General features: G+C 57.6%; 50 protein-coding genes (1 of these 50 cut by a window edge). 17 read left to right on the top strand and 33 right to left on the bottom strand.

Translation table 11 applies throughout. The features are described 5' to 3' along the window. The 9 genes from ABLU50_RS20765 to fkpA all read right to left on the bottom strand — a co-directional run. Positions 1–313 (bottom strand): GTP-binding protein (locus tag ABLU50_RS20765; RefSeq protein WP_020686859.1); only part of this gene is annotated, 313 nt, incomplete at its 3' end. A 69-nt stretch (positions 314–382) separates the two neighbouring features. Continuing rightward, on the bottom strand, positions 383–2,497 hold the full coding sequence (gene fusA / locus ABLU50_RS20760) for an elongation factor G (protein WP_004202222.1): 2,115 nt from the start codon (positions 2,495–2,497) through the stop codon (positions 383–385). Between the two features lie 96 nt (positions 2,498–2,593). Further along, positions 2,594–3,064 (bottom strand): 30S ribosomal protein S7, encoded by a 471-nt coding sequence (gene rpsG, locus ABLU50_RS20755; RefSeq protein ID WP_002920113.1) that lies wholly within the window; start codon positions 3,062–3,064, stop codon positions 2,594–2,596. Between the two features lie 96 nt (positions 3,065–3,160). After that, positions 3,161–3,535, bottom strand: a complete 375-nt coding sequence (gene rpsL, locus ABLU50_RS20750) for a 30S ribosomal protein S12 (protein WP_002920115.1) — start codon at positions 3,533–3,535, stop codon at positions 3,161–3,163. Between the two features lie 124 nt (positions 3,536–3,659). After that, a complete protein-coding gene (gene tusB / locus ABLU50_RS20745) occupies positions 3,660–3,947 on the bottom strand; it encodes a sulfurtransferase complex subunit TusB (protein WP_004202221.1) in 288 nt (95 codons plus the stop codon). A 7-nt stretch (positions 3,948–3,954) separates the two neighbouring features. Next, on the bottom strand, positions 3,955–4,314 hold the full coding sequence (tusC, locus tag ABLU50_RS20740; protein WP_004202220.1) for a sulfurtransferase complex subunit TusC: 360 nt from the start codon (positions 4,312–4,314) through the stop codon (positions 3,955–3,957). Then, positions 4,314–4,700, bottom strand: coding sequence for a sulfurtransferase complex subunit TusD (tusD, locus tag ABLU50_RS20735; protein ID WP_004202218.1), 387 nt, complete (start codon positions 4,698–4,700; stop codon positions 4,314–4,316). Before tusD ends, tusC begins: the two co-directional genes overlap by 1 nt. Then, positions 4,700–5,422: a transcriptional regulator gene (locus tag ABLU50_RS20730; protein WP_002920130.1), complete on the bottom strand. Its 723-nt coding sequence runs from the start codon at positions 5,420–5,422 to the stop codon at positions 4,700–4,702. The genes tusD and ABLU50_RS20730 overlap by 1 nt, the downstream gene beginning before the upstream one ends. 168 nt (positions 5,423–5,590) lie before the next feature. Further along, positions 5,591–6,421: an FKBP-type peptidyl-prolyl cis-trans isomerase gene (fkpA, locus tag ABLU50_RS20725; RefSeq protein ID WP_004202215.1), complete on the bottom strand. Its 831-nt coding sequence runs from the start codon at positions 6,419–6,421 to the stop codon at positions 5,591–5,593. 222 nt (positions 6,422–6,643) lie between these two features. On the opposite strand from fkpA, the gene ABLU50_RS20720 reads away from it, so the two are divergent. After that, complete coding sequence (locus tag ABLU50_RS20720; protein WP_002920136.1) at positions 6,644–6,862, top strand: protein SlyX; 219 nt, start codon at positions 6,644–6,646, stop codon at positions 6,860–6,862. Positions 6,863–6,919: 57 nt separating this feature from the next. Here ABLU50_RS20720 and slyD read toward each other — a convergent pair whose 3' ends face one another. The 4 genes from slyD to kefG all read right to left on the bottom strand — a co-directional run bounded on the left by slyD (position 6,920) and on the right by kefG (position 10,174). Next, complete coding sequence (gene slyD, locus ABLU50_RS20715) at positions 6,920–7,513, bottom strand: peptidylprolyl isomerase (RefSeq protein WP_004202213.1); 594 nt, start codon at positions 7,511–7,513, stop codon at positions 6,920–6,922. A 93-nt stretch (positions 7,514–7,606) separates the two neighbouring features. After that, positions 7,607–7,807, bottom strand: a complete 201-nt coding sequence (locus ABLU50_RS20710; protein ID WP_002920143.1) for a YheV family putative zinc ribbon protein — start codon at positions 7,805–7,807, stop codon at positions 7,607–7,609. A gap of 11 nt (positions 7,808–7,818) precedes the next feature. Further along, positions 7,819–9,624 carry a glutathione-regulated potassium-efflux system protein KefB gene (kefB, locus tag ABLU50_RS20705; RefSeq protein ID WP_004202210.1) on the bottom strand — a complete coding sequence of 602 codons (1,806 nt, stop codon included), beginning with the start codon at positions 9,622–9,624 and terminating at the stop codon, positions 7,819–7,821. Then, entirely contained in the window at positions 9,611–10,174 is a 564-nt protein-coding gene (kefG, locus tag ABLU50_RS20700) for a glutathione-regulated potassium-efflux system ancillary protein KefG (RefSeq protein WP_004202208.1), read from the bottom strand. The genes kefB and kefG overlap by 14 nt, the downstream gene beginning before the upstream one ends. A 173-nt stretch (positions 10,175–10,347) precedes the next feature. Between kefG and ABLU50_RS20695 the strand changes: the two genes are divergently transcribed. The 4 genes from ABLU50_RS20695 to ABLU50_RS20680 all read left to right on the top strand — a co-directional run bounded on the left by ABLU50_RS20695 (position 10,348) and on the right by ABLU50_RS20680 (position 14,598). Then, on the top strand, positions 10,348–12,252 hold the full coding sequence (locus tag ABLU50_RS20695) for an ABC transporter ATP-binding protein (protein ID WP_087832508.1): 1,905 nt from the start codon (positions 10,348–10,350) through the stop codon (positions 12,250–12,252). A 226-nt stretch (positions 12,253–12,478) separates the two neighbouring features. After that, the gene (locus ABLU50_RS20690; RefSeq protein WP_072206932.1) at positions 12,479–13,477 is read left to right on the top strand and encodes a hydrolase; all 999 of its coding nucleotides are present in this window, start codon (positions 12,479–12,481) and stop codon (positions 13,475–13,477) included. Then, positions 13,474–13,692, top strand: a complete 219-nt coding sequence (locus tag ABLU50_RS20685; RefSeq protein WP_002920151.1) for a YheU family protein — start codon at positions 13,474–13,476, stop codon at positions 13,690–13,692. Before ABLU50_RS20690 ends, ABLU50_RS20685 begins: the two co-directional genes overlap by 4 nt. 36 nt (positions 13,693–13,728) lie before the next feature. Beyond that, complete coding sequence (locus ABLU50_RS20680) at positions 13,729–14,598, top strand: phosphoribulokinase (RefSeq protein ID WP_004202201.1); 870 nt, start codon at positions 13,729–13,731, stop codon at positions 14,596–14,598. A 55-nt stretch (positions 14,599–14,653) separates the two neighbouring features. On the opposite strand, the gene ABLU50_RS20675 is transcribed toward ABLU50_RS20680, so the two are convergent. Then, complete coding sequence (locus tag ABLU50_RS20675) at positions 14,654–15,058, bottom strand: OsmC family protein (RefSeq protein ID WP_004202200.1); 405 nt, start codon at positions 15,056–15,058, stop codon at positions 14,654–14,656. Between the two features lie 306 nt (positions 15,059–15,364). On the opposite strand from ABLU50_RS20675, the gene crp reads away from it, so the two are divergent. After that, positions 15,365–15,997, top strand: a complete 633-nt coding sequence (crp, locus tag ABLU50_RS20670; RefSeq protein ID WP_000242758.1) for a cAMP-activated global transcriptional regulator CRP — start codon at positions 15,365–15,367, stop codon at positions 15,995–15,997. A 51-nt stretch (positions 15,998–16,048) separates the two neighbouring features. Then, complete coding sequence (locus ABLU50_RS20665) at positions 16,049–18,127, top strand: YccS/YhfK family putative transporter (RefSeq protein ID WP_032456678.1); 2,079 nt, start codon at positions 16,049–16,051, stop codon at positions 18,125–18,127. Here ABLU50_RS20665 and ABLU50_RS20660 read toward each other — a convergent pair. From ABLU50_RS20660 to ppiA, 5 genes are all read right to left on the bottom strand, one after another. Next, a complete protein-coding gene (locus ABLU50_RS20660) occupies positions 18,117–19,337 on the bottom strand; it encodes an aspartate aminotransferase family protein (RefSeq protein ID WP_087832507.1) in 1,221 nt (406 codons plus the stop codon). The genes ABLU50_RS20665 and ABLU50_RS20660 overlap by 11 nt on opposite strands. A gap of 89 nt (positions 19,338–19,426) precedes the next feature. After that, positions 19,427–19,990, bottom strand: a complete 564-nt coding sequence (pabA, locus tag ABLU50_RS20655; protein WP_004202196.1) for an aminodeoxychorismate synthase component 2 — start codon at positions 19,988–19,990, stop codon at positions 19,427–19,429. Between the two features lie 31 nt (positions 19,991–20,021). Next, positions 20,022–20,624 (bottom strand): putative adenosine monophosphate-protein transferase Fic, encoded by a 603-nt coding sequence (locus ABLU50_RS20650; protein ID WP_049116368.1) that lies wholly within the window; start codon positions 20,622–20,624, stop codon positions 20,022–20,024. Further along, complete coding sequence (locus tag ABLU50_RS20645; protein ID WP_004202194.1) at positions 20,614–20,781, bottom strand: YhfG family protein; 168 nt, start codon at positions 20,779–20,781, stop codon at positions 20,614–20,616. The genes ABLU50_RS20650 and ABLU50_RS20645 overlap by 11 nt, the downstream gene beginning before the upstream one ends. 104 nt (positions 20,782–20,885) lie before the next feature. Then, positions 20,886–21,455 carry a peptidylprolyl isomerase A gene (gene ppiA / locus ABLU50_RS20640; RefSeq protein ID WP_002920238.1) on the bottom strand — a complete coding sequence of 190 codons (570 nt, stop codon included), beginning with the start codon at positions 21,453–21,455 and terminating at the stop codon, positions 20,886–20,888. Between the two features lie 276 nt (positions 21,456–21,731). Between ppiA and tsgA the strand changes: the two genes are divergently transcribed. Continuing rightward, the gene (gene tsgA / locus ABLU50_RS20635; RefSeq protein ID WP_004202192.1) at positions 21,732–22,919 is read left to right on the top strand and encodes an MFS transporter TsgA; all 1,188 of its coding nucleotides are present in this window, start codon (positions 21,732–21,734) and stop codon (positions 22,917–22,919) included. Here tsgA and ABLU50_RS20630 read toward each other — a convergent pair. Beyond that, positions 22,916–24,238: a cytosine deaminase gene (locus ABLU50_RS20630; protein WP_087832506.1), complete on the bottom strand. Its 1,323-nt coding sequence runs from the start codon at positions 24,236–24,238 to the stop codon at positions 22,916–22,918. The genes tsgA and ABLU50_RS20630 overlap by 4 nt on opposite strands. 238 nt (positions 24,239–24,476) lie before the next feature. Here ABLU50_RS20630 and nirB point away from each other — a divergent pair, with 238 nt between their 5' ends. The 3 genes from nirB (at position 24,477) to cysG (ending at position 28,870) form a co-directional block, all read left to right on the top strand. After that, positions 24,477–27,020 carry a nitrite reductase large subunit NirB gene (nirB, locus tag ABLU50_RS20625; protein ID WP_017899950.1) on the top strand — a complete coding sequence of 848 codons (2,544 nt, stop codon included), beginning with the start codon at positions 24,477–24,479 and terminating at the stop codon, positions 27,018–27,020. Further along, entirely contained in the window at positions 27,017–27,343 is a 327-nt protein-coding gene (gene nirD, locus ABLU50_RS20620; RefSeq protein WP_048295657.1) for a nitrite reductase small subunit NirD, read from the top strand. The genes nirB and nirD overlap by 4 nt, the downstream gene beginning before the upstream one ends. 153 nt (positions 27,344–27,496) lie before the next feature. Then, a complete protein-coding gene (cysG, locus tag ABLU50_RS20615) occupies positions 27,497–28,870 on the top strand; it encodes a siroheme synthase CysG (protein ID WP_087832505.1) in 1,374 nt (457 codons plus the stop codon). A 74-nt stretch (positions 28,871–28,944) separates the two neighbouring features. Here cysG and trpS read toward each other — a convergent pair whose 3' ends face one another. The 12 genes from trpS to ABLU50_RS20555 form a co-directional block, all read right to left on the bottom strand. After that, the gene (trpS, locus tag ABLU50_RS20610) at positions 28,945–29,949 is read right to left on the bottom strand and encodes a tryptophan--tRNA ligase (protein ID WP_002920253.1); all 1,005 of its coding nucleotides are present in this window, start codon (positions 29,947–29,949) and stop codon (positions 28,945–28,947) included. Further along, positions 29,942–30,703, bottom strand: coding sequence for a phosphoglycolate phosphatase (gene gph, locus ABLU50_RS20605; protein ID WP_004202180.1), 762 nt, complete (start codon positions 30,701–30,703; stop codon positions 29,942–29,944). Before gph ends, trpS begins: the two co-directional genes overlap by 8 nt. Further along, positions 30,696–31,373 carry a ribulose-phosphate 3-epimerase gene (gene rpe / locus ABLU50_RS20600; protein ID WP_004202179.1) on the bottom strand — a complete coding sequence of 226 codons (678 nt, stop codon included), beginning with the start codon at positions 31,371–31,373 and terminating at the stop codon, positions 30,696–30,698. The genes gph and rpe overlap by 8 nt, the downstream gene beginning before the upstream one ends. Before the next feature lie 17 nt (positions 31,374–31,390). Next, complete coding sequence (dam, locus tag ABLU50_RS20595) at positions 31,391–32,218, bottom strand: adenine-specific DNA-methyltransferase (protein ID WP_004202178.1); 828 nt, start codon at positions 32,216–32,218, stop codon at positions 31,391–31,393. Between the two features lie 78 nt (positions 32,219–32,296). Continuing rightward, positions 32,297–33,592 (bottom strand): cell division protein DamX, encoded by a 1,296-nt coding sequence (gene damX, locus ABLU50_RS20590; RefSeq protein ID WP_087832504.1) that lies wholly within the window; start codon positions 33,590–33,592, stop codon positions 32,297–32,299. Between the two features lie 84 nt (positions 33,593–33,676). Next, positions 33,677–34,771, bottom strand: a complete 1,095-nt coding sequence (gene aroB / locus ABLU50_RS20585) for a 3-dehydroquinate synthase (RefSeq protein ID WP_004202175.1) — start codon at positions 34,769–34,771, stop codon at positions 33,677–33,679. A gap of 55 nt (positions 34,772–34,826) precedes the next feature. Beyond that, complete coding sequence (aroK, locus tag ABLU50_RS20580; protein WP_002920267.1) at positions 34,827–35,348, bottom strand: shikimate kinase AroK; 522 nt, start codon at positions 35,346–35,348, stop codon at positions 34,827–34,829. 270 nt (positions 35,349–35,618) lie between these two features. After that, positions 35,619–36,857, bottom strand: a complete 1,239-nt coding sequence (gene hofQ, locus ABLU50_RS20575) for a DNA uptake porin HofQ (RefSeq protein ID WP_087832503.1) — start codon at positions 36,855–36,857, stop codon at positions 35,619–35,621. After that, on the bottom strand, positions 36,796–37,173 hold the full coding sequence (locus ABLU50_RS20570; protein ID WP_004202171.1) for a HofP DNA utilization family protein: 378 nt from the start codon (positions 37,171–37,173) through the stop codon (positions 36,796–36,798). Before ABLU50_RS20570 ends, hofQ begins: the two co-directional genes overlap by 62 nt. Continuing rightward, a complete protein-coding gene (locus tag ABLU50_RS20565; RefSeq protein ID WP_064178584.1) occupies positions 37,163–37,591 on the bottom strand; it encodes a hypothetical protein in 429 nt (142 codons plus the stop codon). The genes ABLU50_RS20570 and ABLU50_RS20565 overlap by 11 nt, the downstream gene beginning before the upstream one ends. Continuing rightward, positions 37,581–38,114 carry a PilN domain-containing protein gene (locus ABLU50_RS20560; RefSeq protein WP_087832502.1) on the bottom strand — a complete coding sequence of 178 codons (534 nt, stop codon included), beginning with the start codon at positions 38,112–38,114 and terminating at the stop codon, positions 37,581–37,583. The genes ABLU50_RS20565 and ABLU50_RS20560 overlap by 11 nt, the downstream gene beginning before the upstream one ends. Beyond that, a complete protein-coding gene (locus ABLU50_RS20555) occupies positions 38,098–38,898 on the bottom strand; it encodes a pilus assembly protein (protein WP_087832501.1) in 801 nt (266 codons plus the stop codon). The genes ABLU50_RS20560 and ABLU50_RS20555 overlap by 17 nt, the downstream gene beginning before the upstream one ends. Before the next feature lie 118 nt (positions 38,899–39,016). Between ABLU50_RS20555 and mrcA the strand changes: the two genes are divergently transcribed. Then, a complete protein-coding gene (gene mrcA / locus ABLU50_RS20550) occupies positions 39,017–41,575 on the top strand; it encodes a peptidoglycan glycosyltransferase/peptidoglycan DD-transpeptidase MrcA (RefSeq protein WP_023319249.1) in 2,559 nt (852 codons plus the stop codon). Between the two features lie 53 nt (positions 41,576–41,628). On the opposite strand, the gene nudE is transcribed toward mrcA, so the two are convergent. Beyond that, positions 41,629–42,189, bottom strand: coding sequence for an ADP compounds hydrolase NudE (gene nudE, locus ABLU50_RS20545; RefSeq protein WP_087832510.1), 561 nt, complete (start codon positions 42,187–42,189; stop codon positions 41,629–41,631). Between the two features lie 320 nt (positions 42,190–42,509). Between nudE and ABLU50_RS20540 the strand changes: the two genes are divergently transcribed. From ABLU50_RS20540 to pckA, 5 genes are all read left to right on the top strand, one after another. Further along, positions 42,510–44,639, top strand: a complete 2,130-nt coding sequence (locus ABLU50_RS20540; RefSeq protein ID WP_004202163.1) for an intracellular growth attenuator family protein — start codon at positions 42,510–42,512, stop codon at positions 44,637–44,639. Between the two features lie 60 nt (positions 44,640–44,699). Then, positions 44,700–45,383: a GMP/IMP nucleotidase gene (yrfG, locus tag ABLU50_RS20535; protein WP_004202162.1), complete on the top strand. Its 684-nt coding sequence runs from the start codon at positions 44,700–44,702 to the stop codon at positions 45,381–45,383. Continuing rightward, positions 45,380–45,781, top strand: a complete 402-nt coding sequence (gene hslR / locus ABLU50_RS20530) for a ribosome-associated heat shock protein Hsp15 (protein ID WP_017899959.1) — start codon at positions 45,380–45,382, stop codon at positions 45,779–45,781. The genes yrfG and hslR overlap by 4 nt, the downstream gene beginning before the upstream one ends. 18 nt (positions 45,782–45,799) lie before the next feature. Next, positions 45,800–46,684: an Hsp33 family molecular chaperone HslO gene (gene hslO / locus ABLU50_RS20525; protein WP_017899960.1), complete on the top strand. Its 885-nt coding sequence runs from the start codon at positions 45,800–45,802 to the stop codon at positions 46,682–46,684. 359 nt (positions 46,685–47,043) lie between these two features. Continuing rightward, on the top strand, positions 47,044–47,103 hold the start of the coding sequence (gene pckA / locus ABLU50_RS20520; protein WP_004202159.1) for a phosphoenolpyruvate carboxykinase (ATP). It continues 1,563 nt past the right edge of the window; only the first 60 of its 1,623 coding nucleotides appear in the window; its start codon is at positions 47,044–47,046; its stop codon lies off the right edge, out of view.

Raw genomic sequence — 47,103 nt, 5'->3', positions numbered from 1 at the left:
CCAGGATCGCGCCGTCCATCTGCGCAGCACCGGTGATCATGTTTTTAACATAGTCGGCGTGGCCCGGGCAGTCTACGTGCGCGTAGTGGCGAGTCGGGGTGTCATATTCAACGTGAGAGGTGTTGATGGTGATACCACGAGCTTTTTCTTCCGGCGCGTTATCGATCTGGTCGAATGCGCGAGCGGAACCACCGTAGGTTTTAGCCAGAACGGTAGTGATGGCAGCAGTCAGGGTAGTTTTACCATGGTCAACGTGGCCGATAGTACCAACGTTGACGTGCGGTTTTGTACGTTCAAATTTTTCTTTAGACACGGCTATATTCCTTACTATAGTGCTCTCCCCTTCGGAGAGAGCACGGGACTTAGGTTTTAATCCTGTGGATTATTTACCACGGGCTTCAATAACGGCCTGAGCAACGTTGTTCGGCGCATCATCATACTTCAGGAATTCCATGGTGTATGATGCACGACCTTTGGTCAGAGAACGCAGCTGAGTTGCATAACCGAACATTTCGGACAGCGGTACTTCAGCGTGGATCTTAACGCCGGTTACTTCGGATTCCTGACCGCGCAGCATACCGCGACGGCGGCTCAAGTCACCGATAACGTCACCAGTGTTCTCTTCCGGAGTTTCTACTTCAACCTTCATGATCGGCTCAAGCAGAACTGGTTTTGCTTTCTTAAAGCCTTCTTTAAAGGCAATAGACGCAGCCAGTTTAAACGCCAGCTCAGAGGAGTCAACGTCGTGGTAAGAACCGAAGTGCAGACGGATACCCATATCAACTACCGGGTAACCTGCCAGCGGACCAGCTTTCAGCTGTTCCTGGATGCCTTTATCAACGGCCGGGATGTATTCGCCAGGAATTACACCACCTTTGATGTCGTTGATGAACTCGTAACCTTTCGGGTTAGAGCCCGGCTCCAGCGGGTACATGTCGATCACAACGTGACCGTACTGACCACGACCACCAGACTGCTTGGCGTGTTTACCTTCGATATCGGTAACTTTCGCGCGAATCGCTTCACGGTAAGCAACCTGAGGTTTACCGACGTTCGCTTCAACGTTGAATTCACGCTTCATACGGTCAACGATGATGTCGAGGTGCAGCTCACCCATACCGGCGATAATGGTCTGGTTAGACTCTTCGTCAGTCCATACGCGGAAAGACGGGTCTTCTTTAGCCAGACGACCCAGAGCCAGACCCATTTTTTCCTGGTCAGCTTTGGTTTTCGGCTCAACGGCGATGGAGATTACCGGCTCAGGGAATTCCATACGCTCCAGAATGATCGGCGCATCCGGGTCACACAGGGTGTCACCAGTAGTTACGTCTTTCAGACCGATTGCAGCAGCGATGTCGCCCGCGCGAACTTCTTTGATCTCTTCACGTTTGTTAGCGTGCATCTGTACGATACGACCGAAACGCTCACGTGCAGCTTTCACGGAGTTCAGTACGGTATCACCAGAGTTAACCACACCGGAGTACACGCGGAAGAAGGTCAGGTTGCCCACGAACGGGTCGGTAGCGATTTTGAACGCCAGTGCAGAGAACGGCTCGTCGTCGCTTGCGTGACGCTCAGCCGGAGTATCTTTACCGTCGTCCAGGATGCCGTTGATCGCCGGAACGTCAACCGGGGATGGCAGGTAGTCAACTACCGCATCCAGCATCGCCTGAACACCTTTGTTCTTGAACGCAGAACCACAGGTTACCAGGATGATTTCGTTGTTCAGAACGCGCTGACGCAGAGCTTTTTTGATCTCTTCTTCAGTCAGTTCTTCACCACCCAGGTATTTTTCCATCAGCTCTTCAGAAGCTTCAGCTGCGGACTCGATCAGGTTCTGGTGCCATTCGTCAGCCAGGTCCTGCATGTCAGCCGGGATATCTTCGTATTCGAAGGTTACGCCCTGGTCTGCATCGTTCCAGTTGATGGCTTTCATTTTCACCAGGTCAACAACGCCGGTGAAACCTTCTTCAGCACCAATTGCCAGCTGCAGCGGAACCGGGTTCGCGCCCAGACGGGTTTTGATCTGACCAACAACTTTCAGGAAGTTAGCGCCCATACGGTCCATTTTGTTAACGAACGCGATGCGCGGAACTTTATATTTGTTTGCCTGACGCCATACGGTTTCAGACTGCGGCTGAACACCACCAACTGCGCAGTAAACCATTACCGCACCATCAAGAACACGCATGGAACGTTCAACTTCGATAGTGAAGTCAACGTGCCCCGGGGTGTCGATGATGTTTACACGGTGCGGTTCATACTGCTTAGCCATACCAGACCAGAATGCAGTAGTCGCAGCGGAAGTGATGGTGATACCACGTTCCTGCTCCTGCTCCATCCAGTCCATGGTAGCGGCGCCGTCATGAACTTCACCGATTTTGTGGTTTACACCGGTGTAGAACAGAATACGTTCGGTAGTAGTGGTTTTACCGGCGTCGATGTGCGCACTGATACCGATGTTACGGTAGCGTGCGATGGGTGTTGTACGAGCCATTTGATTCCTCGTTTATTTCTTTAGGCGTTCAGTTAAGTTATCCAGAGCGGGCGACTCATCTGAAGCGCCCGCCTGGTGACTATGACTCCGAAGGGATTACCAACGGTAGTGAGCGAACGCCTTGTTGGCTTCGGCCATACGGTGAACGTCTTCACGTTTCTTAACTGCAGTACCTTTGTTGTCTGCAGCATCAGTGAGTTCGTTCGCCAGGCGCAGAGCCATGGATTTATCACCGCGTTTACGAGCAGCTTCAACGATCCAACGCATTGCCAGGGCATTACGACGGACCGGACGAACTTCAACTGGAACCTGATAAGTAGAACCACCTACGCGGCGGGACTTAACTTCGACAGTCGGGCGCACGTTTTCGAGCGCAACTTCGAAGGCTTCCAGTTCAGATTTACCAGAACGCTGAGCCAGGGTCTCCAGCGCGCTGTATACGATAGTTTCTGCAGTAGATTTTTTACCATCTACCATCAGGATATTGACAAATTTAGCCAGCAGTTCTGATCCGAACTTCGGATCCGGCAGAATTTTACGCTGACCAATGACGCGACGACGTGGCATGGAAATACTCCGTTGTTAATTCAGGATTGTCCAAAACTCTAAGAGTTTAGTATGACATTAAGATAAATCAGTTTGGCCTTACTTAACGGAGAACCATTAAGCCTTAGGACGCTTCACGCCGTACTTGGAGCGAGCCTGCTTACGGTCTTTAACGCCGGAGCAGTCAAGCGCACCACGAACGGTGTGGTAACGAACACCCGGAAGGTCTTTAACACGACCGCCACGGATCAGGATCACGGAGTGCTCCTGCAGGTTGTGACCTTCACCACCGATGTAGGAGGTGACTTCGAAACCGTTAGTCAGACGCACACGGCAAACTTTACGCAGTGCGGAGTTCGGTTTCTTAGGAGTGGTGGTATATACGCGAGTACATACGCCACGTTTCTGCGGGCAGGCTTCCAGCGCTGGCACGTTGCTCTTTGCAACTTTGCGCGCGCGTGGTTTGCGTACCAGCTGGTTAATTGTTGCCATTAAATAGCTCCTGGTTTTAGCTTTTGCTTCGTAAACACGTAATAAATCGCCTCATATATTATGAGGACGCAGAATTTTAGGGCGGTGCCGAAAAGGTGTCAAGAAATATACAACGATCCCGCCATCACCAGGCCAACTGACCGGCATGTTTGACTGTGAGTCTGACGAAATCAGTATAGCTAACCCTGCCGACACTGTCCGCAATTTGACCAGTTAGCCCGCGGGCGTCAACGTCGTCTTGCAGCACGTAAAGGGTTATGGGGGCGGATTGCAGGATCTCAAGGAAGCGGCCGCCGGCGATAGCCGCCGCGACGCCATCAGACAGCAGTAACAGATCGTCACCCTGCTCCATCAAGCGAAGCATTGCTGCGATATCGGCATGCCAGGGAGAAACACTGAGCGTATGGAGCATGGGGGCCTCAGAAACGCAAAATCACATCAAATTCATGCAGACGGGCGCGCAGGGCATCCGGCGCCAGGCATTCGGCATCCACCACCCACGGGGTCGCGGGATCCAGGCCGCGCTCTCGCGCCGACTCGGCGCACAGCCAGCACTGGTCTATATCGTATAGCGACAGCAGTTTAAAGGTGGCGATGTAGTCGCGGGCCAGCACAGCACCAGGCCGCTGGGCGGGCAACAGCTGAAACACGCCGTCGCCCACGAAAAACACGCCAATCTCGTCGGTGAGGGCGGAGGTGGCTAATAAGGCATCGAGGCCTTCCCTGCCGGCGGCGCTGCCGTGCGGTGCGGAAGAAAAAACGAAAGCCACACGTTTCATCAGAACTGTACCATCCGATCGCAAGTGAGCGCCGCTTCCGCCAGCGCGCCAAGTCCGCTTAACGTAAAACCCGGCTGCAGATTATGGCCAGGCAGAGCGAGCTGTTGCGCTTCGCGTTCGTCCGTTACGCCACGACGCAGGGCGGCCGCCACGCAGATATGCAGCGCGACGCCGTGCTCATTGTGGAGGGATTGCCACCCGCGCACCAGATCGAACTCATCGCTGGCGGGCGCCGTCAACTGGTTAGCGTTAAGCACACCTTCGCGATAGAAAAAAACGCACGCCAGCTCATGGCCTTCCTGCAGCACGGCCTGAGCAAATTGCCAGGCGCTGCTCGCCTGCTGCGTGCCATAGGCAGGTCCGGTCACCGTGAGGGCAAAACGCATTACTTATCCAGCCCCTGGAAATCACCGCTTTTGAACTGGCGAATATAGAGGTAGACGGTGTGCTTGGAGATATTCAGACGATCGGCCACCTGGTTAATGGCGTCTTTAATATCGAAGATCCCTTTCTCGTAGAGATTCAGCACGATTTGACGGTTTTTAGCATTGTTCGACACGCTGCGATCGGCATTCACCTCTTCGATGGTGAATTCCAGAGTCTGGGCGACCAGATCGTCAACCGAGGAAGCAAAGTTCACCGGCGAGTTAACCTCAGGCGTTTCTGGTGGAATAAAGGTGCTCATGATCTGCGAAAACGGCACATCCAGATTCATGTTGATGCACAACAGACCAATCACCCGGTGATCGCGGTTGCGGATGGCAATCGTCACTGACTTCATCAGGACGCCGCTTTTGGCGCGGGTAAAGTAGCATTTGGAAACGCTGCTATCGGCGCCCGTCATATCGTGCAGCATGCGCAGCGCAAGATCGGTAATCGGTGAACCGATTTGGCGGCCGGTATGTTCACCATTGGCGATACGGATGGCAGAGCATTTCAGATCCTGCAAAGAATGCAGCACGATTTCACAGTGCGAACCGATGAGCATCGCCAACCCGTCCACCACCGCTTCATAAGATTTAAGAATATCGAAATCGGTCTGGTCAAAGGGACGTTGATCCAGCAGGTCAAGCTCGCTGGTTTCGTTGGTTAAAAGCGACCTGGACATGAAAAAAAGCACTCCTTTTCAGGAGCCTGTCGTTATTGTCAGGGCAGGCTCATCATCATTATTAAGCTATCTAAAGTAATACAGCGCCTGAGGATCTTTCCAGTTTTAATTATATCTGCGCGCAATAAAAAAGCCGCCGCCTCTGACGAGACGGCGGCCTGAACCCGATTACTTCTTAGCGTCAGCTTTCGCGTCTGCGGCTTTCGCATCGCCAGCGGCTTCCGGCTGAGCATCTGCTTTCGGCGCCGGTTTGATATCCAGCAGCTCTACATCAAAGACCAGCGTGGAGTTGGCCGGGATCCCCGGGACGCCGGTTTTGCCGTAGGCCAGATCTGGCGGAATGACCAGCTTGATTTTGCCGCCTTTCTTGATGTTCTTCAGGCCTTCAGTCCAGCCCGGGATCACCCCGTCGAGACGGAAAGAGAGCGGCTCGCCGCGGGTATAAGAGTTATCAAACTCTTTGCCGTCGATCAGCGTACCTTTGTAGTTAACCACCACGGTGTCGCTGTCTTTCGGCGCATCGCCAGTGCCTTCTTTCTCGACTTTATACAGCAGGCCAGTCTTAGACGTTTTCACGCCCTTCTCTTTGGCAAAGCTGTCACGGAAAGCTTTACCTTTGGTTTCGTTCTCAGTAGCGTCTTTTTCCATTTTCTGCTGAGCTGCGGTCTTCACGCGTGTTTCAAAGGCCTGCAGAGTCTGTTCGATCTCCTGGTCGGACAGTTTGCTCTTATCGGCAAACGCGTCCTGTACGCCGGCGATCAGCTGGGCTTTATCCAGCTTAATGCCCAGTTTTTCTTGTTCTTTCAGGGAGTTTTCCATGTAACGCCCCAGGGACGCGCCCAGCGCATAGGCTGATTTCTGATCGTCATTTTTAAATGCCGATTTACTCTCAGCCGCCGGGGCTGCTTTCGCCGCGGTATCTGCAGCAAAGGTCAGCGGTGCATTCAGGGCGACGGCCATTGTGGTCGCCAGCAGCGTTACTTTAAACAGTGATTTCATCCATTTCTCCAGGGCCGGGGCCTCTCACCCCAGGGTTATCGTAAAAAGCAAAAAACGTACTATAGAACGTCGCCGTTAAAATCTACATACGGACGTTCCTGAATATCGCCTCTTTTAGGACTATTTTTGTATGAATAAGTTTCCTGTAGGACGCAGCGATGCTGCGCGCCGGGGGAAACTTAAGTAGAATCCGCCTGCAGGATCAGACTAAAGAGGTTACCCATGCACGATAGCACATTAGAAACGCGCCTTGCGGAGCTGGAAAGCCGGCTGGCGTTTCAGGAAATCACCATCGAAGACCTCAACAAAACCGTGACCGCCCACGAGATCGAGATGGCGAAGATGCGGGAGCATATGCGTCTGATGATCGAGAAGCTGAAGGCGACCCAACCCTCCCATATCGCCTCCCAGGCCGAAGAGACGCCTCCGCCGCACTATTGAGGCGTAAAAAAAGCGGGTTTCCCCGCTTTTTGTCGTCTTCGTGCCGAGGCGCAAAGATTAGTGGCAGCCGCAGCCACCGTGGCCGCCGCAGCCGCCTTTACCATGGTCGTGGCCATGATCGTGGTCGTGACCGTGACCGCCGCAGCAGCCATCGTGACCATGATCGTGGTCGTGATCGTGACCATGCGCGCCGTGCACGTGACCGTGCTCCAGCTCTTCAGCGGTCGCTTCGCGGATGGCGACAACTTCCACATTGAATTTCAGGTTCTGGCCTGCCAGCATGTGGTTGCCATCAACCACAACGTGGTCGTCTTCAACTTCAGTGATTTCTACTGGTACCGGACCCTGATCGGTTTCCGCCAGGAAGCGCATGCCAACCTGCAGTTCATCAACGCCCATGAAGACGTCTTTCGGTACACGCTGCACCAGGTTTTCGTCATACTGACCGTAAGCGTCGTTAGCGCCGACGGCTACGTCAAATTTGTCGCCCACTTCGTGGCCATCCAGCGCGTTTTCCAGGCCGGAAATCAGGGAGCCGTGACCGTGCAGGTAATCCAGCGGCGCGCTTACCGGAGACTCATCAACCAACACACCGTCTTCTGTACGTACCTGATAGGCCAGGCTGACCACCAGGTCTTTTGCTACTTTCATGATATCTCCTGAGATGGGAAGAATAGTGGCGCAGATTGTAGCGGAATTCTGCTGCCGTGTACCCTTTAGCTTAAAAAAAGCCGACGGATAACGCTAGTCGGGATGAAAAATGCCAATCACCTGCTCCTCTTTGCGTACATGCTCACGGGCCTCTTTATCCGCCTCACGCATCTGATGACCGCACTTAACGCACTCAACAACATCGACATTATTCTCACGCCACATCGCCAGTGAATCCTGCGCCTGGCACGCCGGACATTTCGCCCCGGCAATAAAACGTTTACGCACTGCCATATGATTTACCTTTATTCAAACTCGTCCCAGCCGTCCAGCTGCCGGCTCTCTTTCTGCATTTCGCGCTGAAAAATCTCTTCCAGTTCGCGCCGGGCTTCCCGCACGCGTGATATCTGTACCGTATCAGTATGCACCGGCATTAACTCACGCAGCATTCGCATATCGAGGCGTCGGAAGTGCAGCTGCGCGCGCTGGGCCTGGTGAGGATGCATCCCCAGGGTAATGAGGGCTTTACGCCCCAGCTCAAGCGCACTGGAGAAAGTCTCACGAGAAAACTGCGTCACGCCGGCCTGCAGCAGCTCATGCGCCTCGACGCGCCCGCGAGCGCGGGCCAGGATGTGCAGATGTGGAAAGTGTTGTTGACACATCTCCACCAGCCGCATGGTGTCTTCCGGCTCATTACAGGTAATGACGATCGACTGCGCCTCCTCCGCCCCTGCCGAGCGCAGCAGCTCCAGCTGGGTAGCGTCGCCAAAATAGACTTTATAGCCATAGTTGCGCATCAGATTTACCGCGCTGATGTCTCGCTCCAGCACCGTAATACGCATCTTATTAGCCATCAGCAAGCGACCGATGACTTGGCCGAAACGGCCAAAGCCAACAATAATCACCTGCGGTTTATCATCCTCTACCCACGGCGCCTCATCGGTATCCTCCGCTGGATTCAGGCGTCGCGACAGTATCTTATCGATCCCTTTCATCAGCAGCGGCGTGGTCATCATCGACAAGGTGACGGCCACCAGCAGCAGCGCCATCTGGTCGTGCTGGAACAACCGCTGCGAGGCGGGCAGCGAAAAGAGGACAAACGCGAACTCGCCGCCCTGGCTTAATACGCCCGCAAACTGCATACGTTCGGAACTCCGCAGGCCATAGAGACGGGCCAGCAGATAAAGCACCAGCATTTTTACCGCCACCAGCACCGCCACGCTCACCGCCACCCACAGCAGATGGGTGTACAGCACGCCAAGGTTCAGCGCCATACCGACGGAGATAAAGAACAACCCAAGCAGCAGCCCCTTGAACGGATCGATGGCGATCTCCAGTTCATGGCGATACTCGCTTTCCGCCAGCAGCACGCCGGCGATAAAGGTACCCAGCGCCATCGACAGCCCCAGCGCCTCCATAAACAGGGCGGATCCGAGGACCAGCAGCAGCGTGGCGGCAGTGAACACTTCCCTGACCCCGGAGCTGGCGATAAAGCGGAACACCGGCCGCAGCAGATAGCGTCCGCCAATCAGCATCCCGGCAAACGCCAGGACCTTCATGCCGACCGTCAGCCAGTTCACATGCTCATCCGCGGAACCAGCCAGCAGAGGCACCAGCGCCAGCGCCGGGATCACCGCCAGATCCTGAAACAGCAGGACCGAAAAGCCTAACTGCCCTGATTCGCTGCGGCTCATTCCCTTCTCGCGCATCAGCTGCAGTGCCATCGCGGTAGAGGACATCGCCAGGCCAATCCCGCCGACCACCGCCGCCTGCCATGAAAACCCTGTCGTCATCAACAGACCGCCGAGGATCGCCGCGCTGAGCATCACTTGCGCCGCGCCAACGCCGAAGATGGAGCTTCGCAGCCGCCATAGCTTAGCGGGATTGAGCTCCAGGCCGATGATAAACATCAGAAACACCACGCCGAGTTCAGAGAAATGGAGAATTTCATCCACATCGCTGATAAACCCGAGCCCCCAAGGGCCAATGGCGATCCCAGCCAGCAGATAGCCCAGCACCGCGCCAATCCCCAGTCTTGAAGCCAGAGGGACAGCGATGACGGCCGCGAACAAAAACAGCACCCCCGCCAGCAGCAGATCAAATCCCGCCATGGACACCTCCGGCGGCTAGGGGGTTGGCCAGCCAGTCCCGATAGGCCAGGGCGCGGCTGCGCAGCTCCTCTGGCTGCTGCCGCCGGGCCCAGTAGACGATGATGGGGCTCATCCAGTGCATACGGCACATACCGGCGGTCAGTTCAAAAGGACGCAGAATATCGTTCATCGGATAGCGATTTGCATCGCGACGGTAAGCGCTCTCTGGTTCGCCGGTGGTGATCACGCTGCGCCAGTACTTTCCCGCCAGTTCGTTCCCTCCGGCGCCGCTGGCGAAGCCGCGGCTTAAGACACGATCCAGCCACTCCTTGAGCAGCGCAGGACAGCTCCAGGTATATAAAGGATGCTGGAAAACAATCACCTCATGCTGGCGCAGCAGGTCCTGTTCGTGAGCAATATCGATAAAAAAATCCGGATAGTGCGCGTAGAGATCGTGCACGGTGACGTTCGGCAACTGTAAGGCGGGTTGTAATAAAACCCGGTTGGCCACGGAATCCTGAGATTCTGGGTGGGCATACAGCAGCAACACTTTCGCTGTCTGAGACATCATTCCCCTCCCGTAGGTCTTCTGGCGGCCTGCACAACCCCGGCTTTTTGACACAGCCAGAATGACTTTGTGTATCGTCTTCGTTTTGGGCTACCATGGCGGCCCGGTGAAGCGATTCGCTTCCAAACTACATTATCATAATGACAAATTAACATAGTCTGAACATACGGCGCCTTATGATTGTTTTCTCCTCGTTACAAATTCGTCGCGGCGTACGCGTCCTGCTGGACAACGCCACCGCTACCATCAACCCTGGCCAGAAGATCGGTCTGGTGGGGAAAAACGGCTGCGGGAAATCGACGCTGCTATCGCTTTTGAAAAACGAGATAAGCGCTGACGGCGGCAGTATGACCTTTCCCGGCAACTGGCAGCTGGCCTGGGTGAATCAGGAAACCCCGGCCCTGCCGCAGCCGGCAATCGATTATGTCATTGACGGCGATCGTGAATATCGCCAGCTGGAAGCCGCGCTCCAGCAGGCTAACGAGCGCAACGACGGCCATGCCATCGCCACCGTCCACGGCAAGCTGGACGCCATCGACGCCTGGACCATCCGCTCCCGCGCCGCCAGCCTGCTGCACGGCCTGGGTTTCAGCAATGAACAGCTTGAGCGGCCAGTCAGCGATTTTTCCGGCGGCTGGCGTATGCGCCTTAATCTCGCGCAGGCGCTGATCTGCCGCTCCGATCTGCTGCTGCTCGATGAACCGACTAACCACCTCGACCTTGATGCGGTGATCTGGCTGGAGAAGTGGCTGAAGGGCTACACGGGGACGCTGATCCTGATCTCCCACGATCGCGATTTCCTCGATCCTATCGTCGACAAAATTATCCACATCGAACAGCAGACGATGTTTGAGTACACCGGCAACTACAGTTCGTTTGAAGTGCAGCGCGCCACCCGGCTCGCTCAGCAGCAGGCGATGTACGAAAGCCAGCAGCAGCGTGTCGCGCATCTGCAAAGCTATATCGATCGCTTCCGCGCCAAAGCCACCAAAGCCAAGCAGGCGCAGAGCCGTATTAAAATGCTGGAGCGGATGGAGCTCATCGCCCCGGCGCACGTGGATAACCCGTTCCACTTCAGCTTCCGCCAGCCGGAGAGCCTGCCTAACCCGCTGCTGAAGATGGAGAAAGTCAGCGCCGGCTATGGCGAGCGTATTATCCTCGACTCCATCAAGCTCAATCTGGTGCCGGGGTCGCGTATCGGTCTGCTGGGCCGCAACGGCGCCGGGAAATCGACGCTGATTAAGCTCCTGGCTGGCGAACTCCAGCCCGTAAGCGGGGAGATCGGCCTCGCCAAAGGCATCAAGCTCGGCTACTTCGCCCAGCATCAGCTGGAGTTTCTGCGCGCCGATGAGTCGCCGCTGCAGCATCTGGCGCGCCTGGCGCCGCAGGAGCTGGAGCAGAAGCTGCGCGATTATCTGGGCGGCTTTGGTTTCCAGGGCGATAAGGTCAGCGAAGAGACCCGCCGCTTCTCCGGTGGAGAAAAGGCGCGTCTGGTGCTGGCCCTGATCGTCTGGCAGCGCCCTAACCTGCTGCTGCTCGACGAACCGACCAACCATCTCGACCTCGATATGCGTCAGGCTTTAACCGAAGCGCTGATCGACTTTGAAGGGGCGCTGGTGGTCGTATCGCACGATCGCCACCTGATCCGCTCCACCACCGACGATCTGTACCTTGTCCACGATGGCAAAGTCGAACCGTTCGACGGCGATCTGGAAGATTATCAGCAGTGGCTCAGCGACTCGCAAAAACAGGAGTCCCAGAGCGGCGACGCGCCAAAAGAGAGCGGCAACAGCGCGCAAGCGCGCAAAGACCAGAAGCGTCGGGAAGCGGAGCTACGCAGCCAGACCCAACCGCTGCGCAAAGAGATCGCCCGTCTGGAAAAAGAGATGGATAAGCTCAACGCGCAGCTGGCCAGTGCAGAAGAGAAACTTGGCGACAGCGAACTCTACGACGCCTCGCGTAAAGCAGAACTGACTGAATGCCTGCAGCAGCAGGCCAGCGCGAAATCCGGGCTGGAGGAGTGCGAAATGGCCTGGCTGGAGGCACAGGAGCAGCTGGAGCGCATGCTTCAGGAAGGCTAATCGCCGCGTCATCATTCTGCCTGCGCCTACTACGGCGCGGGCAGAGTGTATTTCTGCCCGCCCTCGCGGTCTGGCCATCAGTGACATCAATGGTTTGTTGTGGTGTAACCTGGCGTCACTGGCCACAAGACCACATATTGGCTAACTCCTGCGCGCCCTGCGCGGTATAGTCATCATCACGTTTATTAATTATTCTGGTGCTATGGTTGAAATCATCCCCACAGACATGACGCCCCCCGAAAACGATTCGCGTGAGTTCCATCCCATGCGCGGCGCGGGCAATCGTCATCTGCAAACCATGCTGCCGCGGCTGATCCGCCGTAAATTGCGCTTTACCCCGCACTGGCAGCGCCTTGAGCTGCCAGACGGCGATTTTGTCGATCTCGCCTGGAGCGAAGACCCGCACCAGGCGTGCCACAAGCCGCGCCTCGTCGTCTTTCATGGTCTGGAAGGGAGTCTGCACAGCCCGTATGCCCATGGACTGATCCACGCGGCGATGCAGCGCGGCTGGCTTGGCGTAGTCATGCATTTTCGCGGCTGCAGCGGCGAACCTAACCGCAATCACCGCATCTATCACTCCGGCGAAACGGAAGATGGCACCTGGTTTCTGCACTGGCTGCAGCGCGAGTTTGGCCCCGCGCCGACCGCCGCCGTCGGCTATTCGCTGGGCGGCAATATGCTGGGCTGCCTGCTGGCAGAAGAAGGCGACCGCTGCCCGCTGGATGCGGCGGTGATCGTCTCCGCGCCTTTCATGCTGGAAGCCTGCAGCTATCATATGGATAAGGGCTTCTCGCGGGTTTATCAGCGCTACCTGCTCAATCTGTTAAAAGCCAACGCCTCACGCAAGCTGAAAGCGTATCCTGGCTCGCTGCCCGTCGATTTACGTCAGCTCAAAGGGATGCGCCGCATCCGGGAATTTGACGATATGATCACCGCCAAAATCCATGGCTTTGCCGATGCGCTGGATTACTACCGGCAATGCAGCGCCATGCCGCGGCTCAGCGATATTACTAAGCCGACGCTCATCATTCACGCGAAAGACGATCCGTTTATGGACCACCACTCCATTCCCCCGCAGGAACAACTGCCGGCGAACGTCGAGTATCAATTGACTGAACAAGGCGGCCACGTTGGCTTCGTCGGCGGCACCCTGCGTAAACCGGAGATGTGGCTGGAAAGACGCATTCCCGACTGGTTAAACCGCTGGCTGGAGGTTCCCGTATGATTATTCCCTGGCAGGATCTGGATCCCGAAACGCTGGATAACCTGATTGAAAGCTTTGTGTTACGTGAAGGCACCGATTATGGTGAACATGAACGTTCACTTGCCGATAAAGTCGCCGATGTAAAACAGCAGCTGAAACGCGGAGAGGCGGTCCTCGTGTGGTCGGAACTGCATGAGACGGTCAATATTATGCCGCGCGCCCTGTTTAACGGCTGAGGCGACGCCACTACATCGTTTAACCAGGGAGTTGTTATGTCTGCCAAACATCCGGTGATCGCCGTCACAGGCTCCAGCGGCGCGGGCACTACCACCACCAGCCTCGCCTTTCGCAAAATCTTCGCGCAGCTAAATCTGCACGCTGCGGAGGTGGAAGGCGACAGCTTTCATCGCTACACCCGCCCGGAAATGGACATGGCGATCCGCAAAGCACGGGATCAGGGCAAACATATCAGCTACTTTGGCCCGGAGGCGAACGACTTCGGTCTGCTGGAACAGACCTTTGTCGACTATGGCCGCCATGGCAAAGGTCAGTCGCGTAAATACCTCCACACCTATGACGAAGCCGTGCCGTGGAATCAGGTGCCGGGAACCTTCACCCCGTGGCAGCCGCTGCCGGAGCCGACGGACGTGCTGTTCTATGAGGGGCTGCACGGCGGGGTTGTCACCCCGCAGCATGATGTCGCCAGCCATGTCGACCTGCTGGTCGGGGTCGTGCCTATCGTTAATCTCGAGTGGATCCAGAAACTCATTCGCGACACCAGCGAGCGCGGCCACTCCCGGGAGGCGGTGATGGACTCCGTCGTCCGATCGATGGAAGATTACATCAACTTCATCACCCCGCAGTTTTCCCGCACCCACATCAACTTTCAGCGCGTGCCGACGGTGGACACCTCCAACCCGTTTGCCGCGAAAGCGATCCCCTCTCTGGACGAGAGCTTTGTGGTGATCCATTTCCGCAATCTGCAGAACATCGACTTCCCCTGGCTGCTGGCGATGCTACAGGGCTCGTTTATCTCGCACATGAACACCCTGGTGGTGCCGGGCGGTAAAATGGGGCTGGCGATGGAGCTTATTATGGCGCCGCTGGTCGAACGCCTGATGGAAGGCCGCAAGATCGGCTAACAGAAGAAACCCCGGCCAGGCCGGGGTTAAGAAAATTCACAACAGCAGGCGAAGACTACGCCTCGATCACTTCATAGGAGTGGGTGATCTTCACCGCTTTTTCCAGCATCAGCGCCACCGAGCAGTATTTCTCTGCCGACAGATCCACCGCACGGGAGACCGCGGCATCTTTCAGCGCCTTACCGGTGACGATAAAGTGCAGATTAATATGCGTGAACAGGCGCGGCGCCTCTTCCCGACGTTCAGAGGTCAGCTTCACTTCGCAGTTAGTCACCTCATGGCGACCTTTTTGCAAAATGGAGACCACATCGATCGCACTGCAACCGCCCGCCGCCATCAGCACCATCTCCATCGGGCTGGGCGCCTTATCCCCGGAGTTGCCATCCATCAGAATCTGGTGTCCTGACGCGGACTCCCCGATAAAGGTTAACCCTTCAACCCATTTCACACGCGCTTGCATAAAATTTAACTCCAGTATCGCAATATTCTTGTCAGATTACGCGCACATAACAATTCTCGCAACGGAAGGCGACCTGCGTCATGCTGAAGCGAGACACCAGGAGACATGCGGCGAAAGCTATGCTAAAACAGTCTGGATGCTACAGTAATACATTGATGTACTGCATGTATGCAGAGGAGTTCACATTACGGGCTGTCGAAAAATCATCAGCCAGCTTCCCAGGTATAGGGAAACAATACGATTGCATGCCCGGACGCCGTGTAGTGTCGGCGCCCGGAGATAGCTTATAACAGAGGATAACCGCGCATGGTGCTTGGCAAACCGCAAACAGACCCTACCCTTGAATGGTTCTTGTCTCATTGCCACATTCATAAGTACCCATCAAAGAGCACGCTGATCCACCAGGGTGAGAAAGCAGAAACGCTGTACTACATCGTTAAAGGCTCCGTGGCTGTACTCATCAAGGATGAAGAAGGTAAAGAGATGATCCTCTCCTACCTCAACCAGGGCGATTTCATCGGTGAATTAGGCCTGTTTGAAGAAGGTCAGGAGCGTAGCGCCTGGGTACGGGCGAAAACCGCATGTGAAGTGGCCGAAATCTCTTATAAGAAATTCCGTCAGCTGATCCAGGTGAACCCGGACATTCTGATGCGTCTCTCTTCGCAAATGGCTCGCCGTCTGCAGGTGACGTCTGAGAAAGTGGGCAACCTCGCCTTCCTCGACGTGACGGGCCGTATCGCCCAGACGCTGCTGAACCTGGCGAAGCAACCCGATGCCATGACCCACCCGGACGGTATGCAAATTAAAATTACCCGTCAGGAAATTGGTCAGATCGTCGGCTGCTCTCGTGAAACCGTTGGCCGTATTTTGAAAATGCTGGAAGATCAGAACCTGATTTCCGCCCACGGTAAAACTATCGTCGTCTACGGTACCCGTTAAGTTGCTAAGCGGCGTATTGCTCCTGCAGTACGCCGTTTTTGTTTTTCCCTCATGTGGCGCAGGCTGATTTACCACCCGGAAGTTAACTATGCACTGCGGCAAACGCTGGTGCTGTGTCTGCCTGTGGCCATCGGTCTTCTGCTCGGCCATCTCCAGCAGGGGCTCCTGTTCTCCTTAGTCCCCGCCTGCTGCAACATCGCCGGCCTCGACACCCCGCATAAGCGCTTTTTTAAACGTCTGATTATCGGCGGCTGTCTGTTTGCCGGATGCAGCCTGGTGGTGCAGCTGCTGCTCGCCCAGGCGATTCCTCTGCCGCTTATTCTCAGCGGCCTGGCGCTATTGCTCGGCGTCACCGCGGAGATCAGTTCGCTGCACGCGCGCCTGCTGCCCGCGTCGCTGATCGCCGCCATTTTTACTCTCAGCCTGGCGGGCAATATGCCCATCTGGGAGCCGCTGCTGATCTACGCCTTCGGCACGCTATGGTACGGCGTGTTTAACTGGTTCTGGTTCTGGCTGTGGCGTGAACAGCCGCTGCGGGAGTCGCTCAGTTTGCTCTACCGGGAACTGGCCAATTATTGCGAAGCCAAATATAGCCTGTTGACCCAGCATACCGATCCCTCGACCGCCCTGCCGCCGCTGCTCATCCGCCAGCAGAAGGTGGTCGATTTAATCACCCAGTGCTATCAGCAGATGCATATGCTGGCCGCCAACCAACGTAACGACCACAAACGTCTCCTGCGGGCGTTCCAGATGGGGCTGGATCTACAGGAGCATATTTCGGTCAGCCTGCATCAGCCGGAAGAGGTGCAAAAACTGGTAGAACGCAGCCATGCCGAAGCGGTGATCCGCTGGAACGCGCAGACCGTCGCCGCCCGTCTGCGGGTGCTGGCGGATGACATGCTCTATCATCGCTTTCCGCAGCGCTTCCAGATGGATAAACAGATCGGCGCCCTGGAAAAGATCGCCCGCCAGCATCCGGACAACCCGGTCGGCCACTTCTGCGCCTGGCACTTCAGCCGCATCGCCCGGGTGCTGCATACCCAGCGCCCGCTGTATGCCCGGGATCTGATGGCTGACAAAGAGCGTCGTTTACCGCTGTTTCCCGCGCTAAAAAACTATCTGTCGCTGAAATCGCCCGCGCTGCGCAATGCCGCCCGCATCAGCGTGATGCTGAGCATCGCCAGCCTGATGGGCAACGCCCTGCATTTGCCGAAGCCCTACTGGATCCTGATGACGGTGCTCTTTGTTACCCAGAATGGCTATGGCGCCACGCGGGTTCGTATTGTCCACCGGGCGGCGGGGACGCTCGCCGGCCTGATCATCGCCGGGCTGACCTTGCACTTTCACGTTCCGGAGAGCTACACCCTGAGCGGGATGCTGCTGATCACACTGCTCAGCTATCTGATTATCCGCAAACACTATGGCTGGGCCATGGTGGGCTTTACGGTGACGGCGGTATATACCCTGCAGCTGCTGACGCTCAACGGCGAACAGTTTATTATCGCCCGGCTGATCGACACGCTGATCGGCTGCCTGATCGCCTTCGGCGGGATGGTCTGGCTGTGGCCGCAGTGGCAGAGCGGCCTGCTGAAAAAAAACGCCCACGATGCGCTGGAGGCCGACCAGCAGGCGATTCGCCTGATCCTCAGCCCCGATCCCAAAGCGCCCGCGCTGGCCTATCAACGTATGCGCGTTAATCAGGCGCACAACGCGCTCTACAACTCCCTGAATCAGGCGATGCAGGAGCCGGGGTTCAATACCCACTACCTGGAAGATATGAAGCTATGGGTGACGCACAGCCAGTTTATCGTCGAACATATCAACGCCATGACCACCCTGGCCCGGGAGCATACGATGCTCACCCCGGATCTTGCCCAGCGCTATCTCGAATCCTGTGAGATTGCCCTGCAGCGCTGTCAGCAGCGGCTGGACAGCGATGGCCCCGGCAGCACAGGGGATGTCAATATTATGGAGTCACCGGAAAGCGAGGTGCCGATCGGTCCGTTAAGCACCCTGGAGCAGCATCTGCAACGCATTCTGGGCCATCTGAACACCATGCACACTATCTCGTCTGTAGCATGGCGTCAGCGGCCGCATCATGGCATCTGGCTACGGAAGATCAGCCGTTAATCACCTTTGCCACTGCCTGGGCGAAACGTGCCATCCCCTCGGCGATATCCTGCTCTTCGATGATCAGCGAGGGAACAAAACGCATCACGTCCGGCCCGGCGTTAAGCACCATGACGCCGGCTTCCGCAGCGGCATAGAGGAAATCGCGCGCGCGGCCCTTGTGCTGCGGCTTAAGTTCGGCGCCAACCAGCAGGCCCATCCCGCGAATATCACTGAACAGATCAAACTCGGCATTCAGCTGCTGCAGGTGTTTGACGAACAGTTCGCGTTTCGCGTTCACGCCATCCAGCACCGCCGGAGTATTGATCAGATCGAAAGCGGCGTTGGCGACCGCGCAGGCCAGCGGGTTGCCGCCGTAGGTTGACCCATGGGAACCGGCATGGAAGGCGCTGGCGATCTCGTGGGTGGTCAACATGGCGCTGACCGGGAAACCGCCGCCCAGCGCTTTCGCGCTGGTGAGAATATCCGGGGTTACGCCATAGTGCATATAGGCGAACAGCGATCCGGTACGCCCCATACCACACTGCACTTCATCAAAGACTAACAGCGCCTGGTGCTGATCGCACAGTTCGCGCAGTCCTTGCAGGAACGCCGGCGTTGCTGCCGTCACGCCGCCTTCGCCCTGAATCGGCTCCACCACCACCGCGCAGGTGTGGTCATCCATCACCGCTTTTACCGCCTGCAGGTCGTTGAAGGGAACATGGACAATATCCGCCGGTTTAGGGCCGAAACCATCGGAGTACTTCGGCTGCCCACCGACCGAGACGGTAAACAGAGAGCGGCCATGAAAGGCATTATGGAAGGCGATGATTTTGGTTTTATATGGGCTATGGCGGGTCACCGCATAGTGACGCGCCAGCTTAAAGGCTGTTTCATTGGCTTCGGTACCGGAGTTCATAAACACCACTCGCTCGGCGAAGGTGGCATCGACAAGCTTACGTCCCAGGCGCAGCGCTGGCTCATTGGTAAAGACGTTGCTGGTATGCCACAGCGTTTCACCCTGCTCGTGAAGCGCCGCCACCAGCGCCGGGTGGCAATGGCCCAGCGCCGTCACCGCGATACCGCCGGCAAAATCAATATACTCTTTGCCCTGCTGATCCCAGACGCGGCTGCCTTTCCCCTTTACCGGGATGAATTCTGCCGGTGCATAAATTGGCAAAATAACTTCATCGAATGTGGCGCGGGTGATTGCTGGTTGTTCAGTTGCCATGTCTTGCCCATCCCTCTTCGTTATGCAGATATGATTATGATAATATAATCACAAAATATGCATAAAAAGTCAGTCAATGGCAACCGAAATCACCGCTTAATAAAGTTCGCCAGCAATTGATGGCCCTGTTCGCTAAGGATGCTTTCCGGATGGAACTGCACGCCCTCGAGATCCCAGTCGCGATGACGAATCCCCATAATCTCACCGCTGGCGCTGCGGGCGGTGACGATAAACTCAGGCGGCAGCGTCGGCGGGTCAATCACCAGCGAATGATAGCGGGTCACCGTCAGAGGATTATTCAGCTCCTGAAACACCCCTTCGCCGTTATGCTCGATAAGCGAAGTTTTTCCATGCATCACCTGCGCCGCCCGCACAATGGTCGCGCCAAACGCCTGGGCTATCGCCTGATGCCCGAGGCAGACGCCCAGCAGCGGCGTTTTCCCTGCATAGTGACGGATTACTGAGAGGGAAATCCCCGCTTCATCCGGCGTACAGGGACCGGGCGAAATCACCATCTTCTCCGGCGCCAGCGACGCTATCTCCTCCAGCGTCAACGCATCGTTGCGCCTGACCAGCACTTCCGCCCCCAGTTCGCAAAAGTACTGATACAGATTCCAGGTGAAAGAGTCATAGTTATCGATAAGCAGGATCATAGCGGCTCCGGAACAATCAAACCGGGCTATTCTACTCAGATTCCCGCGCTTCGCTTACCACTTTGCGAAAGATCGCCGCCAGCGGGTCCGGATCGCCCATCGCGCCCTGCTGGCAGGCGGTGCTCCAGGCGGCAGGATCGACGTCACGCCAGTCAAGAAGGTAGCCGGCATGTATCGCCAGCTGTTCAAAGAAAATGCGCTGGGTTAGGCCATTGCCGAGACGAAAAGGGTGCAGCACATTAATTTCACCATAGAACCAGCTCAGGCGTTCGATAAAGGTATCCCGCGGCAGGCCGCAGAGATAATCCTCCTGCTCCAGGGCCTGCATCAGGGCGTTCCCTTCCTCTTCGATGCGGGCAAAGTGACAGAACGGCGTATCGCCCAGGTAGAGGTTCACTTCACGCAGCCTACCCGCCCAGTCAAACAGATCCTGATACAGCTGATGATGAATAGCGCACAGATAGGGTAAGCCGCGCACCCGCGGACCCAGCGGCAGGGTAGCCGCCCGCAGCGATGTCATCTCCAGGGCAGCCTGCTGCAGAGTGTTGGCCTGGCGGATGCCGAGGCGGTTGCGCAGGACGTTCAGGGCCGGATAGAGGTAAGGATCGCGTTCATCGCCAAATTTATCGCTCATACTCCCTCCGCAGCGTCGCGAGGCGCGCCTGCGCCTCCTCGGCAGTCAGCGTAACCAGTGGCACCGATACGCCTTCGAGGCGACGGCTGGCCTGAAAATTGCTATTACGTGTCTGTTCCCAGAGTCGGGATTTTTGCTTATCGGTGAGTGGACGCATCGTCGCCCCCTTATCGTCCCCTGTGTGCCACAAGTATAAGCAGCAATTACAGGTTATGCCGGGAGGCAACCGGCGCGGCGATAGACTACCGCGCCGTGGGAAGATTAGGGCAGCACTTTCGCAGAGAGGATAACAACCGGTTTAGTCGGCACATTCTGGTATGGGCCGACGTTATGGGTCTGAACCTGGGAGATCTTATCCGCAACGTCCATGCCTTTCACTACCTTGCCAAACACCGCATAGCCAAAGTCGCGCTGGCCATGGTCGAGGAAGGCGTTATCCGCCACGTTGATGAAGAACTGGCTGGTGGCGCTATCCTGATCGGCGGTACGCGCCATGGCGATGGTGCCGCGGGTGTTGCGCAGGCCGTTGTCTGCTTCATTTTTGATCGGCGGGTTAGGCTGTTTCTGCTGCATCTGCTCGTTGAAGCCGCCGCCCTGCACCATGAATCCCGGGATCACGCGATGGAAGGTAGTGTTGTTGTAGAAGCCGCTGTTAACGTACTTCAGGAAGTTATCCACGGAAATCGGGGCTTTCTGGCTGTTTAACTCAAGCTCAATGTTACCTGCCGAGGTGGTCAGCAGCACATGCGGATCGCCCTTTGCCGCCATGGCCGGGGAGAACGCTGAAATGGCGAAAACGGCAGCCATCGCCGCCAGTGTTGATTTGAGCATGGAAAATCCTTAACGGAGCAGAATAAAAGCGAGTGCCTTGATTCTAAAGAGCCTTTGCATCCTGGGCCAGCCTTTTACCAAATTTTACTTAGCTGTAATAATTGTAACCGCGCAAACGTTCTCCCTGGCGTCGAAAAAACGTGATTCAAGTCACATTAAAACATGCAAAAGATAACGTATTTCACAATAAACATTTAATTACATCACCTGAACGACTAAAATCTGTCCGCCCGGCGCGGCGTCAACGCGCTTTACCTTTCTATTCACAGGCCAGTCATGACTAACAGCAACCGTATTAAGCTCACATGGATCAGCTTCTTCTCCTACGCCCTGACCGGCGCGTTGGTGATCGTCACCGGGATGGTGATGGGTAACATTGCGGATTATTTCCATCTGCCCGTTTCCAGTATGAGCAACACCTTTACCTTTCTGAACGCCGGTATTCTGATCTCCATCTTCCTCAATGCCTGGCTGATGGAGATCGTGCCGCTGAAAACTCAGCTGCGTTTTGGCTTTATTTTGATGGTGCTGGCGGTGGCCGGCCTGATGCTCAGCCACAGCCTGGCGCTGTTCTCCGCATCAATGTTCGTTCTCGGCCTGGTGAGCGGGATCACCATGTCGATCGGGACCTTCCTGATCACCCATATGTATGAAGGCCGTCAGCGCGGGGCGCGTCTGCTGTTTACCGACTCCTTTTTTAGCATGGCGGGAATGATTTTCCCGATGGTCGCCGCGGTCCTGCTGGCGCGCAGCATCGAGTGGTACTGGGTCTACGCCTGTATCGGTCTGGTGTATGTCGCTATTTTCGTCCTGACATTCGGCTGTGACTTCCCGGTACTCGGCAAAAAAGCGCAGAGCGAAAACAGCCAGCCGGTGGTGAAAGAGAAGTGGGGCATCGGCGTGCTGTTCCTCTCCGTCGCGGCGCTGTGCTATATCCTCGGTCAGCTGGGCTTTATCTCCTGGGTACCGGAATATGCCAAGAGCCTTGGCATGAGCCTCGGCGATGCCGGTAAGCTGGTGAGCGATTTCTGGATGTCCTACATGATCGGCATGTGGTCATTCAGCTTTATCCTGCGCTTCTTCGACCTGCAGCGCATCTTAACCGTCCTCGCCGGCCTCGCGACGGTGCTGATGTACCTGTTTATCAATGGTTCGCCGGAGCATATGCCGTGGTTTATTCTGACCCTGGGCTTCTTCTCCAGCGCCATCTACACCTCGATCATTACGCTCGGTTCGCAGCAAACTAAAGTCGCTTCACCAAAGCTGGTGAACTTTATCCTCACCTGCGGCACCATCGGCACCATGCTGACTTTCGTGGTCACCGGCCCGATTGTGGCGGCCAGCGGTCCGCTGGCCGCGCTGCACACCGCTAACGGCCTCTACGCCGTGGTGTTCGTGATGTGCTTTATCCTCGGCTTCGTCTCCCGTCACCGCCAGAACAACGCTCAGGCGGCGTCTCACTAAGCCTTCGGCCCCTTTGCGTCCGCAAGGGGGCTGTTTCTCATAAAAGAAAGCTCCTCGCCACCGCGGTCGGTCTGGATCCAGGTTTGCGCCAGTTGGGTGGTCGCAATCACCCTTCCCTCGCGAATTGACCAGCGCACCGACACCTGGCAGCGTACCGCCTCAAAGCCATTCTCCGCCGGCAGAATGATCAGGTTAGCCGGATTGCCGCTGACGATGCCGTAATCCGTCAGGCCAAACGTGCGGGCGCTGTTGTCGGTGACAAGCTGCAGGCCGTCGTTAATTTGCTGGTAGCCCATCAGCTGGCAAACGTGGAGCCCCATATGCAGGACCTGCAGCATATTACCGGTCCCCAGCGGGTACCACGGGTCAAAGACATCATCATGACCAAAGCAAACGTTGATCCCCGCCGCCATCAGCTCCTTCACCCGGGTAATGCCACGTCGCTTCGGGTAGTCGTCAAACCGGCCCTGCAGATGAATATTGACCAGCGGATTGGCGACAAAATTGATGCCGGAGAGCTTAAGCAGGCGGAACAAGCGCGAGGTATAAGCGCCATTATAGGAGTGCATGGCGGTGGTATGGCTGGCCGTCACCCGCGGCCCTATTCCCGCTTTTAACGCCAGCGCGGCAACGGTTTCCACAAAGCGCGACTGTTCGTCGTCAATTTCATCGCAGTGAATATCCAGCGGGCGGTCATATTTCCGCGCCAGTCGGAAAGCGATATGCAGCGATTCCACCCCATATTCACGGGTGAACTCAAAGTGCGGGATCGCCCCGACGACATCCGCCCCCAGCTTCAGGGCCTCTTCCAGCAGCGCCTCGCCGTTGGGGTAAGAGAGGATCCCCTCCTGCGGAAAAGCGACAATCTGCAGCTCGACCCATGGCGCCACCTCCTGTTTGACCTCCAGCATCGCCTTCAGCGCCGTCAACGTCGGATCGGAGACATCGACATGGGTACGGACAAACTGCACGCCATTGGCGATCTGCCACTTGAGGGTTTTCCACGCCCGGGCTTTAACGTCTTCATGGCTGAGCAGCGCTTTCCGCTCCGCCCAGCGCTCAATCCCCTCAAACAGAGTGCCGGACTGGTTCCAGTTTGGCTCGCCGGCCGTCTGGGTGGTATCCAGATGGATATGCGGCTCAATAAAAGGCGGGATCGCCAGCCCGCCGCGAGCGTTCAACACTTCGTAGCTTTCGTCCCGCGCCTCCCCCATCGGCGTGATCTCGCCAAAGCGCCCCTTATCTATCGCTATCTGCCACAGGCCGTCGCGGTCTGCCAGGCGTACGTTCTGAATCAACCAAAGCGGCGCTGCTGTCATATCAACCTCTCCATTCAATACGGCTTGTTTTCTACTCAACCCCAATCGCGACCCACCCAATTCTTGTACACAAAATCAGCAAAAAGGAAAAGTCAGCGTTTTCCACAACTTAGAAAAATACAGACAAATCAATTATATACCCATTAAGTGGTAGGTGAAGTTGTCATTGATTTGCATCAATAAGCCTGATGGCTGAATCGTTAAGGTAGGCGGTAATAGAAAAGAAATCGAGGCAAAAATGAGCAAAGTCAGAATCGCTATTATCGGTAACGGCATGGTTGGCCATCGCTTTATCGAAGAGCTTCTTGATAAGGCGCCTGCCGGACAATTCGACATTACCGTGTTCTGTGAAGAGCCGCGTATCGCCTACGACCGTGTCCACCTGTCGTCTTATTTCTCCCACCATACCGCAGAAGAGCTGTCGCTGGTCCGCGAAGGCTTCTATGAGAAACACGGCGTCAAGGTGCTGGTCGGCGAAAGGGCCATCACCATCAACCGCCAGGAGAAGGTGATCCACTCCAGCGCCGGGCGCACAGTGTTCTACGACAAGCTGATCATGGCGACCGGCTCATACCCCTGGATCCCGCCGATTAAAGGCGCGGAAACCCAGGATTGCTTTGTCTATCGCACCATTGAAGATCTCAACGCCATTGAATCCTGCGCCCGTCGCAGCAAACGCGGCGCGGTGGTCGGCGGCGGTCTGCTCGGCCTCGAAGCCGCAGGAGCGCTGAAAAACCTCGGCGTCGAAACCCATGTTATCGAGTTCGCGCCGATGCTGATGGCCGAGCAGCTCGACCAGATGGGCGGCGAGCAGCTGCGGCGCAAAATTGAAAGCATGGGCGTGAAAGTTCACACCAGCAAAAACACCAAAGAGATCGTTCAGCAGGGCATCGAGGCGCGCAAAACCATGCGCTTCGCCGACGGTAGCGAGCTGCAGGTCGATTTCATCGTCTTCTCTACCGGGATCCGCCCGCGCGATAAACTGGCCACCCAGTGCGGGCTGGCGGTTGCCCAGCGCGGCGGCATCATGGTCAACGATAGCTGCCAGACCTCCGACCCGGATATCTATGCCATCGGCGAATGCGCCAGCTGGAACAACCGCGTGTATGGCCTCGTCGCGCCGGGTTATAAAATGGCCCAAGTGGCCGTCGATCACCTCCTCGGCAGTGAAAACAGCTTCACCGGCGCCGACCTCAGCGCCAAGCTGAAGCTGCTGGGCGTGGACGTGGGCGGCATCGGCGATGCCCACGGCCGCACGCCGGGCGCCCGCAGCTACGTCTATCTTGACGAAAGCAAAGAAGTTTATAAGCGTCTGATCGTCAGCGCCGACAACAAAACCCTGCTCGGCGCGGTGCTGGTCGGCGACACCAGCGACTACGGCAACCTGCTGCAGCTGGTGCTCAACGCCATTGAGCTGCCGGAGAATCCGGATTCGCTGATCCTCCCGGCCCACGCCGGCAGCGGCAAACCGTCGATCGGCGTCGATAAACTGCCGGACAGCGCGCAAATCTGCTCCTGCTTTGACGTCAGCAAAGGCGACCTGATCGCCGCCATTAACAAAGGCTGCCATACCGTCGCGGCGCTGAAAGCGGAAACCAAGGCCGGTACCGGCTGCGGCGGCTGTATCCCGCTGGTCACCCAGGTGCTCAACGCCGAGCTGGCGAAACAGGGCATCGAGGTCAACAACAACCTGTGCGAGCACTTCGCTTACTCCCGCCAGGAGCTGTTCCACCTGATCCGCGTGGAAGGCATCAAAACCTTCGACGAACTGCTGGCCAAACACGGCCAAGGCTACGGCTGTGAAGTTTGTAAACCGACCGTCGGCTCCCTGCTGGCTTCCTGCTGGAATGAGTACATCCTCAAGCCTCAGCACACGCCGCTGCAGGACACCAACGACAACTTCCTCGCCAACATCCAGAAAGATGGCACCTACTCGGTCATTCCGCGCTCCGCGGGCGGCGAAATCACCCCGGAAGGGCTGGTCGCCGTGGGCCGTATCGCTCGTGAATTCAATCTGTACACCAAAATCACCGGCTCCCAGCGCATCGGCCTGTTTGGCGCGCAGAAAGACGACCTGCCGGAGATCTGGCGGCAGCTGATTGAAGCGGGCTTCGAAACCGGCCACGCCTACGCTAAAGCGCTGCGGATGGCGAAAACCTGCGTCGGCAGCACCTGGTGCCGCTACGGGGTCGGCGACAGCGTCGGCTTCGGTGTCGAACTGGAAAACCGCTACAAAGGCATCCGCACCCCGCATAAAATGAAGTTCGGCGTCTCCGGCTGTACCCGCGAATGCGCGGAAGCCCAGGGTAAAGACGTCGGGATCATCGCCACCGAGAAAGGCTGGAACCTGTACGTATGCGGTAACGGGGGGATGAAGCCGCGCCATGCCGATCTGCTGGCCGCGGACCTCGATCGCGAGACGCTGATTACGTATCTCGACCGCTTTATGATGTTCTACATCCGCACCGCCGATAAGCTGACCCGCACCGCGCCGTGGCTGGACAACATGGAAGGCGGGATCGACTATCTGCGCAGCGTGATCATCGATGACAAGCTCGGTCTGAACGACCATCTGGAAGAGGAGCTGGCTCGCCTACGCGCCGCCTTCGCCTGCGAGTGGACCGAGACCGTCAATAACCCGGCGGCGCAGACTCGCTTCAAACACTTTATCAACAGCGACCAGCGCGACCCGAACGTTCAGGTGGTGCCGGAACGTGACCAGCATCGCCCGGCCACGCCGTATGAGCGTATCCCGGTTACTCTGGTGGAGGAAAAAGCATGAGCCAGTGGGTAAACATCTGCAAAATTGACGACATCCTGCCCGCCACCGGCGTCTGCGCCCTGCTCGGTCAGCAGCAGGTGGCGATCTTCCGTCCGTACCATGACGACAGAGTGTTCGCCATCAGCAATATCGATCCATTCTTCAATGCCAGCGTGCTGTCCCGCGGGATTATCGCTGAGCATGACGGCGCCCTGTGGGTTGCCAGTCCGCTGAAAAAGCAGCGCTTTCGCCTGAGCGACGGGCTGTGCATGGAAGATGAGAGCCACTCCATCGCCCGTTTCGACGCCCGGGTAAAAGACGGCCACGTTCAGCTTAAAGCGTGAGTCCCGCTTCCTCCCCCCGGTCACGGGGGGAGATATAAGTAACACTTCTGACCGACAGCGCATGAGTGCGGGATATGTCGCATGTTTTGTATTACCTTTGCTGCTATTCTACGACCACTCACTTCCTACCCCTTATTTTTATGAGGTTATTCTGTGGATCACTTACCCATATTCTGCCAGTTACGCCAGCGGGATTGTTTACTGGTTGGCGGCGGGGATGTCGCCGAACGCAAGGCCCGTCTGCTGTTGGATGCTGGCGCAAACGTCACGGTCAATGCGCTCGACTTTACCCCTCAGTTTCAGGTGTGGGCCGATTCACAGATGCTGACCCTGGTGCAGGGGGAGTTTATCCCCTCGCTGCTGGACAACTGCTGGCTGGCCATCGCCGCTACCGATAATGAAACAGTGAACCAGCAGGTCAGCGACGCGGCCGAAGCGCGGCGTATTTTCTGTAACGTGGTGGATGCCCCGCGCCAGGCCAGCTTTATCATGCCGTCGATCATCGACCGCTCGCCGCTGATGGTCGCCGTCTCCTCGGGCGGGACATCACCGGTGCTGGCGCGCCTGCTGCGCGAGAAGCTGGAGTCAATCTTACCCCTGCATCTTGGTCAGCTGGCCCGCTACGCCGGCCATCTGCGCGCTCGCGTCAAGCAGCAGTTTGCCACCGTAGGCGAACGCCGACGGTTCTGGGAGAAGCTGTTCGTTAACGACCGCCTGGCGCAGTCGCTGGCCAATGACGATCGGCAGGCGGTGGCGGATACCACCGAGCAACTGCTGACCGAGCCGTTAGAGCATCGCGGCGAGGTCGTCCTGGTTGGCGCCGGCCCCGGTGACGCCGGGCTGCTCACGCTCAAAGGCCTGCAGCAGATCCAGCAGGCCGACGTGGTGGTCTATGACCGACTGGTCTCCGACGACATCATGAATCTGGTGCGCCGCGATGCCGACCGGGTGTTCGTTGGCAAGCGCTCAGGCTATCACTGCGTGCCTCAGGAGGAGATCAACCAGATCCTGCTGCGCGAAGCGCAAAAAGGAAGACGCGTGGTCCGGCTGAAAGGCGGCGATCCCTTTATCTTTGGCCGCGGCGGAGAGGAGCTGGAGACCCTCTGCGAGGCGGGCATCCCCTTCTCGGTTGTGCCAGGCATCACCGCCGCCTCCGGCTGCTCCGCCTACTCGGGGATCCCGTTGACCCATCGCGATTTCGCCCAGGGCGTGCGCCTGGTCACCGGCCATCTGAAAAACGGCGGCGAGCTGGACTGGGCGAACCTGGCGGTGGAGAAGCAGACCCTGGTGTTCTACATGGGTCTGAACCAGGCGCCGGCGATCCGCGAGAAGCTTATCGCCCACGGCATGGCGGAAGATATGCCTGCCGCCATCGTCGAGAACGGCACCGCCGTGACGCAAAAAGTGGTCAGCGGCACCTTAGGACAGCTGGATATTCTGGCGCAGCAGATGGCCAGCCCGGCGCTGATCATTGTCGGCCGCGTGGTCGGCCTGCGGGATAAACTGAACTGGTTCTCGAACCACTAACCTTCGCCTCGCGGCGTGAACGACTGGCATAAAAAAGGGCGGGATAATCCCGCCCTGTTTACCTGTTGCGTCGCTTACGGCTTGGCGACAAAGCCAATCGCTTCGTATACCGCTTTCAGGGTTTGAGAAGCCCGCGCGCTGGCCTTTTCTGCGCCGTCTTTCATCACCTGATTGAGAAACGCTTCGTCGTTACGGAAACGGTGATAGCGCTCCTGCAGGTCAATCAGCATGCCCGATACCGCTTCGGCGACTTCGCCTTTCAGGTGGCCATACATTTTGCCTTCGAAGTGCTGCTCCAGCTCAGGAATGGTTTTCCCGGTGACCGCGGAGAGGATATCCAGCAGGTTGGAGACGCCCGCTTTCTCTTTCAGGTCGTAGCGCACCACCGGCGGCTCGTCGGAGTCGGTGACCGCACGTTTGATCTTCTTGACCACCGATTTCGGGTCTTCCAGCAGGCCGATGACGTTGTTGCGGTTGTCGTCGGACTTGGACATCTTTTTCGTCGGCTCCAGCAGCGACATCACGCGCGCGCCGGATTTAGGGATAAACGGCTCAGGCACTTTAAAAATATCGCCGTAGATGGCGTTAAAACGCTGGGCGATATCGCGACTTAGTTCAAGGTGCTGTTTCTGATCTTCGCCCACCGGAACCTGGTTGGTCTGGTACAGCAGGATGTCAGCGGCCATCAGTACCGGATAATCAAACAGACCGGCGTTGATGTTCTCCGCGTAGCGCGCGGACTTGTCTTTAAACTGGGTCATGCGGCTCAGTTCGCCGAAATAGGTGTAGCAGTTCAGCGCCCAGCCTAACTGGGCGTGTTCCGGCACGTGCGACTGAACGAAGATAGTGCTTTTCTGCGGGTCGATGCCGCAGGCCAGATACAGCGCCAGGGTGTCCAGCGTCGCCTTACGCAGCTGCTGCGGATCCTGGCGCACGGTGATGGCGTGCTGATCCACGATGCAATAGATGCAGTGGTAATCGTCCTGCATGTTTACCCACTGACGCAGCGCACCCATGTAGTTGCCAATGGTCAGTTCACCTGAGGGCTGTGCGCCACTAAAAACGATGGGCTTAGTCATGTTTCAATTCCTGAGTTTCACTGTGCGGTAACCCGAGAGCGGGTAAGAGTTCATTAAACTGGTCGAAGAGATAGTCCGGCTCGCTCAGCGCAAGCGGTTCGCCATAGTTATAACCGTAGGTCAGGCCAACCGAGCAGCAGCCAGCCGCTTTGGCCGCCTGAATATCATTACGTGAATCGCCGACGAACAGCAGCGCCTCCGGCGTCAGGCCGAGCTTTTGCGCTACCAGCAGCAGCGGTTCCGGATGCGGCTTTTTGTTCTGGACGTCATCGCCGCCGATCACCACGGTAAAATATTTCGCAATATCGAGCGCGTCCAGCAGCGGGGCGACGAACGGCGTCGGCTTATTGGTCACCAGCGCCAGTGGCAGGCCTTTGCCCTGCAGCGCGCCGAGCGTATCGGCCACTGCCGGAAACAGGAAACTGCCCTCTTCCGCCGCTTCGGCGTAATAGCGGTCAAACAGTTTACGCAAAATGCGCAGCTGTTCGTCTTGCGGAATATCATGATCGTCGACGGAAGGCTTGCCCATCGCCGCACGTAACGTGGCACGCTCCTGGCGAGCCCAGCTCAGCGCCCGCTCCATCAGGACATCGGCGCCGTTGCCGATCCAGGTTACGACGCGCTCTTCTCCCGCCACCGGCAGTTCCAGGGCGTAGAGGGCGTTATCAACGGCGGCGGTCAGACCCGGCGCGCTGTCCACCAGCGTGCCGTCGAGATCAAACGCGATGCCGCGGATCGCCTGTAATTTATCCATGACTCACCTTCGCTAATTCACTACGCATTTGATCAATCACTTTCTTGTAGTCCGGCTGGCCGAAGATCGCCGAACCGGCAACGAACATATCCGCGCCCGCCGCGGCGATTTCGCCGATATTGCTCGCTTTCACCCCGCCATCCACTTCCAGACGGATGTCGTAGCCGGACGCATCGATGCGCTGGCGCACTTCACGTAGTTTATCCAGCGTCTGGGGAATAAAGGACTGGCCGCCAAACCCCGGGTTAACCGACATCAGCAGGATGACGTCCAGCTTATCCATCACATAATCGAGATAGCTCAGCGGCGTCGCGGGGTTAAACACCAGGCCCGCTTTACAGCCGTGCTCTTTGATAAGCTGCAGGCTGCGGTCGACGTGTTCGGAGGCTTCCGGGTGGAAGGTGATGATGCTGGCGCCAGCTTCGGCAAAATCAGGAATGATGCGGTCGACCGGCTTCACCATCAGGTGGACGTCGATCGGCGCGGTAATACCGTAGTTACGCAGCGACTTCAGCACCATCGGGCCAATCGTCAGGTTCGGCACGTAGTGGTTGTCCATGACGTCGAAGTGCACGACATCCGCACCCGCCGCCAGCGCCTTCGCGGTATCCTCACCCAGACGGGCAAAATCAGCCGACAGAATCGAAGGGGCAATCAAATACTGCTTCATCCGCATCTCCTTGAAATTTATTTGGTCTTAGGCGGACGGTAGAGCGCTAAGAGCTCGTCCACCTTTTTACGCGTACCACCGTTGCTGCTGATGCTGCGCCGAACCTTCACAATATGCGTTTCTGCCGCGTTTTTATACCACTCCTGCGTCAACGGCGTGCGGTGGTTGGAAATCAGCACCGGGATCCGTTTCTTCATCAGCGATTCCGCCTTTTGCGCCAGCAGCACCTGTTGCTCCAGGTTGAAGCTGTTGGTGTGGTAGGCGGTAAAGTTCGCCGTCGCCGTCAACGGCGCATAGGGCGGATCGCAATACACCACCGTGCGGCTATCCGCACGCTGCATGCACTCTTCATAAGATTCGCAGTAAAACTCAGCGTTTTGCGCCTTGTCGGCAAAATGATAGAGCTCAGCCTCGGGGAAATAGGGCTTCTTATAGCGGCCAAACGGCACATTGAACTCGCCGCGCAAATTGTAGCGACACAGGCCGTTGTAACCGTGACGGTTCAGATACAGGAACAGCACCGCGCGACGCAGCGGGTCCTGGCTCTGATTGAACTCATCACGGTACTGGTAGTAGCGCTCAGCGACGTTATTTTCCGGGGTAAACATCTCGCGGGCGGCAGCGACGTACTCGTCGGTGCGCAATTTGACGATGTTGTACAGGCCGATTAAATCACTGTTGATATCCGCGAGGATATAACGAGAAAAGTCGGTATTGAGAAATACCGACCCGGCGCCCACAAAGGGCTCGATTAAGCACTCACCTTCCGGCAAATGCTTTTTAATATCGTCAAGCAGGGGGTACTTCCCCCCTGCCCACTTTAGAAAAGCGCGATTCTTTTTCATGCTGCCTAACTAATTACACGTTCTCCGGCTGTGGAGAAAGCTCCGACAGCATCCTGCGCTTAAGACTACCCCACGGCATTATTTCAGATCAGCCTGAACCTGATGCAGTGGTTTTGCCCATGGATTTTTCGCCTGCACGTCCGGCGGCAGCGAGGTGACCGCGCGTTTCGCTTCATCTTTTGATGAATAGATACCGCTCACCAGCACGTACCACGGTTGGCCGTTACGTGACGTTTCATAGACAACATATCTGTCCAGCTTCTCTTTCTTCGCCCAGTTGTTCAGGTTTTCATAGTTAGAGGAGCTGCTGAGCTGCAGGGTATAGTTACCCGACGGCGCAGATTTCATCGAGCTGACGTCGCCTGCCGTTTTACCGCTCTTCGCCGCCGGCGCTGCCGCGGCCGCCGTTGCGGCTGGCGCAGCAGTGGTCGTGGTTGCTGGTGCTGCAGGTTTACTCTGCGCGGTGGCTACCGGTTTGCTTTCCGCGACGGTCGTTTTCGTCGGGGTAGTGGTCGCCGCGCTTTCAACATGCTTCGGCTGAACCGGCTTCGTTTCTACCGGCGCTTTTGCCACCGCCTGTGGTTTCGGCTGCGGCTTCGCTTCGATGACGGTGTGCTTACGCTCAGCAGGACGCGGCGTTGCCGCCGTCTGACGTTCGGTCGTCTGGCGCGGCGCCGCGGTGCCACTGGCGCCATTACGGATCGGCGCGACGGTTGCCGGTTCAGTTGGCAGCGTCGAGTTAGCTACGGCGCCGTCCAGCTGGCCCTGCTGCTGGGTCAACGCATTATTCAGATCGCCCTGAACTTCAACGCGCTGCTGGCCCTGCGGCTCTGCCGCGGCCTGGCCCTGGGTCGGGTTCGCGGCAATTGGCGGTACCGTGACGTCCTGCTGTGTGGTGGTATTGGCGGCAGTCTGATCCTGGCCGGCAGCTGGCGTGCTGGTGGACTGGTCGTCAGACAGATTAATGCTCTTCTCGCCGGAAGCGGTCTGCTGGCTGGAAGAAGATGGCGATTTCAGCGCGGAACCGATACCCACGATTAACAGCAACAGTACCAGAATGCCCACGCCCATCATGATGTACTGGCGGGAAGCGGGTTTCGCCGGCGCTTTTTTACGCTTACGCGGACGACGCTCTACAGGCTGCTCTTCGAGCATCTCCTCATCTTCCGCATCCAGTTCTTCTTCGAATTCTTCCTCTTCACGCTCACGACGGGCCTTGCCGGCGCGCGTCGGACGGCCTTCATCGGCATCAAGATCGACATCGTCAAAATTGATCTGCGGATCGGCATCACGCTCGGAAGACTGACGGGAACGACCAGCACGACGATCGTTGCGATCGGCTTTCATATCGTCTTCTGGTTTGAAATCATCCATTTAACACCCCACTAAAAGGCTTATGCTCACGATTATTGCACATCACCCGAAATGATAACGCCGCGCGAACGCGGCCAGACCTTCTTATTGTTGCGCCTGCTGAGTGTCAGCAATCGCGCCAAGAACCACATCGTGCGGCACTCCGCCGCGCAGCTCGCTGCTTCCTATTGCGAGCGGGAGCACCAGCCGCATTTCGCCAGCCAGTACTTTCTTATCGCGCATCATATGGGGCAAATACGCCTGCGCACGCATTTCCTGCGGGCCGCGTACCGGTAAGCCTGCACGCTTGAGCAGATCGATAAGGCGCTGAGTATCCTGCGCGCGGAACTGCCCCAGCCGTTCGGACGTATGCGCCGCCATCACCATACCTGCCGCCACCGCTTCGCCGTGCAGCCAGTTACCGTAGCCCATTTCCGCTTCGATAGCATGGCCGAAGGTATGTCCAAGATTGAGTAAAGCACGTAACCCGGTTTCACGCTCGTCGGCAGCCACAACTTCCGCTTTCAGCTCACAGCAGCGGCGAATGCAGTACGCCATGGCCTTTTCATCCAACGCCAGCAAGGCATCAATGTTGTTTTCCAGCCAGCTGAAGAAGGCGCCGTCGAGGATCACCCCATACTTGATGACCTCAGCCAGTCCGGAAGCGAGTTCGCGCTTCGGCAGCGTCTTCAGACAGTTAAGATCAACCACCACGGAAACCGGCTGCCAGAAGGCGCCAATCATGTTTTTGCCGAGAGGGTGGTTCACTGCGGTTTTGCCGCCGACCGACGAGTCGACCTGCGACAGCAGGGTGGTAGGGACCTGGATAAAACGCACGCCGCGCTGATAGCTTGCCGCGGCGAAACCGGTTAAATCACCGATAACACCGCCGCCGAGCGCCACCAGCGTGGTGTCGCGGCCATGGGGTTTTTGCAACAGCGCGGTAAATACGGTATCCATCACCGCCAGGCTTTTATACTGCTCGCCGTCGGGCAGGACTACGCTGTCAACGTTGACCCCTGCCTGCTCAAGCGCAGAGCGGACGGTATCCAGATAAAGCGGCGCCAGCGTTTCGTTGGTGACCAGCATAGCCTGGTCGCCCGACTTAAGTGGCAGGAAGGAAGCTGGATCGTTGAACAAACCAGCCGCGATGGTAATCGGGTAACTACGTTCCCCGAGGGTAACAGTAAGCCTCTCCATAACGCGACATCCACCTCAGTGACTTTTACTCTGACGCACTTTTATTAAGCCAGAATCAGTTGCTTTCCAGCATATGAATAATCTGGTTCGCGACGACTTTCGCACTCTGATCGTCTGTGCGGATAGTCACATCGGCGATCTCTTCATACAGCGGGTTACGCTCGTCAGCCAGCGCTTCCAGTACTTCACGAGGCGGCGCATCGACTTGTAGCAAAGGACGCTTTTTATCGCGCTGCGTACGGGCCAACTGCTTCTCGATCGTTGTTTCCAGGTAGACCACCACGCCGCGGGCGGAGAGACGGTTACGCGTTTCACGGGATTTTACAGAGCCGCCGCCAGTCGCCAGCACAATTCCCTGTTTTTCCGTCAACTCATTGATAATTTTTTCTTCACGGTCGCGGAAGCCTTCTTCGCCTTCAACATCGAAGACCCAGCCCACATCAGCGCCAGTGCGTTTCTCAATCTCTTGATCGGAATCGTAAAATTCCATGTTGAGCTGTTGGGCTAACTGGCGCCCAATAGTGCTTTTGCCGGCACCCATAGGCCCAACCAGAAAGATATTGCGTTTCTCTGCCATTTTTTCGGTACTACTAAGACTATTCGTTAATGATAAACCCGCTTCGCAGACACCCAGCGCCGCAGGGCATGAACTGAAACCTCATATGCAATAGAGCGAGAGTCAGACTAAAAATTATCTCAATACTCCGGCTGGTTTGGCAACTGAATAAAATCGCCGGACAATATAGGGAGGATTGATGTCGTACCCGACTCTCAAATCGGTACCCCTTGTATGCTAAATCCGTCCTCACGTCAAACACCTGAAACGTGTTTAGCATGAAAAACCTGCTTAACGTACTGCCAGAATCCGTGGCGTAATAAAGACAACCAGTTCACGGCGTTCATTATCTTTCCCGTCGCGGCGAAACAGACGCCCCAGCACCGGGATATCGCCAAGCAGCGGGACGCTGTCGCGGGCGGTTTTGTTTTTCTGCGAAAAGATGCCGCCCAACGCCAGGGTCTCGCCGCTGCGGACTTCCACCAGGGTCTCGATCTCCTGTTTATCAATGGCCAGCGCCTCGCCGTTATCCTGCTTCAGCACCTGGCCTGGCGTGTTCTCGCTTATTCGCAGCTTCAACCGCACTCTCCCCTGCTGCAGCACCGTCGGCGTCACCTCCATGCCCAGCACCGCCTCTTTAAACTCCACCGACGTGGCGCCGCTTTCACCGCTGGAGACCTGATAGGGGATCTCGCTCCCCTGCTTGATGCTGGCGGGCTGCATATGAGAGGCGAGCAAACGAGGACTGGCGATAATCTCGACCTGCTGCTTGCGCTCCAGCGCGGAAAGCTCCAGCTCAAGCAAGCGCCCGTTAATTTTGCCGATGTTAAAGCCTGCGCGGGTGCTGGCGTCGTTGACTGACAGATCGCTGCTTAGGGTGGTGATGTGCCCGGATCCTGGCGTGCTTTCAGCCTCCGCCAGCCGCCATTTCACCCCCAGTTCACGCAGGCTGGTTTCGCTCATTGACACGATATGGGCGGCCAGCTCCACCTGTCCGACCGGCAGATCCATCTCCTGCGCCCAGGCCTTCAGCGCCGGCAGATGGCGGGCATCATCGCGGATCAGCAGCCGATTGGTCCGCTTGTCCGCCATCAGGTTTCCCCGGGCGCTAAGCAACTTACCGCCGCTTTTAGCCAGCTCCTCGGCATCGGCATAGTGCAGGGTCACGCTCTCCGCCCGCAGCGGCAGGTTCTGCAGACGTTTCGCCTGTTCCGCTTCGCGCTGCGCCAGGTTGGCCTTTTGCCAGGCCTGCGTATGTGCGTAGATGACCGTTCCCTGCTGTTGCAAAGAGAGGCCTGCGCTATCCGCCACTGCCCGCAGCGCCTGGGTCCAGGGAACCTTCTGCAGGCGCAGGGAGAGCGTGCCGCTGACGTCCGGTGCGATAACGAGATTCTTCTGGTTCATTTCGGCCAGGGCTTGCAGCACCTGGGCCACTGGCGCGTCGTCAACGACCAGCGAAACCGGCTTATCATTTCGCGCGGCGACCACCGCCAGCGGTAGCAGCAAAAGCAGGCTTATCCATCGCATCATCTTGTTTTCCTTTACGTTGCCAGCGCCACGCTGGCGGTTCACATCCCGGAGGCGTGACGATGTCCAGTTCACTGTCCGTCAGCCGGTTCACCCGCCAGCCCGTGGGCAATTGCTCATCCAGGCGCACCCGTCGCCACGTGCCGCTTCCGTCCTGCAAAAAACCCATCCAGCCTGCACCATCGCCGGCCGCGCCGCCATAACGCCATTGCGACAGCTGCGCCGCGCGGCAGGGATCCTCAACCGGCTGAAAAGGATCGCGCTCGGCCGCCAGCAGCGACAGCGGCAACCACAGCAAAACCCAGCATTTACCGACCATCTTCCGCCTCCAGCTGCAGCCGCATGCGCAGCGCCTGCCCCTCGCGCTCCAGCGAGAACGAACGCGGGTTCATCCCGCTGCGCGCCAGCCATGAAAACAGAGCGGGTACCGTCGGCCAGGAGAGAGCCAGCTCCATCTCGCCGCCGCTCCCCTGCGGATGCCAGGCGATTAGCTTCGCCCCGGCGAGCGGAATGGCTATGGGCGAGAACGGCTGCTTGTCGATGCGCTCCCCGGATCTTTCACCGTCAGGGATGCGCAGCGCCATGATCCGCCGCCACTGCGTTTGCAGAGCGCCATCGCGGGACAGCGCCGCCAGCGGCGGCCGGGCATCGCGCCAAAGCGCCACGCCGCCCCCCGTCAGCCCCATCGCGAGCAGGATCAGCAGCCCCGCCCGGGTGCGCAGGGTATTAATCCTCATCGGCGCGCGCTCCCGACAGGGTGAAACTGAACCGCCAGCGCCCCTCGGCGTCGCGCTGCGTTCCGCCGGCTTTAGCCGGCGCGAATCCCGTGACGCTGGCCAGAGAAGCCTCCACTCCAGCCAGCGCCTGCAGGTTGAGGGCCAGGCCATCCAGCGTCAGGCGCGCCCCCTGGTACTCCAGCCGCGTCAGCCATGCCTGAGCGGGCAGGTCCGCCGCGAGCGCCATTAGTCGGGGTTGCCAGGCGGCGATCGTCGATCTGCGCTGGAGCTGCTCGCGCTGGCGTTGATGCTGCTGCCACGCTTCGCGCATCGCCTGTTCACGTTGTTTGAGCGAGGCGAGCAGCGCTGCGTCGGCCGTCGCGTGGAGCCTCGCCAGGGCGTCGCGCTGTAGACCAGCCGTTCGCCCCACCAGCAGGATCATCCCCGCCAGCAGCACGATACCGATGGCTAACAACAGGGTGTAGCGCAGGCGCTGGCGGCGACGCAGGTCACGCCAGGGGAGAAGATTAACGACATGCGTCATGGCGCCCGCCCCCCAGCGCCAGCCCAAGGGCAATGGCGTAGCGATCGCCATCGGCTGGCAGCGGAGGCTGCCGGCGGTGAACCACCTGCCAGACATCAAAACGACTGGCCTCGTCGCCCGCGTCAGCGCACAAGCGCAGAGGAACCTGAAGCTGCCCCGCCAGCTGGCTCAAGGACCCTATCGCATCGCAGGCGTCACAGCCCCAGGCCTCATGGGTCGCCCATAGCCAGTGCTTTTCATCCCGCCACGCCAGGCCTTGCTCTGCTGCCGTCACCCAGGGGAAAAAAGCGCCGAGCGCGCTGGCATCCGGTACGATGGCAACTACCCGCAGGCGCAGCCGCCCTGCCAGCTCCCGCAGAACATTGATATCCAGCCGCTGCGCCGCCGTTACCTGCCAGCCGTCATTTCGCGAGGTGGGCGCATAATCAATACAGAGAGAGGAGGCGGGCATCGCCAGCTGCTGGGTCATGGCGCTGGCTATCCACGTCGCCTGTTCCCGCTCTCGCAGGGCGAATTGGGGATAAGGCACGCGTTTTTGCAGCGTGCGAGCCGCGGGAAAGGCGATATTAATCTGATGCTGTACCGGTAGCTCCCGCCGCCAGGCGGCCAGCCGTGAGCCGAGGGCGCTGACGTCCGCTACCATCCCCTGCCGCACCAGGCCTGGCGGCAGCGGAATGCGCCACCAGCGGCGCAGCGCCCAGTGTGAGCGCTCAAACAGTAGCGCGACAATGGCAATGCTATCTTGTTGGATATGCATTCCGATCCGCCAGTTTCTGAAAGCCATGCTTACGATCTCCTTATCCGGCAAAACTGTCCGGCTATATCAATGCACTTGGCTTGCCTTTATACTACCGCGCGTTTGTTTATAAACTGCCCAAATAAAACTAAATGGGAAAACACCGGTGAAGTTCGTAAAGTATCTATTGATCCTTGCAGTCTGTTGCGTACTGCTGGGAGCAGGCTCGATTTTTGGCCTCTACAAATACATAGAGCCGCAACTCCCCGACGTCGCAACCCTGAAGGATGTGCGTTTGCAGATCCCGATGCAGGTCTATAGCGCCGACGGTGAGCTTATTGCGCAGTACGGCGAAAAGCGCCGTATCCCTGTCACGTTGCAGCAAATTCCCCCCGAGCTGGTGAAAGCGTTTATCGCTACCGAAGACAGTCGTTTCTATGAGCATCACGGCGTCGATCCGGTGGGTATTTTCCGCGCCGCCAGCGTGGCGATGTTTTCAGGCCACGCCTCGCAGGGCGCCAGCACCATCACCCAGCAGTTAGCGCGTAACTTCTTCCTCAGCCCCGAGAAGACGTTGATGCGTAAGATTAAAGAGGCCTTTCTGGCTATCCGCATCGAGCAGCTGCTGAACAAAGATGAAATCCTTGAGCTGTATCTGAACAAGATTTACCTCGGCTACCGCGCCTATGGCGTCGGCGCCGCGGCGCAGGTCTATTTTGGCAAACCTATCGACCAGCTGACCCTCAGCGAAATGGCGGTGATTGCCGGTCTGCCGAAAGCCCCGTCCACTTTTAACCCGCTCTATTCGATGGATCGCGCCACAGCCCGGCGCAACGTGGTGCTGTCGCGTATGCTGAGCGAGGGGTACATCACCCAGGCGCAATACGATGAGGCGCGCAGCGAACCCATCGACGCCAGCTACCACGCGCCGAAAATCGCCTTCTCCGCGCCCTATCTGAGCGAAATGGTGCGCCAGGAGATGGTGAATCGCTACGGCGAGCAGGCCTACGAAGATGGCTACCGGGTGTACACCACGATTACCCGCAAAAACCAGCAGGCGGCCCAGCAGGCGGTCCGCAATAACGTGCTGGATTACGATATGCGTCACGGCTACCGCGGCCCGGCCAGCGTGCTGTGGAAGGTCGGCGAAACGCCGTGGGAGGCGAAAAAGATCGTTGACGCCCTGAAGCGCCAGCCTGGCTTTGGCCCGCTTTCTCCTGCGGTGGTCACCTCCGCGAATGCCCAGGAGGCTGTCGCGCTGTTGGCTAACGGCGACTCCGTTTCGCTGACGATGGACGGCGTGCGCTGGGCTCGCCGCTTTATCTCCGATACGCAGCAGGGGGCGACCCCGCGTAAAGTCAACGACGTCGTGCAGGCCGGGCAGCAGATCTGGGTTCGCAAAGTGGGAGACAGCTGGTGGCTGTCGCAGGTCCCGGACGTCAACTCGGCATTGGTCTCCATTAACCCGCAAAACGGCGCGATTATCGCCCTTGTCGGTGGGTTTGACTTTAACCAGAGCAAGTTCAACCGCGCCACTCAGGCGCTGCGCCAGGTCGGCTCCAACATCAAGCCATTCCTCTACACGGCTGCGATGGATAAAGGCTTAACTCTGGCAAGCATGCTCAACGATGTGCCAATCTCGCGCTGGGACGCCGGAGCCGGTTCCGACTGGCGGCCGAAAAACTCGCCGCCGCAGTATGCCGGTCCGATTCGTTTACGCCAGGGCCTGGGGCAGTCGAAAAACGTGGTCATGGTGCGCGCCATGCGCGCCATGGGCGTTGACTATGCCGCCGAGTATTTGCAGCGCTTTGGCTTCCCGGCGCAAAACATTGTCCACACCGAATCGCTGGCGCTGGGCTCCGCCTCCTTTACGCCTCTGCAGGTCGCCCGCGGTTATTCGGTGATGGCCAACGGCGGCTTCCTGGTGAACCCGTTCTTTATCAGTAAGATTGAGAACGATCAGGGCGGGGTCCTCTTTGAAGAGCGTCCGAAAATCGCCTGCCCGCAGTGTGATTTACCGGTGATTTACGGCGATACGCCAAAATCCAACGTGCTGGAAAACAAAGATGTGGAAGATGTCGCCACCTCGACGGAACCGCAGAATGGCACCGTGCCGCCGCAGCCGCAGCTGGAGCAGGCCAATCAGTCACTGGTGGCGCAGAGCGGCGCCCAGGAATACGCGCCGCATGTGATCAACACCCCGCTGGCCTTCCTGATCAAGAGCGCGCTGAACAGCAACATCTTTGGCGAACCGGGCTGGATGGGAACCGGCTGGCGCGCCGGACGTGACCTGCAGCGGCATGACATCGGCGGCAAAACCGGGACCACCAACAGCTCGAAGGACGCCTGGTTCTCAGGCTACGGACCGGGCGTGGTGACCTCGGTTTGGATCGGCTTTGACGATCATCGTCGCGATCTTGGCCGGACCACCGCATCGGGGGCGATTAAAGATCAGATCTCCGGCTACGAAGGCGGCGCCAAAAGCGCCCAGCCGGCCTGGGACAGCTTTATGAAGAGCGTGCTGGAAGGCGTTCCGGAAGAGCCATTAACGCCGCCGCCGGGAATCGTCACGGTGAATATCGATCGCAGCACCGGTCAGCTGGCGAACGGTGGCAACAGCCGGGCGGAATACTTTATTGAGGGTACCCAGCCCACGCAGCAGGCGGTCCATGAGGTGGGCACCACCCTGACTGACGGCGGCGGTGAAACCCACGAGCTGTTCTGACAAAAAAAGCGCCTGCGGGCGCTTTTTTATTGCTGCTTAGCGTAAACGCTCGTTCAGAGTCGGCCCTGGGCCTGCAACCATTCCCGCACTAAAAACAGCGCACTAACGTTGCGAGCCTCGTTAAAATCTTCTTCATCCAGCAGCGACATCAACTGCGCCAGCGGCCAGCGCACCTGCGGCAGCGGCTCGGGCTCATCGCCCGGCAGCGACTCCGGATAGAGATCTTCCGCCACCAGGATGTTCATTTTGCTGGAGAAGTAAGAGGGAGCCATACTGAGCTTCTTCAGAAACGTCAGCTTATTGGCTCCGAAGCCAACCTCTTCTTTCAGCTCGCGATTGGCCGCTTCATCCACGGTTTCACCCGGATCAATCAGCCCTTTGGAGAAGCCCAGCTCGTAGGATTCCGTCCCGACGGCATACTCGCGAATCAAAATAATATGATCATCAATAATCGGCACAATCATCACCGCTTCGCGGGTGGAAGGCCGCATACGTTCATAAACGCGACGCACACCGTTGCTGAATTCCAGATCGACGCTTTCGACATTAAAGAGGCGCGAACGGGCGACAGTTTCAACATTGAGAATGGTGGGTTTTTGTAATGATTTGCTCATTGTCATCGGTCTATGCTGTGATTAAGCAGTCATTGTGCGATACGCAACACGCTTTCGGCAATCCAAATCGCTACTTATTTACAGAGTTGTAACCTTTTCCCTGCAAAGGGGAAAGTAATAAAGATAAAAAAGTCAATAGCTTGAATTCTCTTTGAGAATTTACCGATTTCTGCCCTTTAACGTTTTTGGTAAGCTAATACGCTGCTGCATGACATATTTACTACCCTGCAAGCAGGTGCGCCGCTAACACTGCAGCTTGACGTTAGTCTTCACGTTCACCGACGATTTCGTAAGAAAAATATAACTATGATGGGATGGGCATGGGCACCTTTCTGATATTCCTTACAGCTCTGCTAATCTGCGTATTGCTCATTGGATGGTGGTATCGCACGCACGCCAGACGCCGCCGGCTCCCTCTACTGCACGCCTTTAGCGATGCCACCACGCGGCCGATCGCGGCCGATGAGCGCCAGGCCATCGAAAAGTATCTTGCCGAACTGAGCCGCGCCCAGCAGGTTCCCGCGTCCGGCGCCACCAGCGCGCCCGTCGCTCTGGCGCTAAACGAACAGAGCGATACCGTCTATGGGGTGACGCGAGCCATCACCCGCTACGGGATCACTACCGACGCGCCGAATAAATGGCGCTATTTTCTCGATTCGGTGGAGGTACATCTGCCGCCGTTCTGGGAACAGCATATCAACGATGAAAACAGCGTCGAGCTGATCCCCACCGACAGCCTGCCGCTGGTTATCACCCTTAACGGCCATACCCTGAGCGACTATCGTCAGGAAGCGCAAAGCTACGCGCTGGAACGCGCCTCGGCCACCCAGGCCTCAATTCGCGGCGAAGAGAGCGAACAGGTAGAGTTGCGGCAGATCCGTCGGGAAAGCCCGGAAGAACACGCCCTGAACCGCCCGGATGGTCTGCGCGAAGCGATCCTGATCGTCGCCTCTTTCCTGTTCTTTTATTTCAGTCTGATTGGGCCTGCCGTCTTTACCCCATGGCTGGTGGCTGCCGGTTTGCTGCTGCTCGCCGCCGGCCTATTGGGGATCTATGCCCCGCCGCGCCGCGCCTCGCTGCGCGAAATCCATTGCCTGCGCGGCGTCCCTAAGCGCTGGGGGCTGTTTGGCGAAAACGATCAGGAGCATATCAATAATATCTCGCTGGGCATTATCGATCTCATCTATCCGCGCCACTGGCAGCCCTGGATCGCCCAGGACCTCGGACAGCAGACCGATATTGATATCTATCTCAACCGCCATGTAGCCCGTCAGGGACGCTACTTGTCGCTTCATGATGAAGTGAAAAACTTCCCGCTGCAGTACTGGCTGCGCAGCGCGATTATCGCCGCCGGCGCCCTGGTGGTGGTAATCATGCTATGGGCCAGCGTACCGCTGAATATGCCGTTTAAGTTCACCCTGTCGTGGCTGAAGGGGGCGCAGACCATTGAAGCCACGACCGTCAGCCAGCTGGAAAAGGCCCATGTGCGCATTGGCGATACGCTGCGCCTGACCGGCACCGGGATGTGCAACATCCGCACGCCGGGCAGCTGGACGGCCAAAGAGGATTCGCCGTTCCTGCCTTTCGATTGTTCGCAGATTGTGTGGAACGATGCCCCTCCTCTGCCGCTGCCGGAGTCTGACATCGTCAGCAAAGCGACCGCTCTGATGCAGTCCGTCCAGCGTCAGCTGCACCCGGAAACCGACGACGACTCCCGCGTCAGCCCGGCGCTGCGCTCCGCCATTCAGAAATCTGGCATGGTGCTGCTGGATGATTTCGGCGATATCGTTCAGAAAACCAACGATCTCTGTTCCGCTGCCGATGATTGCCTGCGGCTGAAGAATGCGCTGGTTAATCTCGGCAATACCCGTAACTGGGAGACGTTAACTAAGCGTGCGTCCGCCGGGAAACTGGATGGCGTGAACGTGCTGCTGCGGCCAGTCAGCGCCGAGTCGCTGGAGAATCTGGTGACCACCTCAACCGCCCCCTTTGTCATGCGTGAAACCTCGCGGGCGGCGCAGGCGCTCAACAGCCCGGCCCCGGGCGGCTTCCTCATCGCCAGCGACGAGGGCAGCGTGCTGGTCAATCAGCCGTGGCCGGCGGTGAGCCTGTATGATTACCCGGCGCATGAGCAGTGGGGGGAACTGCGGCGGCTGGCCGGTATGCTGATGCATACCCCCTTCCATGCCGAAGGGATAGTCACCAATCTGTTTACTGACGCCAACGGCACTCAGCATATCAACCTGCACCGCATTCCTGACCGCAGCGGCCTGTGGCGCTATCTGGGCATCACCCTGCTGCTGCTGTCGATGGTGGGATGCATGGCTTACCACGGGGTGCAGGCGCTGCGTCGTTATCAACGCCATCGCCAGCGTATGGAAGAGATTCAGAAATATTACGAAAGCTGCCTGAACCCGGTGCTGCTCCCCTCGTCTGACCCGCAAGATTAATTTTCCCGGCGACAGGGTGTGATACCCTGTCGCCCATTTCCCGCTCGCTGGAGAGTCATCATGCATTTTGATATCGCCTGGCAGGAGGTCGATACCGTTCTGCTGGATATGGACGGCACGCTCCTGGATCTCGCTTTCGACAACTATTTCTGGCAAACGCTGGTGCCGGAAACCTGGGGGGCCGCCCGCGGCCTCAATCTGCAACAGGCGAAAGAGGCCATGCACCAGGAGTATCACGCCGTGCAGCATACGCTAAACTGGTACTGTCTGGATTACTGGAGCGAGCGCCTGGGTTTGGATATTTGTGCGATGACCAGCGAACAGGGTCCGCGCGCCACGCTGCGTGAGGATACCGTGCCGTTCCTTGATGCGCTCAAGGCCAGCGGTAAGCGACGTATTCTGTTGACCAATGCCCATCCCCACAATCTGGCGGTGAAACTCAAACACACCGGCCTGGATGCGCACCTTGATTTATTACTTTCCACCCACACATTTGGTTATCCGAAAGAGGATCAGCGTCTGTGGCGCGCCGTGGCGGAGGAAACCGGCCTTGAGGCGCATAAAACGCTGTTTGTCGACGACAGCGAGGCAATTCTGGATGCCGCGAGGGAGTTTGGCATTCGTTACTGCCTGGGCATTACCAATCCCGACTCCGGGCTGGCGGAAAAGCAGTATCTGCGCCATCCGGGGCTGAATGATTACCGACGACTGATCCCTTCGCTTACCCCGAAGGAGAGGCGATGAAAGAGAAGCCTACCGAAACCGTCAGACTGGACAAATGGCTTTGGGCCGCCCGCTTTTACAAGACCCGCGCGCTGGCGCGAGAGATGATTGAAGGCGGCAAGGTGCATTACAACGGACAACGCAGCAAGCCCGGGAAAATCGTCGAACTGGACGCCATGCTAACGCTGCGTCAGGGCAACGACGAGCGGACGGTGCGCATCGTCGGTATCACCGAACAGCGCCGCCCGGCAAGCGAAGCCGTCACCCTGTATGAAGAGACGGCTGAGAGTATCGAGAAGCGTGAAAAAATGGCCCTGGCGCGCAAAATGAACGCCCTGACCATGCCGCACCCTGACAGACGTCCGGACAAGAAAGAGCGCCGCGACCTGATGAGATTTAAACACGGCGAGAGTGAGTAACTCGCGCCAGAAAGAGAGATGATTATGACTCAACACGATCAATTACATCGTTATCTGTTTGAAAACTATGCCGTGCGCGGTGAGCTGGTGACGGTGTCGGAAACCCTGGAACAGATTCTGGCGAATCACACTTATCCCCAGCCGGTGAAAACGGTGCTGGCGGAGCTGCTGGTCGCCACCAGTCTGCTGACTGCGACGCTGAAATTTGCCGGCGACATCACCGTGCAGCTGCAGGGCGATGGGCCTTTACAGCTGGCGGTCATCAACGGCAATAACCAGCAGCAGCTGCGCGGCGTCGCGCGCGTGCAGGGCGAGATTGCGGACGATGCGGATCTGAAAGCGATGGTCGGCAACGGCTATCTGGTCATCACCATCTCCCCGGAAGAGGGTGAGCGTTATCAGGGCGTGGTCGGTCTGGAAGGCGATACGCTGGCCGCCTGCCTGGAAGATTACTTCCAGCGTTCAGAGCAGCTGCCAACGCGCCTTATTATCCGCACCGGCGAACATGAAGGCCAGCCTATGGCGGGCGGGATGCTGCTGCAGGTGATGCCGGCGCAGGATGCCCAGACTGCCGACTTTGAGCACCTGGCGACGCTCACCGAGACCATCAAGGCGGAAGAGCTGTTCACCCTGCCGGCGAACGATGTGCTGTGGCGTCTGTACCATGAAGAAGAAGTCACGGTCTACGATCCGCAGAGCGTGGAGTTCAAGTGCACCTGCTCCCGCGAACGCTGCGCCGGCGCGCTGAAAACCCTGCCGGACGAAGAGATAGATAGCATCCTTGCCGACGAAGGCGAGATTGATATGCACTGCGACTACTGCGGTAACCACTATATCTTCAACGCCATGGACATCGCCGAGATCCGTAATAACGCCTCTCCGGCCGATCCGCAGGTCCATTAATCCTCACTTCTTCTTCAGGCACCGGGCGGCGATGTGGTTTGTCGCCCGGTGTCTGACTTTTATTTATTCACGAGTTGAATCGATTTTCGCTGAAAGAGTTACGTAATTTTATTCCAGGAAAGCGATTACATTCACATTTCAGTAGTTTTTTTAATTACTTTTTAACCATTGAGAAACATCTAACCCCACCATCCAGCCATTTCCTGAGATAATCCACTTCACTTCGTGACAGGAGTCACCGTTTTTTTCGTCATTCTGAAGAATGTCGAGATACGTAAATCTATGAGCCTGGTCGCGGTCAATACCCGGTAATAAACCCTACAATTTACAGCAGTACATCTTGGCTAAGGAGCAGTGACATGCGCGTTAATCATGGTTTAACCCCGCAGGATCTCAAGGCTTATGGTATCAATGACGTT

Source organism: Klebsiella sp. GG_Kp173, from assembly GCF_040062415.1.
In the GTDB taxonomy this organism is placed as follows: Bacteria; Pseudomonadota; Gammaproteobacteria; order Enterobacterales; family Enterobacteriaceae; genus Klebsiella; species Klebsiella quasipneumoniae.
This window is presented reverse-complemented; position numbering and strand designations above follow the sequence as displayed.

Bases quoted from the DNA above. Each gene is read 5' to 3' on its own strand.
- ABLU50_RS20630 (WP_087832506.1), bottom strand. From the start codon at position 24,238: ATGACAGCAGCGCCGCTTTGGTTGATTCAGAACGTACGCCTGGCAGAC.
- ABLU50_RS20690 (WP_072206932.1), top strand. From the start codon at position 12,479: ATGACGCCCCCCGAAAACGATTCGCGTGAGTTCCATCCCATGCGCGGC.
- ABLU50_RS20570 (WP_004202171.1), bottom strand. From the start codon at position 37,173: ATGGTCGGTAAATGCTGGGTTTTGCTGTGGTTGCCGCTGTCGCTGCTG.
- aroK (WP_002920267.1), bottom strand. From the start codon at position 35,348: ATGGCAGAGAAACGCAATATCTTTCTGGTTGGGCCTATGGGTGCCGGC.
- ABLU50_RS20565 (WP_064178584.1), bottom strand. From the start codon at position 37,591: ATGAGGATTAATACCCTGCGCACCCGGGCGGGGCTGCTGATCCTGCTC.
- ABLU50_RS20555 (WP_087832501.1), bottom strand. From the start codon at position 38,898: ATGGCTTTCAGAAACTGGCGGATCGGAATGCATATCCAACAAGATAGC.
- ABLU50_RS20660 (WP_087832507.1), bottom strand. From the start codon at position 19,337: ATGGCAACTGAACAACCAGCAATCACCCGCGCCACATTCGATGAAGTT.
- slyD (WP_004202213.1), bottom strand. From the start codon at position 7,513: ATGAAAGTAGCAAAAGACCTGGTGGTCAGCCTGGCCTATCAGGTACGT.
- nirD (WP_048295657.1), top strand. From the start codon at position 27,017: ATGAGCCAGTGGGTAAACATCTGCAAAATTGACGACATCCTGCCCGCC.
- ABLU50_RS20730 (WP_002920130.1), bottom strand. From the start codon at position 5,422: ATGTCCAGGTCGCTTTTAACCAACGAAACCAGCGAGCTTGACCTGCTG.
- fusA (WP_004202222.1), bottom strand. From the start codon at position 2,497: ATGGCTCGTACAACACCCATCGCACGCTACCGTAACATCGGTATCAGT.
- tusD (WP_004202218.1), bottom strand. From the start codon at position 4,700: ATGCGTTTTGCCCTCACGGTGACCGGACCTGCCTATGGCACGCAGCAG.
- nirB (WP_017899950.1), top strand. From the start codon at position 24,477: ATGAGCAAAGTCAGAATCGCTATTATCGGTAACGGCATGGTTGGCCAT.
- aroB (WP_004202175.1), bottom strand. From the start codon at position 34,771: ATGGAGAGGCTTACTGTTACCCTCGGGGAACGTAGTTACCCGATTACC.
- damX (WP_087832504.1), bottom strand. From the start codon at position 33,592: ATGGATGATTTCAAACCAGAAGACGATATGAAAGCCGATCGCAACGAT.
- ABLU50_RS20695 (WP_087832508.1), top strand. From the start codon at position 10,348: ATGATTGTTTTCTCCTCGTTACAAATTCGTCGCGGCGTACGCGTCCTG.
- ABLU50_RS20650 (WP_049116368.1), bottom strand. From the start codon at position 20,624: ATGAGCGATAAATTTGGCGATGAACGCGATCCTTACCTCTATCCGGCC.
- pabA (WP_004202196.1), bottom strand. From the start codon at position 19,990: ATGATCCTGCTTATCGATAACTATGACTCTTTCACCTGGAATCTGTAT.
- ABLU50_RS20540 (WP_004202163.1), top strand. From the start codon at position 42,510: ATGGGCACCTTTCTGATATTCCTTACAGCTCTGCTAATCTGCGTATTG.
- fkpA (WP_004202215.1), bottom strand. From the start codon at position 6,421: ATGAAATCACTGTTTAAAGTAACGCTGCTGGCGACCACAATGGCCGTC.
- trpS (WP_002920253.1), bottom strand. From the start codon at position 29,949: ATGACTAAGCCCATCGTTTTTAGTGGCGCACAGCCCTCAGGTGAACTG.
- ppiA (WP_002920238.1), bottom strand. From the start codon at position 21,455: ATGCTCAAATCAACACTGGCGGCGATGGCTGCCGTTTTCGCCATTTCA.
- hslR (WP_017899959.1), top strand. From the start codon at position 45,380: ATGAAAGAGAAGCCTACCGAAACCGTCAGACTGGACAAATGGCTTTGG.
- ABLU50_RS20665 (WP_032456678.1), top strand. From the start codon at position 16,049: ATGTGGCGCAGGCTGATTTACCACCCGGAAGTTAACTATGCACTGCGG.
- nudE (WP_087832510.1), bottom strand. From the start codon at position 42,189: ATGAGCAAATCATTACAAAAACCCACCATTCTCAATGTTGAAACTGTC.
- rpsG (WP_002920113.1), bottom strand. From the start codon at position 3,064: ATGCCACGTCGTCGCGTCATTGGTCAGCGTAAAATTCTGCCGGATCCG.
- ABLU50_RS20680 (WP_004202201.1), top strand. From the start codon at position 13,729: ATGTCTGCCAAACATCCGGTGATCGCCGTCACAGGCTCCAGCGGCGCG.
- tusC (WP_004202220.1), bottom strand. From the start codon at position 4,314: ATGAAACGTGTGGCTTTCGTTTTTTCTTCCGCACCGCACGGCAGCGCC.
- tsgA (WP_004202192.1), top strand. From the start codon at position 21,732: ATGACTAACAGCAACCGTATTAAGCTCACATGGATCAGCTTCTTCTCC.
- rpsL (WP_002920115.1), bottom strand. From the start codon at position 3,535: ATGGCAACAATTAACCAGCTGGTACGCAAACCACGCGCGCGCAAAGTT.
- ABLU50_RS20675 (WP_004202200.1), bottom strand. From the start codon at position 15,058: ATGCAAGCGCGTGTGAAATGGGTTGAAGGGTTAACCTTTATCGGGGAG.
- hofQ (WP_087832503.1), bottom strand. From the start codon at position 36,857: ATGATGCGATGGATAAGCCTGCTTTTGCTGCTACCGCTGGCGGTGGTC.
- ABLU50_RS20645 (WP_004202194.1), bottom strand. From the start codon at position 20,781: ATGCGTCCACTCACCGATAAGCAAAAATCCCGACTCTGGGAACAGACA.
- hslO (WP_017899960.1), top strand. From the start codon at position 45,800: ATGATTATGACTCAACACGATCAATTACATCGTTATCTGTTTGAAAAC.
- rpe (WP_004202179.1), bottom strand. From the start codon at position 31,373: ATGAAGCAGTATTTGATTGCCCCTTCGATTCTGTCGGCTGATTTTGCC.
- ABLU50_RS20720 (WP_002920136.1), top strand. From the start codon at position 6,644: ATGCACGATAGCACATTAGAAACGCGCCTTGCGGAGCTGGAAAGCCGG.
- yrfG (WP_004202162.1), top strand. From the start codon at position 44,700: ATGCATTTTGATATCGCCTGGCAGGAGGTCGATACCGTTCTGCTGGAT.
- crp (WP_000242758.1), top strand. From the start codon at position 15,365: ATGGTGCTTGGCAAACCGCAAACAGACCCTACCCTTGAATGGTTCTTG.
- kefG (WP_004202208.1), bottom strand. From the start codon at position 10,174: ATGATGTCTCAGACAGCGAAAGTGTTGCTGCTGTATGCCCACCCAGAA.
- dam (WP_004202178.1), bottom strand. From the start codon at position 32,218: ATGAAAAAGAATCGCGCTTTTCTAAAGTGGGCAGGGGGGAAGTACCCC.
- ABLU50_RS20710 (WP_002920143.1), bottom strand. From the start codon at position 7,807: ATGGCAGTGCGTAAACGTTTTATTGCCGGGGCGAAATGTCCGGCGTGC.
- ABLU50_RS20560 (WP_087832502.1), bottom strand. From the start codon at position 38,114: ATGACGCATGTCGTTAATCTTCTCCCCTGGCGTGACCTGCGTCGCCGC.
- kefB (WP_004202210.1), bottom strand. From the start codon at position 9,624: ATGGCGGGATTTGATCTGCTGCTGGCGGGGGTGCTGTTTTTGTTCGCG.
- ABLU50_RS20685 (WP_002920151.1), top strand. From the start codon at position 13,474: ATGATTATTCCCTGGCAGGATCTGGATCCCGAAACGCTGGATAACCTG.
- gph (WP_004202180.1), bottom strand. From the start codon at position 30,703: ATGGATAAATTACAGGCGATCCGCGGCATCGCGTTTGATCTCGACGGC.
- tusB (WP_004202221.1), bottom strand. From the start codon at position 3,947: ATGCTCCATACGCTCAGTGTTTCTCCCTGGCATGCCGATATCGCAGCA.